The following is a 57,173-nucleotide window of genomic DNA, read 5'->3' on the forward strand; positions in this document are numbered from 1 at the left end:
GGGAGATGAGGACACGGGAAGGAAGCTCTGCCACCTCGGTTTCGCCAGCGGAGGCTTCGAAGCCGTCATGGCTGTGCTCTCCGTCATGGCCTTCGTCGTGTTTGGCATGCGCGTGGGAGGCTGCAGCGCTGGAGGGCGATGAAGCTTCGTTGCTTTCGGGGGAGGAACAGGAGGTCAGCGTGATGATGCTTGCGGAAAGTGCGGTGCACAGGATGAGACGTTCTCTTTTCATGGTGTTGCAGAGTATTGGAAATGAAAATCAATAGCAATAAAGGTAATGGTGCGGGGGTAGCCGTGTTGAAGCACTAAGATGAACTCTCGATATGGCGAACCTCATTAACCTCGAAAACGTAACCAAGTCCTTCGGGCTCAAGACCCTGCTGAACGGGGTCTCGCTCGGTGTTCAAACCGGTGATCGCATCGGCATCGTCGGCGTTAACGGCGGCGGCAAGACCACGCTGCTGGAGGTCCTCACCGGCATTGAGCCGCCGGACGCGGGCCGCGTATCCCACAACTCGGACTTGCGCATGGCGGTGGTAACCCAGCGGTTCGAGCTGGAGGAGTCCCTCACCATCGCCCAAGTCATCATCGAACCGCTCGGGCTGGAAACCTTCGAGTGGGCTTCTAACGCCAAGGTACGCGATGTTCTCGGCGGCCTCTGCATTGTTGACTTAGGGCTAGACACCCCTGTGGGATCGCTCTCCGGTGGTGAGCGCCGCCGCGTCAACCTGGCCGCCGCACTCGTTCAAGATCTTGACATCGTGGTACTCGATGAGCCGACCAACCACCTCGACGTCGAGGGCGTGCAATGGCTGGCCAGCCACCTGCTTTCGCGCAAGCTGGCGGTGGTCGTTGTCACGCACGACCGCTGGTTCCTCGACACTGTGGCCACCACGACCTGGGAGGTGCACGATGGCGTAGTCGATGCCTACGAGGGCGGCTATAACGACTGGACCTTTGCCCGCGCTGAGCGCGCCCGCCAAGCCGATGCCATCGAGCAGCGCCGCCAGAATCTGGCGCGCAAAGAGCTGGCGTGGCTGCGCCGCGGGGCGCCTGCCCGTACCTCAAAGCCGCGTTACCGCATCGAAGCGGCTGAGGCGCTCATCGCGGATGTTCCCGCGCCGCGCGACAAGGTTGAGCTCATGGCCTTTTCCAAGCAGCGCCAGGGGCGAGTCGTCATCGAGCTCGAGGATGCGAAGGTCACGACACCAGATGGCCGCACGCTGGTAGATCACCTCACCTGGCGGCTGGCGCCGGGCGAGCGCATCGGCCTCGTCGGCGTTAATGGTTCCGGTAAGACCACGCTGCTGCGCGCGCTTGCCGGTGAAGTCGAGCTTGCCGCTGGCAAACGCATCGAGGGCAAGACCGTGCGCCTGGGCTGGCTTCGACAGGAGCTCGATGATCTGGATCCACAGCGCCGGCTTCTCGACGCCGTCGAAGACGTCGCCACCTACGTCCACCTGGGCAAGAAAGAGCTTTCTGCCTCCCAGCTGGCCGAGCGCCTGGGCTTTTCCGCCAAGCGCCAGCGCACACCCGTCGGTGACCTATCGGGCGGTGAGCGCCGCCGTTTGCAGCTGACCCGTGTGGTCATGGCGGAGCCAAACGTGCTGCTTCTCGACGAGCCCACGAACGACCTCGACATCGATACCCTCCAAGAGCTTGAATCCTTGCTGGACTCGTGGCCGGGAACCTTGGTGGTCATTTCTCACGACCGCTACCTCATTGAGCGCATCGCGGACAACACCTATGCGCTGTTTGGGGATGGCAAGCTCACCAACCTGCCGGGCGGAATCGAGGAGTACTTGCGCCGCCGCCAGGAGATGGAAGCCGCCACCGCCGGTGGTGTGCTCGACTTGGGCGAGGCTTCGAAGAACGCCGATGGTCAGCGTACGGAAACCGCCCCGGTAAAACGGCTGAGTTCCCAGGAGGAGCGCGAGCTGACCAAGAAGATGAACGCGCTGGAGCGCAAGATGGGCAAGCTCGACGATAAGACGGCGAAGCTGAATGAAAAGATGGCGCAGGCCGCGGAGAAGATGTCTTCCGGAGAGGGAGACAGCGGCGAGCTGGCCAAGCTCGACGCCGACCTCAAAGCGGTGGCCGCCGAGCGCGAGGAGCTAGAGATGGAATGGCTGGAGCTGGGGGAGAAGCTGGAAGGCTAGCGTTCGACGGCTAGTGCTCGCCAGCGAAGGCCAGCCCTACCCGAAGAATGCTGCGATGGCGAGCATGGCCGGCAAGGAGAGAAAAGTGGTGAGGAAGACCGTATCGCGCGCCACCGTCTCTCCCGATTGGTAGGTCGCGGCGTAGTTATAAACGTTCTGCGCGGTCGGAAGCGCAGACAAGATGAGTGCCGCGTATAGCTCGTTGCCGCTCAGGCCCAAGGCTAGGCCCGTCGCCAAGGCGATGGCTGGCATGGCTACGAGCTTGAGCACGGTGGCGGTAATGGTTGGTAGGCGGTCGCTAGCCAGCAACCCGTCTCCGGTGAGGGAAGCGCCGAAACTCATCAGGATCATCGGGATGGAGGCCCCGCCGAGGATCTCGAAGGGAGCCATGATGACCTCTGGCACGTGCCAGCCTGCTGCCGAAACGATGAAGCCGGCGACGGCAGCGATGACAACCGGTGCCGTAAGCCCAGAGAACACAGAGCTGCTTATCGAGCGCAGGCTCGTTCCTTGGGCGTTAAGGCCGGCGATGATGACAGGGGAGAGCACCGCCATCTGAAGTACGAGTGCTGGCACCACAAAGGTGGCATCACCGATGACATAGGTGGCGATGGGCAGCCCGATGTTAACCGAGTTGTAGTAGCTGGCCGCGGCCGCTCCGGCCATCGTCTCAGCCCCGCTCCGCCGGAAGAACAGCGCGCTGAGCACTGCATACAGGGCCATCGTGGCGACCGAGGCAATCGCGATGACAGCCACAACCGGAGACATGAAGACAGAGGTATCCGAGGTGGTCACGCTGGAGAAGATGAGCGCCGGAGTCGCAGCCCAGAACGCTGTGCGGTTGAACTGCAGGCGCGTCTCACCGTGGCCGATAACGCCCCGGTGACCCAGAAAGAACCCCACGCCGATAACCACAAAAATGATGGCAAATCCGGTTAAGACATCCAGCACCAGTGATCAACCTCTCGAAGAATCCTAAAAGCAAGTCTCCGGTCATTCTTCCACGCCGGTCCTTTCCACCGGCAGCTGATAACAAAGTGATATCGAAAATGCCGTATGACCGGGAAGTCTTTTTCAAGGCGGGCGGACTTATGGCACGGTGGTAGTTATGAATTCTTTGCGTCGTGTTTCCCGCCTGTCTGCTACCTCCGCCGTGGCAGTATCCCTCACCGCCGTTCTTTCGGTCTCCGCGGCCCAGGCCGCCCCGGCTAACCCATCGTCCGCACAGCCCCAGGAACTGAACCAGCTGTCTTCCCAGGCTATGGAGCAGGTTAACTCCTTTGAAGTTGAGCTTCCTGCGCAGGCTTATGACCTGGCTAAGCAGTACAACGTCCACTTGCCGGACTTCATCAAGAAGCCGACCCCGGCGGTGGCCGATGAGCTCGTTGGCGCAACCCATGCCCACCTGATTAAGCAGGGCCACCACGAAGATGCCAACGCCAAGAACATCGCCCAGGAGTGGGCAAACCAGGCTGCGGCCGGCAAGGTTACCTTCCAGGACAATGCAGGCGATGGCCTGACTCATTTGGAAGAGGGCAGCGGTAACATTTACAAGCTCACGGAGCAGGAAGCTAAGGATCGCGTGAACTGGCTCAACCGCGATGTTCCTGTGACCAAGACTGACGGCACCGGCTTCGGCGTTGCGCAGGCCTTCGACGGCACCCACGTCTACGTTGCGGAGTACTTCTTCAACAAGTAGACCTTCACGCGGCCAATGATAAGCCGCTTTTTACAGAAGGCCCTGCCGCTACAGGCAGGGCCTTCTGCACGTTTTGGTGTAGAAGGTTACAGTGGGGCCCATGATTTTGATCAACGTACAGTTCCACGTCAAGCCCGAGTACGCCGATACCTTCCTGGAAGAGATCGACTGGTACACCAAGGCCTGCCAGGCAGAGCCCGGCTGCATTGACTTCAAGTGGTTCCGCGATCCGGAAGACAAGCAGCGCTTCCTGCTCCTCGAGTCTTATAAGGACGGCACTGATGTCGACCACGTCAGCACCGAGCACTTCAAGCGCTCGTGCGAGGAGCTGCCGAAGTACTTGGTGGAGACCCCGGACATTATCAATACTTCCATTCCTGGAAAAACGGCTTGGGATAAGATGGCTGAATTCTCGGTCTAAACGTCACGCGTTTACAAAAGCCGCCCGGGAGAAGCCGGGCGGCTTTTAGCGATCATCAGGGGCTTTTAGCTAGCGGGAGCAGACGGTGGTGAGGTTCTTCTCCTCGTTGGCGTATTGCTCCATGGCGTCGTACAGCGCATCCGCGTAAAGATGTGCGCCTTCGGGGAGCGGGTGGACGCCGTCGTCGTAAAGCATGGCAGGGTTATCCTGAGCCATGCCGCACCAGTCTGCGATGTAGACGTTGTCGTGAGCAGTCGCGGCGTCAATGATCTCGGCGCGCGCCTGTCCCATCCAATCGCGCTCGCCGTAGGGCAAGACGAGCACCAGCGTGCGCTCGGGGCCGACGATGTCGATGAGCTCGTCCATCTGGCCCTCAAACGTAGCCCCGTTGGTTCCCAAACCCACAAACACGGTAGAGCGCAACTGCCCGGAATCCTTCTGCGCCTTGATGACAGGAAGGGCTGCCGAATAGTGGCGGGAAATAGTGGCGTCGATGCTAATGCCCGGGAAACGCTCATTGAGAGCCTCGGAAGCAGCGAGCATGACGGAATCACCGATAGCACTAATCTCGTTTCCAGTGGGAAGCGCACGCTTTTCCTTCGGCTTCGTGGTCTCGGAAGGCTTTGCGGGGGCAGACGATGACTGTGCCGGGGCAGAATTCTCCGCTTGTTCGTTGGACAGCGCCATGCGCTCGAGCTCGCGCTCCAGTTCGCTCTTATCCTCCGAAGTCACCAGCGCGTAGCCCACGCCCAGTACGGAAAGAACAACGAGGACGGGAACGGCAGGCCACATGGCCTTGCCAAAACCATCTTTGACCTCTTGCGCGCTGGGGCGTGCAGCCCAGTAGGCGTGCCACGTAGGGCGGAATCCGGCGCGGCGGAAGGGGTTTTCCACAAACTGGTAGGTCACCTCAGCCAGCACGCAGCTCAGCGGAAGCGAAAGGAGGCCTAGGAGCCAGGAGGGGGCGTCGGACAGCGCGTGGACAATCATTACCACCGGCCAGTGCCAGAGGTAGAGGGAGAAGGAGCGCTGGCCCAGCCACCGCATCACACGGGTGCGGAAGATCCACGTGAGGGGACCAGATTCGCGCACCACTGCCCAAATCATTGCCGCGCCGAGGACGCTGGTAAGGACGAGGCCGCCGCGGTAGGTGAAATCCCGATCCGCGCCCATCCATACCAATTGCGCGAGGTAGCCAACTAATGCGAAGGCACCAACGGTTCCGGCGAGAACGCCCTTGTTTGCGGCCGGCCAAGAATCCGCGTCCATGTCCTTGTCAGTGGAGGTCATGAGGAGGGACAGCATCGCGCCGATGAGGAGACCGAACGCGTGGGTATCGGTGCCGTAGTACACACGCGTGGGATCCTCGCCCGGGCTATAGAGCAGTGCCATGGCGACGGCCGACGCACTTGCGAGGATGAGCGATACGGCGATGGGCAGGCGCTTGGGCTTGCGGCGGGAAATGGCAAAGACGCCAAGCATCAAAAGCGGCCAGATCAGGTAGAACTGTTCCTCGACGGCCAAGGACCAATAGTGCGCGAAAACCTGTACTTCATTAGGTGCAAAATAGGTTTGGCTCGTGGCGATTTGGGTCCAGTTGTTGACAAAGAAGAACGTGCCCAAGAATTGTTCACGGATACCAACGGCCAGGTCCCCACCAATGAGCGCCACTATCGCCGTGCATATGGACAGGACTATAAGCGCGGCCGGGAGGATCCGCCGGAAGCGGCGGAGCCAAAAGCCTTTGAGGCTGATGCGTCCAGTGACGTTGAACTCGCGAACAAGCAGCGAGGTGATGAGGAACCCGGAAAGGACAAAGAACATGTCCACACCGAGGTAGCCGCCGGGGAGAATATCCCCGAAGAAGTGGTAGATCACCACGGCGAGGACCGCTAGACCGCGCAGACCATCCAGGCCCGGCACTTGGCGCAGGCGGGCGCGCGCACGCCGCTTTGAGCCAGCGGGGGCAGTGGGGGCAGAGGCGGTTGCGTTGCGGGCGGATGCAGAAGCAGCTGCTGGAGCTGCGGCGGCTGTGCCCGCCGCGACGGTTGCGGTTGCAGGGGCGGCTGCAGCGGCGGCATTGGGGGAAGCCTGTGCTACTCGCCGCTTTTCTGATCGGCGTTTTTCCTGCTTGGCGCTTAACGCCCCGACGGATTGCGAGCGGCGGGCCAGAGCACGCGAAATCTCGTTCTCGGTGCCGGGTGAAGCCTTCCTTTCAGGTTGCTTGGATTCCCCGGTTCCTTTGCTCTTCTGGGGCGTTGTGGTTTCCCGGGGCTTTGCGGCCGCCTCGGTCTTTGTCTCCTCCTTGGCCTTTGCAGTCGCCGGGGCTTTCTTGGGTTTCGGGGCCGTCGCGGCCTTTTCGGCTCCTTCTTGCCGCTTGGGGTGTGCTGGAGCCGGGGAAGGAGACTGTGCTTTGTCGCCGTGTGCAGGTGGCTGCTTCGCAGCGGGCTGAGTTTGTGATGGCTTGGTTGTTGAAGCCTTGTCGGCGCTGGGCGTTGCAGGTGCTTGGCGTCGTTGGGCGGGAGCCTGTGGGTTCGGGTGCCGCGGAATGGCCCGACGTGGGCCGCGCCGACCGGCCGAAGCTACTTCGGCTTCCTCACGGGCCTTAACTAGTTTGGCCTTTTTCACCGCCGAGGCTTTGGGAAGTGCATCCGGAGCCAGATCTAGAGTGAAGTCTTCAGCCGAACGCGGGCGTACGCGGCCAGGCCGAGTGGCAGGACGCTGGGCATTACGCGGGCCGCGGCCAGTGGCTGCCGGTGGTGTCTTAGGGGCGCTTGCCTTAGCAGGCTTATCGTTCGCGGCAGGCGCGGTGGACTTAGCAGGTGGCGGGGACTGAGAGGGCGTAGCAGGCGCAGTGCGCGCGGAAGCTGCAGCGGGTGAAGGCGAGGTAGTTTTCGAGGAATCCGCCGAGGAGGACGGAGCGGGACTCGATGCAGACGACTCGCCCTTTGCCAAACGTGACATCATCGACCGCAAAAACTTCTTCACTACACACTCCGCAGGTAGACACCGGGGTTCGGGTACTGAGGCTCAGTAACCCGAGTAATCCTACTCTGTGCGTGCGGGCTACTCGGGCAAGGCTGCGGGGGAGCGTGTTAGGTGCGCAAAAGCTGGCGTAGTACGGTGCTAACCCCGTTGTTGGTATTAGCCGGGGCGATGATATCTGCGATTTCCTTCAGCTGAGGATGCGCGTTTTCCATGGCCACAGCCGTCCCGGCGGCGCGCAGCATCTCGAAATCATTGAGGTAGTCACCGAAGGCCACAGTGGCTGCGATCGGAATACCGGCGAGCTCAGCGAGCTTAGTTAGCGCCGTACCTTTTTCCACGCCGCGGGCCATCACATCGAGCCAGACCTTGCCGGATACGGCGACATTGTCCTCCGGGACGGCGCGGACGATGGGATCGTAAATGTGCGCCTCAGTACCGGATTCGCAGAAAATAGCAATCTTGATGATGTTGCTATCCGGCACTGCATCCAAGTCATCGACCCAAGTGACCGCCTTGTAGTACTTTGCAATCTCTGTACGTGCCGCGTCTGACACATCCCGTGCAACGTAGGCGGTCTCCGGGGAACATAGAACTACGGTATGTTCCACGCCGATGGCCGCAGCAGCCTCTCGTGCCGCGTGCACGGTGGATTCCGCAAGCGGGAATGCCGCGATGATCTCACCGCCGCGCATGATGACCGAGCCGTTTTCGGCGATAAACGTTTCGCCCTTCGGGAACATGTCCTTCAAGGTGGCCAGTTGGCGCCCCGAGGCCGGAACCAGCTCGCAGCCGCGGGCAGTGGCCAGGTCCTGGAGCTCCGAAAAGTCTGCAGGGAGTTGGCCATGCGCGTCGAGGAGCGTGCCGTCCATATCAAGGGCAACAAGTTGTGGGAGCAAGTAAGTCACACCAATCTAAAAGTGTTGGGCTAGAGGCAGGGAACCATGTCCAACGTAGCGCCAAGAAATAGGTGGCTGAAACTTTTGTGATATGGAACACTGGTGCGCATGACTACGACTGATCCAGTACTCGTTTCCGTGCGCAACCACACAGGAGTCCTCGAACTCAACCGGCCGAAGGCCCTGAACTCTTTGAACCCGGACATGATTGACATCATCCGCCGCTCCCTCGAAGCGTGGGCGCAGGATGACGACATCGAGCAGGTCCTTATTTACTCCAACAGTCCCAAGGCATTCTGCGCTGGCGGCGATGTGCGTCACGCGCGGGAGGGAATCGCGGAAGGCAAGCTGGAAGAGGTCGATGCCTTCTTCGCCAGCGAGTACCTCACCAACGGCGATATCGCCGAGTTTCCGAAGCCCTACATCGCCGTCATCGACGGCGTCGTCATGGGCGGTGGATTGGGCATTTCCCTGCACGGTTCGCACCGCGTGGTGACGGAAAAGGCCTTCGCTTCGATGCCGGAGATGAATATCGGCTACGTCACGGACGTCGGAGTAGCCTATGCGGCCCAACGCATGGTGGGCACCCGCGGTGTAGCCTCGCCGGGTTTGGCAAAGTTTTGGGGTCTGAGCGGGTACCGCATGTATGCCGCGGACATGCTGTGGACGGGCGTGGCAACCCACGTGGTCAAGGATGCAGCCGAGCTGATTGAAGCCGCTATCGAGCGCGGTATTGATGCCGCACTGGAAGAGCTGGCCCTACCCGCGCCACAGCAGCCAGCACCGCTCGAGCAGGTGGCTCAAGACCTGGAGGAGACCTTCGCGCTGCCCACGTGGGAGGAGATTTCCGCGGAGCTGGACAAGCGCCCGCAGATTGCCGGCGAGGTGCGTCGCCTCATGGCAGCCGCGTGCCCAGCTGCCATCATCGCGGCCAATGAGCTCTATGAGGCGGAAGCCGCTGTTGACGACATCCGTGAGGCGCTCCTGCTAGAACTCAAGCTGGGCATGCACATGTACCGCCGCCCCGACTTTTCCGAAGGCGTGCGTGCGGTACTGGTGGATAAGACCCAAGACGCAGCGTTTAACCCGGCGACCACGGAGGACGTTGACGTCGAAGAATTCCGCGCGGTGCTGAGCTCCTAGCGGTTATATAGGGCGTGCTCGCTGGTATGCGGCGCGCGCCCGTTGCTCATCCACTCCCGCCGGCACCGCAACATTGAGCGTGGCCTGCGCGGCGGCCCGTGACGGCGCGGGCAGGTGGAACGCGGGGGCGTCGGACAGTGCTAGCCCTTGGCGGCCGTCGGGTAGCTGCACTGGCAGCAGGGTCCACAGCCCCAGAATTGGCATGGCTAACTGCGGCAAGCGCAGAGAGCGTGCCTCGGGGATGGGTACGCGGGCGCGAATCAGCTCGGGGATGGCATTGTCATATCCGAAGCGGCGCAGGTTCGCCGCGGCGTGGGCGGACATGGAACCGGAGAGCTCGTCTGCCCATGCCCACGTAAAGGTGTTCGTTGTGGCGTTGAGGGTGGCGATGAGATGGGAGGGAACCGTAAGCGAACCATAATCGGAGTTCACCACGGTGCGCGACGTGTCAGGGTCAAGGTCTGCCCACAGGTTGGGGAATCGGGCCTCCAGGAAGAAATTGTGCTCGGTGGCCATAAAGTGGGCGTCGGCCAGCACATCGCGTGCGCTGAGCCCGTCGCGGCCTGAGGGATGGGGGAGAGCCGTGATCCGGGTGCCGTGGAAGTGCGCGAGGCCTTGTACAACATCTGGTGCCACGCCCACATAGGAAGCGAGCTCGGCGGTGGCGAGGCGTTCGTCGACGCCTCCCTCAATATCCCCCGTATGCTCAAGCCCGGCCAGGATGCTGACACGGGGATCGGGGTGGATCTCCGCGAAGTCGACGGCGACGAGCGCCTCGCCCTCGCCCTGCGGGACGCGGATGACTGGGCGGTCACCCACCAGCCGCCGCGCCAAGCCGCGGAGCAGGGCGGAATCGGGTTGCGGGCCGTGGAACTCCGGTTGCGGCGCGTGTTCCGTCAACCCCGTAGACCAGTGCAAGCGGCCATCCTGGATTGTGGCTAGGCGCAGGCCATCGAAGTCATAGGTCCCAGAGGCGGTAGTAAAACGCACCACTGCGCGCTGATCGGTGGCGGGCTCGGAGTCGGAAGATGCAAAGTTCACCTCGACGTCGCGCACGTCGCCCAAGCGTGAGGAGAACGCGGCGTCGATGCCGGCTTGAATGAAGGCGCCAGCGGAGTACAGGTCCTGGGCTGAGTCCATTAGTGCTCCTTGACTTGGTTTTATTCCCTGAAGAAGGGATGCTCGATAGCCTCCTCATAGGCCTGAAGGAGGGCTTGGGTGGATTCTACCCAGGAATACTTTTCGGCTTCGCGGCGGGCGGCAGCACCCATCGACTCCCGACGAGTGGCGTCACGAAGAAGGTCGACGGTAGCGCTGGCCCAGGCCTCATCATCGGCATCGGGCTCGATGAGATGTCCTGTAACGCCCTCCTCAATGACGAAGGGAATACCGCCGGCATTCGTGCCGATGACCGGCACACCCGAGGCGAAGGATTCCAGCGCCACAAGGCCCAGTGTCTCCGTGGCGGAGGGGAAGAGGAAGACATCTCCGACAGCGAAGGCAGCGGCGAGCTCCTCACCGGACAAGTAACCGGTGAACACGGTGTGCGAAGGATCGAAGTTGGCCTTGAGCTCCTCCAGCGCAGGACCATCTCCGACGACGGCAAGGCGGGCGTCACCAAGCTCTGCCCGAACCAGGTGCATCACGTGATCGAGGCGCTCCAAGTCCTTTTCCTTGGAGACCCTCCCGATATAGGTCACCAGCGGGGAGTCCGGGTTACCACCGGTGAGGCGCTCGCGCATCTGCGCGGTGGCGCGGCTGGGGTGGTAGGCCTGCGTATCGACAGCCTTGGGCCACAGGTGCACGTTGTGGATCCCCACCTCCCGAGCCTTATCCACCATGGGGCCTGAGGTGCAGAGATTCACCGCAGCCCGGTTGTGCAGGTACTTCAGAGCGGCCTCAGTCAGCGGGCGGGTCCACCCGATGCCCAGCGCATCGACGTATTCAGGCACGTTGGTGTGGAAGCTGGCCACCAGCGGCACGGCATCGCGCTGCGCGGCAAAGACACCGAGCGCCGCTGTCCAAATGGGATTGACCGCGTGGATGACATCGGGATCGAAATCCCTGATTTCCTTGAAGAACCTCCACGAGGGCAAGCCGAATTTAATCTCCGGGTAGACCCACAGCGACAAACTGGGTATGCGGGTGACCTCGAAGCCGGCGTAGGTTGCAGGGGCCTTGCCCGTGGCAAAAATCCGGACCTCATGGCCCATCGCGGCCAGCTGGTCCAGCGTGCGCGTCAGGCGCGTGACCACGCCGTCGATCTTGGGCAGGAAGACCTCGGTAACGATAGCGATGCGCACGGAGGACTAGGCCTCCGTGGAGGGAACGCCGGCGTGCTGCTGGCGCGTCCACAGCGATTGCGCCGGAATCTTGGAGCGGTCAGCGCGGTCGGCGTACTTGCGCGCGACTTCTTCGACCTCATGCAGCAGCCCTTCAGACAAGGTGGTCGGTTCCAACCCCAGGTTGAGGAAGGTGTCGTTGGTGACGTGGAGTTCATTTTCCGCGGATTCCTTGCGCGGGTTCGGTACGTAGGCCACCTCTGCGCCAGAGATCTTCGCCACCAACTCCGCTAAGTCACGCACGCGGTGGGTCTCCGTCATCTGGTTGATGATCTTGACGCGCTCACCGCGCGCCGGCGGGTTCTGCAAAGCTAGCTCGATGCAGCGCACCATGTCACGGATGTGGATAAAGGCGCGGGTCTGGCCACCGGTACCGTGCACGGTCAGCGGATAACCAATGCCAGCCTGGATGAGGAAGCGGTTGAGCACCGTGCCGTAGTCACCGTCATAATCAAAGCGGTTGATCAGGCGCTCGTCCTTCTGGGTCTGCTCCGTGTGCGTGCCCCAAATGATGCCCTGGTGCAGATCGGTGATGCGCAGCTCATCGTTCTTGGCGTAGTAGGCAAACAGGTGCTGGTCCAGCACCTTCGTCATGTGGTAGACCGAGCCCGGGTTGGAGGGGTAGAGGATCTGCTGCTTGACGACGCCCCCCTCGCCCGTATCCACCTGCACGTCCAGGTAGCCTTCCGGGATCTTCATTCCGGCGGTGCCGTAGCCGTAGACACCCATGGTGCCCAAGTGAGCGACGTGGATATCTTGCTCAGATTCCACGATGGCGGCGAGCAGGTTGTGGGTGGCGTTGATGTTGTTATCCACCGTGTAGCGCTTGGTGCGCGAATTCTTCATGGAGTAGGGCGCGGCGCGCTGCTCAGCGAAGTGCACCACGGCATCCGGGCGTTCGGTGTTCAGGAACTCCAACAAGCCGTCGTAGTCCTGGGCCACGTCGAGGTTGCAAAAGCCGATGGTCTTGCCGGAGACCTCGGTCCACGCAGCCAGGCGCTCTTCAATGGAAGCGATAGGTGTTAAGGATTCCGCGCCCAACTCCTCATCGATGGCGCGCCGGGAGAGGTTGTCCACGATGATGACGTCATGGCCTTGGTCGGAGAGATAAAGGGAAGCGGGCCACCCACAGAAGCCGTCTCCGCCGAGAATCGCTACCTTCATTTTTTATCTCTCCACATCTCTGTCGGGGGCATGAGCTACGGCGCCGCCGACGATGGGAGACCCCGTCGCGGCGGCAAGCACTTTTCAATACCTTACCGTTTACGGCCTTCACATGAGGGTCCTTAACGGTAAACAGTGAGTGAATGTTTCCTCAGGCTGCACCACTAGTCCGAGGCATGGCGCAGGGCGCTGAAGGCCAGGTGCCTAGAGCAAGTTCCGGAAACGCGCCCTGTACACTGGCCCGCATGCTCGAAGCCGTGCTCAATGCCTTTGCCGATTCCGTCAACGCCTTATTGATCGGAATCCTGGTGGCCATCGGCATCATGCTTCCGCGGGGTAGTTACCGCAAGATTGCGGCCCTCGTCATCGTTGGTGACTGGTTCGGAGTGCTCACCGCCGCCGCCGTGGTGATGTTCGTGTTCGTCGGCATCCAGGACAAGGTGGCCGCGGCCTTGGAATCACCTCTGCTGGGGTGGGGGCTGGTAGTCATAGGCCTTGCGCTGGGCCTTTTAGCCTGGCGATCCAAGGGTGAACCCAACGACTTGGTGCAGAAACTGCTCGGCCCGCTGCGCACTCCTTCGGTCAAGACCGTTGTGGTGGGCTATGCCATGGGCGTTATCCAGTCCTTGACCTCCGTGCCCTTTTTCTATGGCCTGATGCACCTAGCGGCCGGGGACTTTAGCAATACCGTTAAGTATGGTGGACTCTTTTTCTACGCCACGTTTGCGCTCTCATTGCCGACTGTGTGCGGGTTGTTCATCGCGCTTGTGCGGGCGAAGCCAGAGTCCTGGGCTGGTCGCGCCTTCGCGTGGGCGCGGGAGAACTCCACCACCGTGGCGTTGTGGAGCGGCTACGGCGTGGCAGCCTTCCTTGTGGTCATGGGCATCTTCGCTCTGCTTTAGGGGCTTGCCTTTAAAGCGACTCGGCAGCTGTCCTAGCTTCGCGGTGGTGGAACTGCCCTAGTTGCCAAAGTTCTGGCCAGATCTTGCGGCAGGTTCAGGAGTTTTGGCAACAACGGCAGGTGCGACTGCTATTCGTAGAGGACGGCGTCGAGGGGGAGGGCGTCGCCAAGCGGCGCCTGATTCTTTGAAATCTCAACGTAGCGCGCGGCGTGCGGGATGAAGGCGGCGGATTCCTCCTGGCTCAGCTCGCGCCGCACCTTGGCTGGAACCCCGGCGGCTAGGGCGCCGGCGGGAATGTCCTGGCCTTCGAGCACCACCGCGCCGGCGGCGATGAGCGAGCCTGGGCCCACGGTGGAGCCCGAAAGCAGGGTGGCTTTCATCCCGACGAGCGTGCCCGCGCCCACCTTCGTGCCGTGGAGCATGGCCATGTGGCCCACGGTGACGTCATCCTCCAGCACACACGGCTCAGCGGCTTCAACGTGAATCACACAGTTGTCCTGGATGTTGACGCGGGCGCCAAGGCGGATGGCACCAACATCCCCGCGCAGCACGCTGCCATAGAACACGGAAGAATCAGGCCCGATGGTGACGTCACCGATGATGGTGGCATTCGGGGCGATCCAGGCGCTGCGGTGGATGCGGGGAGTGTGCCCTTGGAAGGGGAGGATGAGCATGGCAGGCTAGCTTTCTTCAGGGGTGGTTTCGATGGAGACGGCAAGGGCCTCGGAGACCTCATGATCGCCGGGGTCGGCGCGAAGCTGGGCCAGCGTGTCCCGTTCCGCAGGGGATAGCGGGATGGCCCAGCCCCGCTTGGGATCATGGACCGGACGCTGTGCCTTCGTCGTGGGGGAGAGGTGCACTGTGGTCTTAGCACCACTTAAGCGCGCGGGCTCGCCGGAGCGCGCCACCTCACTGAGTACCTGTGCGCCGGCTGGGGAAGTAACAAGGATGATGAGGCTGCCGGCCGTGTGGACGGACAGGTGATCTACAGAGACCTCGACGGCGTGGGGATCCGGGGAAGCCAAGCGGACGGTGGAGGAGCCACCGAGCTTATCGACGATATCCTTTACCGCAGAAAACAAACTCATGGCGCGATCCTAGCGCGGGGGTACCATCGTGCAGTGTGATTGACGCGAAAGATACAGCACTCGTCATTGAAGGCGGCGGTATGCGCAATTCCTATACCGCCGCGTGCATCGTCAAACTCCTTAAGGAGGAGGTGGAATTCGGCTGGGTTGGAGGCGTGTCCGCGGGCTCCTCGCACACCGTGAACTTCCTTTCCCGCGATGTGGTTCGCTCCGAAGAATCCTTCGTGGACTTTGCCAAGAACCCCAGCTTCGGCGGCCTGGGCTCACTGTTGCGCGGTAGCGGCTACTTCAATGCGGAATTCATTTATGAAAAGGCCGCGGACCAAGACATGCCTTTTGACTGGGAAGCCTTTGACGCCAACCCCGCACAGATGTGTATTTCTGCCGCGCGCGCCGATACGGGGGAGAGCGTGTATTGGGGGCGCGAAGACATCAAGACGCAGGAAGACCTGATGGTGCGTGTGCGCGCCTCCTCGACGCTGCCGTTGATCATGCCGATGCGCGTCATCGACGGTGCGCCGTATGTCGACGGCGCCATGGGGGAATCCGGCGGCATCCTTATCGAGCAGGCGGAGAAGGCCGGGTTTGAGAAGTTCCTGTTCCTGGGGTCGAAACCGCGTGGCTACGTGCGGCCTGAGGTGGGGCGGCCGGCGGCGCTGCGACGAATCTTCCGAAAGTACCCTGCCGTGGCGGAGGCGATGATTGCCCGGCCGGCCCGGTACAACGCCTCCAAGGACCGGCTTCTGGAGCTGGAGAAGGAGGGGCGCGCTCAGCTTTTCTTCCCGGAGGATATGCAGGTGGCATCGACTGAGCGTTCTGTGACAAAGCTGCGCTCCAACTATGAGGCTGGGCGCGCGCAGACCTATGCCGAATGGCCGGCGTGGAAGGAATTCCTCAGCAGCTAGTGAACTCAGCGGGGTCGTGTGCGGCTCACTTTTGCCAACACGGTGTGAGTCGCGCCTCCTCTAGGGAGGAGAAACGGACCCATGCATGGAGTTTTCTGAGTGTTTTCTTACAATGATTTCCCGTGTTGGCACTATTTGATGGAAATATTTGGCTGAGCATTTTCTTTATTGCTTTGCTCGGCACGTTATTTGGCATGATTCCCTTCGGCCCGCTGCGCTTTGGCGCAGCCGGCACCTTGTTCGTGGGCTTGGCCATCGGCGCCTTTATCGATCTCGACGGCACGATCCTCAGCAGCCTGCAGGAGATGGGCCTTGGCCTCTTCATCTATATGCAGGGCTTGTCTGCCGGCGAGCGCTTCTTCAAAGGCTTCTCTGAACAGCTCAAGCACATGATTACTGCCGCGATAGCGGTGGTGGGTGCTGCCGCTGTGGCGCTTCTCGCGGGCGGCTGGTTGGGACTGTCGCCCTTGCTCTCCGTGGGCGTGTTCTCCGGTGCGACGACCTCGACGGCATCGCTTGCTGTGGCGCAACAGCAAACGGGCGAGGAACTGCCAGCCGTGGGCTACTCCTTGGGCTATCCGGTGGGCGTGGCCGTCGCCATTCTGCTCGTGGCCTTCCTGCTCAAGCAGTCCTGGCCGGGCAGTAAGGATAAGGACAATTCCGCGGAGGAGGTCTTCCGTTCCCGGACTATTCGGGTAACTAAGGACATCACCTACGACGAACTGGTGGAGCGATTCGAGGATCAGTTCGTTATCGCCACGATTCGCCGCGGCAATACCCGCACCGTGGCGGGGGACCATCCAGAGATTCGCAAGGGCGATATCCTGCGCGTGCTCGTGACGAAGGCGAAGAGGCGCGAGCTTACCGCCGCCTTGGGTAAACGCCAGCCCCAAGTACCCTTCGTGGACAAGCGCTTGGTCATTGAAAACGTGGTGGTCTCGAACACCGATATTGCGGGACGAACCGTGGAGGAGCTCAATCTTTTCCGGCGTTATGGTGGCCGCATTATCCATGTGGAGCGCGGTGATGAGGAGTTCCTCGCTAGCTTCGATACGCACCTTGATGCCGGTGACCGTGTGACGGTGATCGTGGATCAGGATCGTATGGGCGATATTCGCGATTATTTCGGTGACTCGGTTCAGGGCTACTCGCAGCTGAACTGGATCGCAGTGGGAGGTGGCCTGTTCTTGGGCTACCTCATTGCGCTCATCGTGGTGCCATTGCCGGGTGGTACGTCCTTTGAGCTGGGCTTCGCGCTGGGGCCACTGATTACCGGCCTTGTTCTTGGCGCTCTCCACCGCACGCGCCGCGTGCCTTGGAAGGTTCCGGCTTCAATCAACTTGGCTCTTCAGCAGTGGGGCCTTGTCATCTTCTTGGCTTCGGTGGGCTTGGCCTCGAGTGAGGCTTTCCAGTCCACGGCCTTTTCCTGGATGGGTGTCAAGTCCATGGTTCTGGCCGCCATCATTACCGTGGTTGCTGTTGCCATCTTCGCTGTTGCCAATAGGTTCCTCGGCCAGTCGGAGACCCGCACCGCCGGCGGTATCTCCGGTATCTTCGGCCAGCCTGCCGTGGTCAACTACGCCACGGGTATGAGTACGGATTCCCGCATCATGACTGGCTACGCGGCCACCATTGTGGTGGCGCAGATAGTCAAAATCGTGGTCATTCCGTTGATGCTCACGGTCTAATCTGCCACGAAAACTGCTGCGGGGAGCCTAGTCAGTGCTCTCCGCAGCTGGCCGTTTTGGAGCCTTCACCGCACTTCAAACTGTTTTGTGTCGCGCTGCTTTGGCATTGTGCGAGCATACATTGATGCAAAAGGGTGGCGCGGCACACAATCCATCGGTACGATTCTGGTTAACTTCGTACAGTTTGGAGAGCGAAATATGGACATCGTTATTGCGGGCGCTGCCCGCACGCCTTTCGGCAAGTTGCTTGGTTCCCTTGCACCCTTGTCTGCGACGGAGCTTGGATCCCGTGCCATCGCTGCCGCACTCGAGCAGGCACAGGTTCACCCTGACGACGTCGATGCCGTGGTGTGTGGCCAGGTCCTGCAGGCAGGTGTGGGGCAGAATCCCACGAAGCAAGCAGCACTAGGGGCAGGGATTTCTCCGAACGCGCACACCGCAACGGTCAACAAGGTCTGTTTGTCCGGCCTGACCGCGGTTATCGACGCCTCCCGGCTCCTTCGCTCCGGCGAAGCCACGGTGGTGGTCGCTGGGGGAATGGAGTCGATGTCAAACGCGCCGCACCTTCTGCCGCAGTCACGTAAAGGAAAGAAGTTCGGCTCCGTCGAGTTACTTGATCACATGGAACACGATGGCTTGCGCGCGGCAGACCTGGGGATTTCGATGGGCTCGCTGTCAGAGAAATATGCCGAACGCTATCCCGCAACCCGCCAAGAGCAAGACCGCTGTGCCGCGTTGTCCCACCAGCGCGCTGTGCAGGCGAGTGAGGAGGGAGCCTTCGACAAGGAAATCACTCCCATCACCGTGAGGAGTCGCCGCGACGAGGTCACTGTTTCACGCGATGAAGGAATTCGGGAAGGGGTTACTGAAGAAACCTTGGCCGGGTTGCGTCCAGCTTTTAAGCGCGATGGCAGCATTACCGCGGGCAACTCCTCACCGATCACGGATGGGGCGGCTGCAGTAGTTCTCACCACACGTGAGCACGCGGAAAAGGAAGGACTGCCGGTCATGGCGGTCCTACGGGCGCCAGGGCAGGTAGCCGGTCCGGATTCATCCTTGCAGGAGCAACCCGCTCGGGCTCTCCTCGCAGCCCTTGAGCGCCAAGGCTGGGGCATTGCTGATCTCGATCACATTGAGATCAATGAGGCTTTCGCCGCAGTGGTGGTTCATTCTGCCAAGGTCCTCGGTATCAATCCCGATGATGTGAACCCGCAGGGCGGTGCGATTGCCCTGGGGCATCCTATCGGTGCATCCGGTGCCCGGCTCGTAGCCCATGCGGCGCATCGCCTTGCGAGCGGCCAGGCCCATCGCGCGGGTGTCACTTTGTGCGGCGGCGGTGGCCAGGGTGAAGCGCTGTTGCTTGAAGCTCCACACTAGAACGCGCCCGATTGTCCATAAAGAGGAGGAATAGACGATGACGAATGAAATTATCCACGACATCCGCGGCCATGCTGGTGTTCTTACGCTAAACCGGCCCAAGGCCATTAACGCGCTAAATCAGACAATGATTGATGAGATGACGTCAGTTTTGAAGGACTGGCAGGACGATGATCGCGTCAAGCTCGTTATCCTCCGGGGCGCGGGTGATCGTGGGCTGTGTGCTGGTGGCGATGTTGCGGCCTTGTACCACGATGCACTGGAGGGCGGCACGGCAGGCGCCCATTTCTGGAAGACGGAATATGAACTGAACTATTTAATCTCCACCTATTCCAAGCCCTATGTGGCGCTCATGGAAGGCATCGTGCTGGGCGGCGGAATTGGTGTCTCAGCGCACGCCTCACACCGCATTGTTTGCGAGGATTCGCGCATTGGAATGCCGGAGGTTGGGATTGGGTATTCGCCCGATGCCGGTGGGTCCTATCTTCTGTCCCGAGCTGCGGATCGTCTTGGCCGGCACTTGGCGTATACCGCGATCCACGTGGGGGCCGCGGAGGCGATCGATACCGGCTTCGCGGACTACTTCGTGCCCAAGGACAAGCTCGATGCTCTCGTTGAGCAGCTGGTGGAGACGGGCGACCCAGCCGATATTGAGAAGTTCACTGAGTCAGTGGGCCCAGGCTTCGGTAAGGACCGCGCCGAAATGGTGGACGTCTACGCCGCAGACACCGCTGAAGAGACCCTTGCCCGCCTGCAAGAACGTGCAGCAGCAGGCGGCGACGGGCATTGGGCGGCGAAGGCCGCCAAGCGGATGAGCTTGAATTCCCCGCTGGGCATTCGCGTCACCGAGGAATCCTTAAATCGCAATGCGACGATGAGCTTCGCGGAGACCTTGACCCAGGAGTTCTGGATGTCCGTGAACATGCAAAAACACAAGGAATTTGTGGAGGGAATTCGCGCGCAAATCGTGGATAAGGACCGCAATCCCTCCTGGGAATATGAGTCCATCGGCGCCGTCCCCGACGACGTGGTGGCTTCTGTCCTTGAACCCATCGAGGGCAGCGTGGAAGCCCCAGAATTCAACGATCACCACTGATTAAATACCAATCAAGAACCACAGGAAGGACACTATTACCATGGCAATTCTTAGCGAGAAGCGCGGCCGCGTCGCACTCATCACGCTCAATCGTCCGGAGGCGCTTAATGCCCTGAACAACGACACCATGCTTGAAGTTACCCAGGCAGTTCAGGAATTCGACGCCGATGCAGAAGTAGGGGCAATCGTCATTACCGGTTCAGAGAAAGCGTTTGCGGCCGGTGCAGATATCAAGGAAATGTCTTCGAAGTCGGCGACAGAGATGTACACCGCGGATTGGTTCGCAGGTTGGGACGTCCTCACACGAGCCCGCACGCCGATCATCGCTGCAGTGAACGGATACGCGCTCGGTGGAGGTTGCGAGCTGGCTATGATGTGTGACTTCATCATCGCTGGCGACAAGGCCAAGTTTGGCCAGCCGGAAGTCAACTTGGGAGTCACGCCAGGCATGGGAGGATCCCAGCGACTGACCCGAGCTATCGGAAAGGCGAAGGCCATGGAGATGTGCCTGACTGGCCGCATGATGGCAGCCGAGGAAGCAGAACGCTCCGGCTTGGTAGCACGCGTGGTTCCTGCCGGTGAGCTCCTTGACTCGGCGCTGGAGACGGCGAAGCTCATCGCTTCAAAGTCCTTCGTGGCAACGTCCCAAATCAAAGAACAGGTCAATGCGGTTGATGAACTTTCATTGTCCCAGGGTATCCAGTTCGAACGGCGAACCTTTCACGCGTTGTTCTCTTCCCATGATCAGAAGGAAGGTATGGCAGCCTTCGTAGAGAAGCGCGACCCGGAGTTCAAGCACTCCTAAACCCTTAACCGCGAGTTAGCCTTTCTGCTTCTTCGGCCGCACGTGCGTGAGCGCACGCTTTTTAAAGAACAAATGGCTACTGGGCGTCGGGCTCCTCGACATCGTCACCGGCCGCGCGCCGGATGCGGTTGGCAGCAGCAATGATGCGGTCTTGCTCGCCAGTAGAAAGCGCAACGGAAGCAAAATAGCGATCAAGAGCAGGCCCCGCCGCCGAGGCCAACACGATGCCTTGGTCGGTGACCATGACCAAGGTTGAGCGTTTGTCTTTTGGATCGCTGACACGCTCGATAAGTTCGTCCTTCTCAAGTTTGCGCACCGTGTGAGTGAGTGACGCCGGTGGAAGCTGAAGCCGAGCGCTGATTTTAGACATGGGCATGCTTCCCGCACGTGACCACATGAGCACAGCGAGGACCTCAAACTGGTTGTAGCTTACCCCATAAGGAGCCAGCACATCTTCGGCGCCATTACGCAAAATGTGTGCGGCACGTTCGAAGGAGGATACCGTGGCGAGGCCACGAGCAGAGCGCGCGGAATAACGCTTCGTCCACTGACGGCGTGCTTCAGCGATGATATCCATGAGCGGAAAAGGACCTCCTTGCGGTACGTGAGATAACTATAAATGAGAGCTTCGCTGTTCTAAGTACCCGACCACATGCATCGTGGATAGGGCCGCAGACGGGGGAGAGCTACCGGGGGATTATGGCGTCGCAGATGCGAAAGCCCCAGCAGTGGGCTGGGGCCTGCGTTGCTGAAGGGCGGTGGGGTTAACCCTTTAGAGCTGGAAAGTCGGAATCCGCGTATTCCGTCGATGCCTTCGTCTCGCCGCCGTCAGCGGAGTGGATCTCGTTTTCGCGCTTGCGCAGATCTACACGGCGGATCTTGCCGGAGACGGTCTTCGGAAGTTCATAGAACTCGAGGCGGCGGATGCGCTTGTAGGGTGCCAACCCATCGCGGCAGTGCTTAAGGATGGACTCGGCGGTCTCCGCTGTCGGCTCGTAGCCGCCGGCGAGAGCGACGTAGGCCTTTGGCACGGCGAGGCGGATGGGATCCGGGGAGGGAACCACCGCTACCTCGGCAACTGCCGGGTGTTCAATGACAACGGATTCGAGTTCGAAAGGAGATAGACGGTAGTCGGAGGCCTTGAAGACATCGTCGGCGCGGCCAATGTAGAAAATGTAGCCGTCCTCATCGCGCTCCGCGGTGTCTCCCGTGTGGTAGTAACCATCGCGGAAGACTTCCGCGTTCTTGTCTGGGTCATTGAAATAACCCACAGTAAGGCCGACTGGGCGGGGATCGAGCTTCAAGCAGATTTCTCCGGTATCCCCAATCTCATCAGTAGCGGGATCCTTGAGCACGACTTCCCAGCCTGGCAGCGGACGCCCCATCGAGCCTGGCTTCACCTTTTGCTCCGGGGTGTTGGCAATTTGCAGCGTCGTCTCCGTCTGCCCGAAACCATCGCGAACGTTTGTGTTCCAGGCCTTGGCAATGGTGCTGATGAGCTCGGGGTTGAGCGGCTCGCCAGCCGCAACCAGCTTCTTCGGTGGGGTCTTCATACGGCCCAGGTCTGCTTGGACAAGCATGCGCCAGACCGTTGGCGGCGCGCAGAAGCTGGTGACGCCTTCTTCTTCCATCTTGTCCATGAGCGCAGCGGCGTCGAAGCGCGCATAGTTGTATAGGAAGATGGTGGCCCCGGCGATCCACGGCGCGAAGAAGTTTGACCATGCGTGCTTGGCCCAGCCGGGGGCGGCGACGTTGAGGTGGACGTCGCCAGGCGCCAAGCCAATCCAGTACATCGTGGTCAGGTGACCCACTGGATAGGACGTGTGAGTGTGCTCGACGAGCTTCGCCTTCGACGTAGTGCCGGAGGTGAAATACAGCAGGAGAGTCTCATCAGCCTTGGTTTCCTGCTTCGGCGTGTACTCTTCCGAGCCAGTAAAAGAATCCGAATAGCGCAGGGTGGGGTGCGCTGTCTGTGCATCTGGTTCATCACCGACCTGGATCAGGGTGAAGTCACCGCTGACGTCTTGGAATTTGGCGGCGTCCTCGGCATTGGCCACAACCCAGGAAATATTGGCTCGGTCAGTGCGGTCCTGCAGATCAGCCGCGCCAAGCATTGCGGTCGCCGGGTTAAGAACGAAGCCTGCCTTGATGCAGGCCAGCATGCACTCCCACAGCTCTACTTGATTGTTGAGCATGAGCATGACGCGATCGCCGCGCTGGACGCCCTGGGCCTCCAGCCAGTTGGCCAATTGTGCCGAGCGGGCTGACATCTCAGCAAAGGTACGGCGGGTGCTGCTGCCATCTGTCTCACAGATGACGAGAGCCTCGCGGTTCTTCGACTCTTCCGCAGTGGCGAGGTGATCAAACCAATCAAGTGCGAAGTTGAAGTGCTCGAAGCGCGGCCATTCGAAGTTGCTGCGGGCTGCTTCATAATCAGTCTGATAAGAAACCAGCAGGTCGCGGGCTGCTTGGAATTGTTCGGTCACCGTGGTCATTGGTTCTCCTCTAGCTTGTGCTCAAATGGGGAAGGACGGCGCACTGGCTATGGCCCGTGTCCCAAACCGTTCGTCTCTGTGACGTGGGTCGCAGCCTACTTTACTTCGAGTTCGAAGTAATGGCTAGAGATTTTCTGAACTGCCTTTGAAAGATGCAGGTTAGCGTAGTGAAATTCCGTGGAGAATGAGCTGGCCAAGGGTGTGGTAGGCCTCTGCTGGGGCCAGGGTGTCTGAGTAAAAGCCCTGCTGAATATCACTCATTGAGCGCTGGATAAGGCGGGAGACAAAGTCGGTGTACTCGGCGGTGAATTCCCCAGCCTCGACGCCCTGGCTGAGTAGCTTGTGGATAGTCTCGGTAGCTCTCCTCGTGTTGAGGCTATACACCTCCTGAGCGGCGGGGTCAGAGGCGAGGTCGCGCATGAACTCAGGGCTCGCGGGTTCCAGGGCAATGGTCATCGAGGAGAAGTATTTCTCAAGAGCTTGGGCGTATGTGGGCGCTGTGGTGACTGCGGTGCGACGGGTGATTTCTTTGAAGAAGCTAACCAGTACGCGGCGAATGATCGCGTCTCTGGATGGGCCTAATGCGTACATGGTCGATTTTGAGCATTGGTAGCGCTTCGTTGCGCCGTCGATGGTAAAGGATTCGAAGCCCTCGGCTAGAAAGTCCTGCAAGAGGGCATTGAACAGCTCGCGTTGTCGTGGCGTGAGTGGTTGGGTCATGAGTCTTTCTGCCTCTCGGTGGTCCTGGCTATGTGGGGTATTTGTGTGCGTTCTCCCCAGTCTGTTGCGCACAATGATCATAGAACACGGCGCGTAAGAGTACGGAAAGATGTATATTCGTACTCATTCAATGTGAAGAGCCCATTGATGCCTGAGTCCAAGAGCTTGTATGTGGCCTGGAGAAAGCCCATACATCGACCTTAAAACCCAGCTAGAAAGGTAGAAAGCTATGCCGCCGATTCTTAGTTCGCAACACCCCAGCGGGAAACATTTGGAGAGCATTAAGTACCCCCACGCTGATATTTTCGCGGTGGCAGATCGTCTCGTCCCAGAGGAACAGGCGCGTTTAGCAGAGATCCACGAGTTCTTGCAGACGGAGATTCGCCCTGTCGTAGGCGAATACTGGGACCGTGAGGAGCTGCCATTCGATCTTCTTCCCCGCATGGCGGAGATGGGCTTGGGCGAAATTGAACTCACGGATACCTCGCGCCTTTACCGCGGGCTGGTGTACGCGGAAGTAACCCGCGCGGACGTGTCCTTGTCTGCCTTGGTGGGCATTCACAACGAGCTGGTCCTCGGACTCATCGACAAGCTGGGCTCGCCAGAGCAAAAGGACACCTGGCTAGCAGGTTTGCGCCAGTTCACCAAGGTGGGTTGCTTTGCGTTGACCGAACCGGAGCACGGCTCCGATATCGCCGGTGGCCTTGCCACCACAGCAGAGCGCACCGCTGAAGGCTGGCTCATCAATGGAGCGAAACGTTGGATCGGGGCCGGCACCTTCGCCGATTTTGCTATCACCTTCGCACGGGATAAAGCAGACAATGAGATTAAGGCCTTCATCGTTGAACTCGACCGTGAAGGCGTAACGCGCAGCAAGATTTCGCGCAAGATGGGCCTGCGCATCATGCAGAATGCGGACCTTAAGTTCGACAACGTCCTCATCCCACACGAGAACCTGATTCCGGGTGCGGAATCCTTTGCCAACGTCAATGACTTCCTGTGTTATTCGCGCGCCTGGGTGGGCTGGCAGGGAGCCGGCTTGCAACTAGGCATCTTCGACAAGGCCCGCGAGTACGCGGTCAAGCGCCAGCAGTTTGGCAGGCCAATCGCCAAATTCCAGTTGGTCCAGGAGCAGCTTTCCCGCATCCTCGGCAACGCCACCGCGTCACTTGCCATGATGGCGCAGCTGGCAGAGGTTCAAGAACAAGGAAAGCTGGAAATGCCCTTTGCCGCCTTGGCAAAGGCAACTACCACCCGCCTGGCGCGCGAATCCGCTGCCGCGGGCCGCAACATCGGCGGAGGAAACGGCATCCTGACCGAATACGACTTGTCGAAGATGATGGATGATGCCGAGATTCTCTTCACCTACGAGGGAACCTACGCCATCAACTCGCTCATCGTCGGCCGCGCTGTCACCGGCGTTTCAGCTTTCGTTTAAACAGCCCTGTCAAACCCCACACCCCACGGTGATTAAAGGAGAAAACACCATGAACCTGCACGAAGCATCCGCCGTCGTTACCGGCGGTGCATCCGGCCTCGGGGCCGCAACGGCCGCAGAACTCGCGGAGCACGGAGCCACGGTCACCGTGCTCGATCTGTCCGTCCCGGAGGAGAAACAAAACGGAATCAATTACACGGCAGTTGACGTCACCGATGCAGCCGCAGTACGCGAAGCGGTTCTCGCCGCATCCAAGCAAAAGCCTTTGCGCGTGGCGGTGAATTGCGCAGGCATCTGCCCTTCAGCACGCATCTTCGGGCGAAAAGGCCCCCACGACCCGGAGCTGTTTTCTAAGACGATCAACGTTAACCTCATGGGAACCTTCCACGTCATGACCGCAGCCGCCGAGGCGATGGCCCAGGCAGAACCACTCGACGAAGACGGCCAGCGCGGAGTCATCATCAACACCGCTTCCGTCGCGGCCTTCGAAGGGCAGGTTGGCCAGGCGGCCTACGCGGCGTCGAAGGGCGCGGTGGCTGCCCTGTCGATTACCGGGGCTCGGGATCTCGCCTCGTTGGGAATCCGTGTCAATGCCATCGCGCCGGGCGTCGTAGCTACCCCGATGATGGAACAGATCACTCCGGAGTTCCGCGAGCAGCTCGAGGCCACCGTGCCTTTCCCAGCAAGGCTGGCAAAGCCGGAGGAATTCGCCGCCTTAGCTGTGTCCATTACCGAGAACCCCTATATCAATGGCGAAACGATTCGCTTGGATGGTGCGCTGCGTATGCCGCCACGCTAAGGGCCTCATCACGAGAATCAACCCTAAGACACCCATTACGCGCGCATTGTCGACGCCCCTCCGATACGGGGCCTAGCCATAAGCCGGCAGGCCCCAATAGGGAAAGACAGCGCGCGTAGTCTGCACCAGCGCTGCGTGCGGCTTTTCAGCCATGACCTTGGTGGGATCGAAGCCCCCAATGGCGGCGCACGCACCCTCATCACCCATGGTGGGCGAGCCCTCCCAGCCGTTCGGCATCCGTTCCGAAGCTGCGAGCTCAACGTCGGCGACTGCGGCCAGCACCTGGGTCCACGCGCGGGCAACGGCGTCGACGTGATATCCGCCGCCGCCAAGCGCGACCCATCGCCCACCTGCAAATTGTTGCGCCCACACCGCCACTGAGCGATAAGCCCGCGCCATCGCGTCGATAGTGAGTTCCAGATCCGCGAGGGGATCAGAGCGGTGCGGGTCCGCACCGTGTTGGGAAATGATGAAGTCGGGGCGGAATTTCTTGAGGAGCGGTGGGACGACCGCGTGGATGACTTGCAGCCACTCCTCGTCACTCACCCCGCGGGGCAGAGCCACGTTAACCGCGGTCCCTTCCGCGCCTTGACCACCAATCTCGTGTGCATAGCCAGTCCCGGGGAAGAGATAGAGTCCCGATTCGTGTACCGAGATGGTGAGCACGTTGGGGTCATCCCAAAAAATCCTTTCGACGCCGTCACCGTGGTGGGCATCCAAGTCCAAGTACACCACGCGTTGGGCGCCATTTGCCTTAAGCCAACGGATGGCAATCGCAGCATCGTTGTACATGCAGAACCCTGACATGGAGTCGGCGAAGGCGTGGTGCAATCCGCCGGAAAGGTTAACGGCGCGCTGCGCACGGCCCTCCCACACAGCGCGCGCGGCCGCTAGGGTGCCACCGGCGATGCGCGCGGCGACCGTCGATAAGCCGTGGCTAATCGGGTTGTCTTCAGTGCCCAAGCCAAAGTGAGCGGAAGGCACCTCGGCGCGGGTGGCGGCGATGTAATCAGGACTGTGAACGAGCTCCAAGTGGGAGGTATTCAACGGGGCGGGACATTCGATGTCGAATTCTTCCAGCACCCCAAAGTGTTTGGCCAGCGACAGTGCTGCGGCGACTCGATCCGGCCCCATCGGATGCCCTGGGCCCAGCGAATAGCGGTGCATCTCCTCGGAGGCAAAAAGAAGAGGCTTCGTCTGGTTCATGACAAGGACCTCGCGAGAGGATCGCGGACATCACCGAGCGGTGCGATGCGCATTCGAGCCCCCACCACAACAGTGTGCGCTACCCCGGCGATGACGGGGGAAAGCTCAATATCGACGAGTGCAGCGATGTCGTCCTTGAGCTGTGCCAGCTGCATCATGACCTCTTCGACACGGTGCAGCTTGGCAGCCTTGGTGCCGCGGTAACCAGCAAGAAGGGGAGAAGCCTTGAGGCAGCTGAGCATGTCGAGTGCATCGGTGCGACGAAGCGGGGGCACGCGCCACTCGACGTCTCCCAAAAGATCCGAGGGTAGACCGGAGAATCCGGCGGAAATCATGGGCCCAACAACGGGATCTTCGATGGCGCGCACAGTGAGAGAGGCGCCGGCTGTGACCATGCGTTGAACAACTGGGATGAGAATGGCCGGATCCTCGCCCAAGTGGAGATCGCGCGTGAGCTGGGTGATGGTGGTCCACGCGCGCACCATGGATTCTTCGTCATGGATGCTGCGCACGACGGTGGGCAGCTCCGAGCGGCCCCGCACCATTTGCGAGCTGCACTTGAGGACGACATCCCAGCCATAATCGCGACCGGCCGCGATTGCTTCGTCGAGGGTGCGCACCGGGGCCCAAGGGACGATCTCTATGCCATAAGCTTTAAGGATTCGCGCGCACTCTTCGTCGGTGGCCCAGCGTCCCGTGGGGGAATCGGTCAGAACCTCCGCGACCACACCGCGCGCTTCTGCAAGGCCCGCGCTGTTGGCGAACTCATCGGAAGGATTGGGGCGGGCTAGGGCGCGGCGGCGTTCATTATCGATGATGGTGGCCAAAGCCTCAATGGCGTCGGCGTAGGTGCCAAAGACGGGAAGCTGGCCGGGTGCCTCTGGGCCCTCGGCGGTGCGGAAATCGGGGATATCAAAACCCACGAAGCTGGCGATGAGCGGGGTATCCGTCGTCGTTGCCGCCAACCGGGACAGATTTACGTAGGCCTCCTTGAGGATGAACTCACCAACTTCCACGACGGCGCACAGCACCGCGTCGATACCCGGATCCTCTAGGGCGCGCCGGGCCTGCTCCGTGATGGCGGGGGCGGGGTCGTCGACGACGGTGGTGGCGTGCGGGCGCAGCCCGAAGCGCCAGGCAGCCTGTTCCATCTGCGCGGTGAGGCCGGAGGAATTCGACATCACCGCGATGCGGCGGCCCTGCGGAACGGGTTGGCGCGCGAGGAGCTGAGCGATGTCGAGCATGGCATCGCGGCGGGTGACCACCATTGCCCCGGTGCAGCGAATGATCTCGTCGAGCGCAGCCGGGCTCGCTGCCGATAGTCCCTCCACCGCGTAGTGGCGGGCCGACTTCAGAGCCCGGGAGGGCAAGAAAACGACGACGTGCTTGTCCAGCGCTAGGCGGCGCAGCACCCGGAAAAATTTGCGCGGGTTACCAATCGAGTCGAGGGAGAGCAAACAAATTCGTGTGTTCTCATCTTGGCTCCAGAATTGCATGACGTCATTGCCTGTGACGTCAGCGAAGGAACCGGCGGCAATGAAATTGCTTAGGCCGCATCCGAGCTGCAGTGCATGAGACAGAGCTAGCGTCGCCACACCCGCCGACTGAGTAAACAAGCCCACCTGTCCCGCACGTGGCATGGGAGCGGGGCTTGCGTTGAGGCGAACAGCCGTGTCTGTGTTGATAAGGCCTAGCGCAGCTGGGCCAAGGGCTCGCAGGCCGTAGTCCCTAGCCGCGAGCACGATGTCGCGAGCCTGGTCGGGGGAGAGGTTGGGATTTTGGCTGCGGGAGATGAGGACTACTCCTTTGGCACCGGCAGCGGCAGCAGCCTGCATAGCTTCCGCGCCGCCGTGGCCTTGGAACTCGATGACGACGAGATCCACCGGCTCATCGAGGGTGTTGAGCTCCTCCACGCCGTGAAGGTGGCGTAATGTACCGGCGAAGTTGGCGCTAGCTAGCTGCTTGCTGGACAGCGTTCCGACTACCGCCACGGAGCGTGGGTTGAGCAAACGGTGGATCGAGTTCGCTTCTGCACGCAGCTCGCGGCGCTCCATGACATCGCGGGAGTTCTCATTCGGCGCTATTCGGAAATCCACCCGGATGAAACCGTCCTCGAGTTCCGGCTTCGCGGAATACCCTGCGCGTACGAAAACCTGCACCATCCTGCGGTTCTGCGTCAGCATCTCCGCGAAGAAGCGCTCCACTTTTCCTTCGCGTCCAATTTCTGCGAGGTGCTCGAGCAGGATATTAGCCACGCCTTTTCCGTGGTGGGAATCTTGGACAAGGAAGGAGACATCGCCCACCCGCGAGGGTAGGAACTGCTCGACAATGGAGTATCCGGCAACGGCCACGATGTTGCCGCGTTCCACCATGACGAGGGTGACTTTGTCATAGCCATCCGTGTGGAGCCAGCGGTCTAGGTCATCGTCGGTTAGCGCGGGGTGCGTGCCGAAGAAGCGCAAGTACTTTGATTGATCCGAGACGCGGTCGTAGAAGGCGCGGATGGCGTCGCGGTCGGCGGGTGTGATAGGGCGCAGCGTGGCGATGTCGCCGTCGTTGAGGATGACATCGGCTTCCCAATTCTGCGGCTCGGGGCCGGTGTGCGCGGTAGCCGTGGGCTGCTCCATGTGGTCCATGCCATCACCTTAGCCAACGCTACGTTGAGCTCAGGACAGGTGAACGGCATTCACCCCACAGGGCCTTGGGGAGGGTATTCACAAAAGCGCTGGACATTACGTGTATGGCAAATCACTGCAGGGGGTGAATCGTGTTCTGTATCTCAATTTCTATGGCGGGAGGTTGTTGTCCAACGTTAGTGTGTGACCCAAGCCATACAGGGAGCCGGAGGTTCCAGGAAGGAGACGCGCCATGCGCACTGTGTATCACTACGTCAACGGAGAAACGTTTGAAGGGACATCGGGCAATACCCAGCCTGTGCTGAATCCTTCGACCGGCAAGGAGCAGGCCGCGGTGGCCTTGGCGAACAAGGCCGACGTGGACAGCGTCATTGCGGAATCCGCTAAGGCCCAGCCGGGTTGGGCGGCGCTGAACCCGCAGAAGCGCATCCGCATCATCATGGAGTGGATCCGCCTCATCCATGCCAACATGGATGAGCTGGCCACCCAGCTCTCCCTCGAACACGGCAAGACTTTCCCGGATGCCAAGGGCGATGTGCTGCGCGGCGTCGACGTTCTGGAGTTTGCCCTCGGTGCGCCGCACCAGCTCAAGGGCGAGTACTCCTCGGAGGTCGGCACCGGCATCGATACCTACTCGCTGCGCCAGCCGCTCGGCGTGGTAGCGGGAATCACTCCATTCAATTTTCCGGCCATGATTCCGTTGTGGAAGGCCGGCCCGGCCCTGGCGGCGGGCAATGCCTTCGTGCTCAAGCCCTCCGAGCGCGACCCCTCCGTGCCGGTTCGCCTGGCGGAGCTCTTCATTGAGGCCGGCGGCCCCGCCGGTGTTCTCAACGTTGTGCACGGCGGCAAGGAGGCCGTCGATGCCATCCTCGATTCCGAGACGATTAAGGCCGTGGGCTTCGTTGGTTCCACGCCGATTGCGCAGTACATCTACGAGCGCTGCGCGGCCACGGGCAAGCGCGCCCAGTGCTTCGGTGGCGCAAAGAACCACGCCATTGTGCTTCCCGACGCCGACATCGACGCCACCGCCGACGCCATCGTGGGCGCTGCCTTCGGCTCCGCCGGTGAGCGCTGTATGGCACTGTCCGTCGTGGTTCCGGTGGGGCAGGAGACGGCAGACCGCCTGCGCGATGCCATCCTGGCAAAGATTCCGGAGCTCAAGGTGGGCCACTGCCTCGACCCAGAGGCCGACTATGGCCCATTGGTCACCGCGGAGGCGCGCGACCGTGTCCACCGACTCATCGCCGAGGGCGTGGAAGCAGGCGCAACATTGCTTACCGACGGCCGCGACTTGGACATGTCCGACAAGACCTTCAACGAGGATTCCCTTGCTGATGGCTTCTACTCCGGTCCGAGCTTCTTCGACAACGTCACCGCAGACATGTCTATCTACAGCGAGGAGATCTTCGGCCCCGTGCTGGTCATGGTCCGTGCCGAAACTCTGGAAGAGGCCGTTTCTTACCCGAATGACCATATGTACGGCAACGGCGTCGCCATCTTCACCCAGAACGGTGGCGCGGCCCGCGACTTCTGCAAGAACGTCCAGGTCGGCATGGTGGGCGTCAACGTCCCGATTCCGGTGCCGATTGCCTACCACACCTTTGGTGGCTGGAAGGCCTCTGGTTTCGGCGACCTCAACCAGCACGGTCCGGATTCCTTCCGCTTCTACACCAAGACTAAGACCGTCACCTCGCGCTGGCCTAGTGATGACTCCGCAGGTCCCCAGTTCACCATGCCGGTCATGTAAGGAGAGAACACAATGACGACTATCGCTTTCATCGGATTGGGAAATATGGGCGGCCCCATGGCCGCCAACCTGGCGAAGGCTGGGCATGAGGTTCGCGGCTTCGACGTCGTGGAAGAAGCCCGAGACCGTGCCGCCGAGCAAGGGATCACCATCATCGAAACTGCGGAAGAAGCCGCGCAGGGCGCCGAGGTAGTGTTTACCAGCTTGCCCAACGGTGGGCTGGTCAAGCAGGTGCTCGAATCGGTCCTCGCAGCAAACGAGGACGCGAAGACCTACGTTGATGTCTCCACAATCGCGGTCGCGGAAGCCCGCGAGCTCGCGGACACCGTGAGCAAGGCAGGCTCCGCCTTCCTTGATGCACCGGTCTCCGGGGGCATCGCCGGTGCCGCCGCGGGAACGCTTGCCTTCATGGTCGGCGGCACAGCCGAAGACTTTGGGAAGGTCAAGCCGCTGCTCGACATCATGGGCAAGTCCGTCACCCACTGCGGTGACATCGGCAACGGCCAAGCAGTCAAGGCATGCAACAACATGATCCTCGCGGTCCAGCAAATTGTGTTGGCTGAAGCCCTCGTCCTCGGCGAGCGCTTGGGCCTAGATCACCAAGCCTTCTACGACGTCGTTTCCAACGCCACCGGAAACTCGTGGTCGCTGTCCGTCAACGCCCCCGTCCCGGATATCGTGCCGAGCTCGCCGGCCAACAATGACTTTAAACCCGGCTTCGCCTCTGCCCTCATGCTTAAGGATCTCAAGCTGGCCATGGCCGCGGCGGAAGACACCAAGACCGACACCGTCCTGGGCCGGATTGCGGAGGAGCAGTACGCCTCCTTCGTGGATGAAGGCCATGGCGGACTTGATTTCTCCGCCATCATCTCCGAGGTCCGTTCCAAGGGCGAATCCTAAGATTAGAAACGCCTGAAAACTAGGGTGTTTGGTCCCCGTCGAGGATGCCCTGCAGCAGCGGGGCATAGTACTCGATGAGTTCTTCGGTTGAGAAGGCCGCGAACTCGGTATCACCGAAGCGCCGCATGAAGGACAAGCCCATGAGCAGGGCCAGCGCGGATTGGGCTCGCAGCTCTGGCGAAGGTGTTTGGCGTCCGGATTCCTCACGAATCCGGGAGGCCAAGACCTCCAGCAAGTCGGATTTAATTCTCTTACCAATAGCTCCGAGCGTCTGATAGTCCCCGCTCGCGACCGAAATCGTACGGGCCATGGAGTATGGGGCGTTATGCGGCGCGGTGAGGGTCTCCACCACCGCGGTGCGGCCTAGCTCGCTGAAAGGGCCGGCAAAGAGCGCCGCCGAGGAAGCGGTGAAATCCACCGTGGCCTCAAAAAGCCCTTCCTTGTTGTGGAAGTGCTTCACGATCAGCGCGACGGACACTTCCGCTTTTTCGGCGATGTCCTTCATCGACACCTGGGAGAAGGACCGCTCACTGAAAAGCTCGCGTGAGCACTCGAGAATCCTCTCCCGCGTCGAGGCTGCTTTCTCTTCCATAGGGGACATGGTACCGGCGCCGCATGCGCAGGAAGGGCGATTCGTCCTCTTGCCTCAGATGACCAAGACTGTGAGGTAGAAACAATGGTTATCTCATTCATCGGGGTGATTCTCTCCCTGATTTTCCTCGTCGTGATGGCCTATCGCGGGCACTCCGTGGTGGTCGTCGCTCCCTTCGCGGCGCTGATCGCGGTGCTCTTTTCCGGCGAGCCTATCCTGGCCACCTATACCCAGATCTTTATGCCGGCAGCCGGAAACTTCGTGACCAAGTATTTCCCGCTCTTCCTCTTCGGGGCAATCTTTGGGTACCTGATGACATCCACGGGGCTGGCCCGTTACCTAGCGCGCGGAATTACCGCGCTATTCGGGCCTAAGCGAGCGATGTTCTCGACGGTCGTCGCCACCGCATTGCTTACCTACGGCGGTGTGTCCGCGTGGGTTGTGGCTTTCACCATCGTGCCCATCGCGACCGCTCTGTTTAAGGAGTCTGGGATCCCCAAACGGCTCATGCCTGGTGCGATTGCCTTGGGAACCATCACCTTCGCGCTGGCCGGGCTTCCCGGTTCGCCGCAGATCCACAATGCCATTCCCACCAGTTACTTCGGAACCAACGTCTATGCGGCGCCGCTCTTCGGCCTCATTTCTTCCGCCCTCATGCTGGCGGCGGGAACCGCCTGGCTCGAATACCGCGTGCGAACCCTCCGCGCGAAAGGTGAGACGTTTGAGCCGCTCGATGCCGACGGGAAGGTCATCGAAACACCCGAGGGAATCGGCGACAGCGGGGAAGAAGCAAGTGTAGAAATCGGTGGTGAATCCTTCGACACCAACTCCGGTGGCCGGGTAGCCACCCACGCCAGGGCTGAAACCGAGCCTTCTGTCCAGGTGCAGGGTTTGCTGGGTCTGGTGCCCATCGCCGTTGTCATCGCGGTCAACTTCGCCATGGTCTACGGGGTGTCGAAAGTGCTGGACACCTCCTACTTAGCCGAAGAGAAATACGGTGAGACCAACCTCGATGCGCTGTTGGGCATCTGGTCACCGACGGTCGCTTTGGCCTGCGCGGTGTTCGTCATCGTGGCGATGTTCCCCAAGCGCGCCGCCGAGTCCATTAAGGAATTCTCCGATGGCGCCAAGAACGCAATCCTTCCGTGCCTCACCACCGCCTCGGAGGTTGGCTATGGCGCGGTGATTGCCGCACTGGCTGTCTTTAGCGTGGTCAAAAGCAACATGATGGGAATCTCCGATAACGCCTTGGTGGTTTCCACAGTGTCCACCGCCGTCATCTCCGGCATCACCGGCTCCTCCTCAGGTGGTCTGTCTATCACGATGCAGACCTTGGGAGACCAGCTGGCGCAGCTGGCCACAGAGCAAGGAATCAGCCTTGAGCTGATGCACCGCGTGACCGCGATGGCCTCGGTATCTTTCGATTCCATGCCGCACAACGGCGCGGTGCTTACCATGCTGATTGTCTGCAGCATGACGCACCGACTGTCCTATAAGGATGTTGCCGTGGTGACCATCATCATTCCGCTGGCAACGCTGGCGTTGATGCTCGGCGTCAACGCGCTCATCCCCGGCCTGAGCTAGAGAAAGCGCGGGGCCGCGCTAGGCTCCGTGTGGCCCGCGCTTTCCACATAGGTTTCTCGCGCGGCAAGGTGCGGGTGCGCCAGAACGTCCTCGGGGGAGACGACCTCCGTGACGCAGGCGTCGCTGCCGCGGAAGATATCGATCCATTCCGCTTGTGTCTTTTCCGCGAAGCGCTGCGCGATGATCTCCTTCATGGTTGGCCAGGCGTCGCGGTCATTTTGTTCGTAGCCACTTAGTTCCTGTTCAAGCCCAAGGCCTTCCACCATGAGCGCATAAAACTGTGGCTCGATGGCACCGGCGGCCATCCACTTTTCATCAGCTGTGCGGTAGACGCTATAAAATGGTGCACCTCCGTCTAGAAGGTTTGTCCCGCGTTCCTGCCATTGGCCTTTGGCACGGAAGGCATGCAGCATGGCGGTGAGGTTGGCCGCGCCGTCGACAATAGCGGCATCCACCACGCAACCACGGCCGGTGTTCTTCGCCTGCAGGACGCCCGCGAGAAGTCCTGTTACCAAATACATCGAGCCGCCGCCGAAGTCCCCGAGGAAGTTGACCGGCGGAACGGGTGCTCCGTCGCTGCCTGCGATGGGGTGCAGCGCACCTGAGACCGCGATGTAGTTGATGTCGTGGCCGGCGGTGTGGGCCAGCGGGCCGGATTGGCCCCAGCCGGTGATGCGCCCGTAGACCAGCGCCGGGTTGATCGCCTGCGCCTCCTTAGGGCCTAGACCAAGGCGCTCAGCCACGCCGGGGCGGAATCCTTCGATGAGGATGTTCGTTGTGGTCAAGGTTTCGCGCAGCTTGTCGACGTCCACCGGGTCCTTAAGGTCCGCCTCCAGAACCTCTTGCCCGCGGTAGAGGATGCTGTGCGGGACCACGGCGGGAGGATTACCTGGGCGGACCACGCGGGTAACACTAGCGCCCATGTCCGCAAGCATCATCGCAGCGAAGGGACCGGGGCCGATGCCTCCGAGGAAAAGGACTGAAATGCCGGTGAGGGGAGAGCTCATGGTGACCTACCTAAAGGTGTACGGATTTCTATATAATCGTACCGTGAGGTGGGTCACCCGACAAGGGCGTGAAAACTAATCCGCCACAAGTGTTTCGATGGTGAGCTCCGGGTGCTCCTTCTCAATGAAGGCCAGCTTCCACTTATCACCAAAGAGCGCGATGAGCTCGCCGTCGCTGCGGGTAAAGATTTCTACGCCGCGCTGGCGGCCCAGTTCGGGCGCGGATTCGGCGTCGGTACGGCGGGCCACCGAGTAGGGGATGGACTCGGTGATGGTCTCCACGTTGTACTCGACCTCCATGCGAGCCTGCATGACCTCGAACTGCATGGGGCCCACCGCAGCCATGACCGGGGCGGCATCGCCACGCGTATCGTTGCGCAGAATCTGGACCACGCCTTCCGCAGCCAGTTGGTCCAAGCCCTTGCGGAATGCTTTGTAGTCACCCAAAGACTTCGCGCGCAGGATGCGGAATGCCTCCGGCGCGAACTGCGGCATGGGCTTGAACTGCACCTTCTTGCCCGTGTAAATCGTGTCACCAGGTGCCAAGGAACCGGCATTGACCAAGCCCACGATGTCACCCGGGTAAGCCGTATCCACGGTGTCACGCGTGCGGCCGAAGACCGTCAGAGCGTACTTAGTGGAGAAGCTGCGCCCAGACTGCGCATGGTTGACCTGCATGCCGCGCTCAAACTCGCCGGAGACCACGCGCATGAAGGCCAAGTTATCGCGGTGCTTGCGGTCCATGCCCGCCTGCACCTTGAAGATGACGCCCGCGAAGTCATCGGTGACCTCACGTACCTTGTCGATGGCGGAGGTAGCGGCCTCGATGGCCTGGGGATCTGACTCGCGCGAGCGCGGAGCCGGGGCGATGGCGCACAGCGTATCCAGGATCTGGTGCACGCCGAAGTTCAGCATCGCGGAGGCGAAGATGAGCGGGGAAGTCACGCACTGCTCGAAGAGCTCCTGGTCGTGCAGAGCGCCATCGGCTGCCAGCAGCTCTGCTTCCTCCACGGCCGTCTCCCAGGCATCCTCTTCCTTCGCGGCTGCATCCTCAGGTGCGTAGTGCTCCTCAGGGGCGATAGTGGAACCACCTGCGGTGCGCAGGAAGTGCACGTACTCGTCGGCCTCGCCGTCATCGTTGATGTGGGCCAAGCCGCGGAAGTCACCGGCGATACCCACCGGCCAGTACAGCGGGGTGGGCTGTAGCTGGATTTCGTTCACGATTTCATCGACAAGCTCCAGCGGTTCCCGTCCCACGCGGTCCCACTTGTTGATCACCGTAATGATCGGCAGGCCGCGGGCCTTACACACGCGGAAGAGCTTGAGGGTCTGCGGCTCGAGGCCCTTGGCGGCGTCGATAAGCATGACGGCAGCATCCACCGCCGTGAGCACGCGGTAGGTATCCTCCGAGAAGTCCGCGTGGCCCGGGGTATCCACCAGATTGATCATGTAGGGCTCACTCTCGTGGCCCTCTGGGGCGTATTCGAACTGCAGCGCGGAGGAGGCCACGGAAATGCCGCGTTCCTTCTCCATCTCCATCCAGTCAGAGACCGTGGACTTGCGGTTGCCCTTGCCGTGCACCGCGCCAGCTTCGTTGATGACGTGCGCGTGAAGTGCCAGCGCCTCCGTCAGCGTGGACTTACCAGCATCCGGGTGGGCGATGACGGCGAATGTGCGGCGGCGGGAAGCTTCGGAGGCAATACTCATGCGGGCTAGTTTAGCCGCTGGCTGTTACCACTCCACATTGAGCTGGCGGCCCAAATCATCGAAGACGCGCCGCGCCACCGAGAGCTTCTTCGCAATCGGCCTCTGCAGGCCTGGCTTGCGCTTGTTGTTGTAGTACTCGCCGGAATTGAAATGGATGCCCGGAGTGCCGCTGAGGAAATAAGCAAGGTTCTCGCCGCCCTTGTCCGCCTTGCCCAAGAAATGCTTGGCTGCAGTGGTCGAATACAGCTTGCTCGTCCTACTCGTTGAGTTCTGCCCGAAGCCAGTATTCAACACGCCCGGGTGGAAGGCCACGGAGGTCAGACCATGTGAGTCGAGGTAGCGGGTCAGAAGAATATCGCCCAACTTGGCGTTGCCGTAAGCGCGCTCCGCGGTGAATTTTTCAAAGGTATTTGGGTCACCGGGGTCGAAAGCGGAATACAGGACGTTGGCCAACGAGGCGGTCTGCACCACGGTGGCATCGCTGGCCCGCAGGGTATCGCGCAATAAAGAGGTCAGAAGAAAAGGCGCCACAACGTTGATCTGCCACGTGCGCTCGAAGCCATCGGCGGTGGCGAAGGGGCCGTCGAACATGCCGCCGGCGTTATTGCCCAAGGCATCGATCTGCGGGTACTGGCTCAGCTCTTCCGCGAGGCGGCGAACCTGGCCCAAAGACTCGTAGTTGGCCACGTGAAAGGCCGCACCAATTTCTTCGGCTACGGCCTGCGTCTTTTCCGGATTCCGGCCCACGAGCACGAGCGAATCCTGCGGGCGGCGCTGGTGAAGAATGCGGGCAGCGGCCGCGCCCACCCCGCTCGAAGCACCGGTAATGACAATTGTTCGAGGGTCATGATTAGAAGGCAGGTTCTTGCTCGCGCGGCTCATACTTGGACAGTGTAGGGCGTTGAGCGCGGCCGCGCCGGGGTTTATTTAGCCCGGGAATGGATTTCCTGTTGGGCCTTACTGAGTCCCTCTGTCACGATGAGGCGGGCGGCCTCAGCAGCGGTGGCGATGGTGGAATCGAGGGCAGCGCTGGCGTCGACAGGCGCGAGCACCCAGTCCGGAATGGAACCACCCTTGGACGGGCGCCCGATGCCCACACGCACGCGCAGATAATCGCGCGTGCCCAGGCGCTCGCTCAGCGACTTCAAGCCGTTATGGCCATTCTCGTTGCCGCCCTTCTTAATGCGCACCTTGCCGGCGGGTAGGTCGAGCTCGTCGTGGATGACGATGATGTTTTCTGCCGCAACCCCCAGCTGCGTGGCCAAGGGTGCGATGGGATCGCCGGAGAGATTCATGTAGGTGTGTGAACGCAAAACCACGACCTTCGTGCCCCCGAGCTCGAGCTGTGCGGCGCTGAGCTGGTGACCGGTAACAGGCTCAAGCATGTCGCCGGAATCCGCGAGGAGGTCATCCACCGCCATGTATCCTACGTTGTGACGGGTAGCTGCGTATTTCGCGCCGGGATTGCCCAATCCCACGATGAGCCACTCGGCGCTAAGATCCGCTGGGTTTAGTCTGGGGGCGGCGGCCTTCTTTGCCTTCTTATTCGGCGCTTCATCGGCGCGGCTAAAGAGGCGGGTGAAAAAGTCACGGATGGCGGACACAACAACTCCCTTGATGGTTTTTCTTTAGGCTGGGGGACCATGAGTCAACTTCTTGAGGCTATCACCTGTCCCGTCCTACCTGCCCCGATGGCCGGTGGGCCCACCACGCCTGAACTGGTTGCCGCCGCTGAGGCCGCCGGTTCCTTTGGCGCGCTGGGTCTGGGGAGCTCTTCGGTCGACGCCGCGCGGGAGGCCATCGCTGCGTGCGCCGGCACGCGCTTCGGCGTCAACCTCTTTTATCCGCAGAGGGAGCTGACAGAATCGGAGCTCGCGGCTGCACGGTCTCTTGCCGCAGAAGAGGACGCCGTGCTTGGCGACGTCCCCCTGGACTTCGGTTGGCAGGACAAGCTCGACGCCGCGCTGGATGGTGGGGCAGCGGTGCTGTGGTCGATGTTCGGGGTGTTTGAGGAGGCGGACGTAGCGCGCATCCACGCCGCTGGGGCTGAGGCGTGGACCACGGTCACCACCCCGGAGGAGGCGCAGTCCGCGGCCGCGCGCGGCGTCGATGTGTTGTGCGTGCAGGGGCCTGAAGCCGGGGGACACCGCGGAGTGTGGGACCCGAGTGCGGAACCCGACCAGCGCCCGCTTAAAGAACTTGTTGCGGCGGTGCATCAAGTCACGGATCTCCCGCTCATTGCCGCGGGTGGGCTGCGAACTAGGGAGGATGTCGCCGAGGCCTTGGCGTGGCCGGGGGTAGAGGCAGTCAGTTGCGGCTCTGCTTTCTTGCTGTCCGATGAAGCCGGAACGAGTGAGCACAACCGTGGCCTTCTGCGCCGCGGCGGCCGGACGGTGTCGACCCGCGCATTCTCCGGGCGCTACGCCCGTGGGCTGGAGACCGCCTACACACGGGCACACCCGGACCTGCCTTTGGTCTACCCCTATCTCAACGCGTTGCTGAAACCGCGTCGTGCGCAGCTCGACGCCGACGTGGACTATTGCCTCGTGGGCGTCGACGTGGAGAAAATCGGCGGGGGTAGTGTGGCGGAGATCCTCGCGCAACTACACCCAAACGGGCATGAATAGGGGTTAAGATTTACGAATGGACATAGTTTTACACCCTTTTTGACGAGTAAAGGATACAAAGTACGTGACTTCGAACGCGCACATTGGGCACGAGGATTGGAACGAGCGCCTGGAGCTGGCCCAAGAGATGATCCCGCTCATCCACCAGCTGCACCGCAATAACAACGTTGTCACCTCTATCTACGGCCGCCTGCTCATCGGTGTGACCGATATCGACATCATCAAGGCGCACCGCTACGCCCGCCGCATCGCTGAGCGTGAGCTTTCCACCGCAGAGACCCTGCCCATCCTCAAGGAACTGTGCTCGATGAACCTGGGCACCGCTTCCATCGACTTGGGTCGCCTGGCCACTGGCTTCCAGGAGTCCGGCTCCGATAACCTGCGCAACTACCTCGAGGAGACCCTCGTGGATCTCGTCGGCGCTGGCGTGGACAAGGAATCCACCGACGTCGTGCTTTATGGCTTCGGCCGCATCGGCCGCCTGCTGGCCCGCATTCTGATTGCCCGTGAGGCTGCCTATGGTGGCGTGCGCCTGCGCGCCATCGTCGTTCGCAAGAAGGGGGACATTGACATCTTCAAGCGCGCCTCCCTCCTGCGCCGTGACTCTGTCCACGGTGCTTTCAACGGCACCATTGCCGTCGACGAGGAGAACGAGGTCATCTGGGCCAACGGCACCAAGATCCAGATGATTTACGCCAACAACCCCGCGGAGATCGACTACACCCAGTACGGCATCGATAACGCCATCGTTGTGGACAACACTGGTGTCTGGCGCGACCGCGAGGGCCTGTCCCAGCACCTGCAGTCCAAGGGTGTGGCTCGCGTGCTGCTCACCGCACCGGGTAAGGGCGACCTGAAGAACATCGTCTACGGCATCAACCACGGCGATATCGAGGACTCCGACCAGATCCTCTCCGCCGCATCCTGCACCACCAACGGCATCACCCCGGTGCTCAAGGTCATCAACGACCGCTACGGCGTGGTACACGGCCACGTGGAGACCGCACACTCCTTCACCAATGACCAGAACCTCATCGATAACTTCCACAAGGGGGACCGCCGCGGCCGCGCAGCCGGCCTGAACATGGTGCTCACGGAAACCGGTGCAGCCAAGGCCGTGTCCAAGGCTCTGCCGGAGTTTGAGGGCAAGCTCACCGGCAACGCCATCCGCGTTCCCACCCCGGACGTGTCCATGGCTGTGCTCAACCTCGAGCTGGAGAAGGAAGCTGACCGCGACGAGGTCAACGACTTCCTGCGCAACGTCTCCCTGCACTCCGACCTGCGCCAGCAGATCTCTTACATCGCCTCCCCGGAGGTTGTGTCCTCCGACTTCGTGGGCTCCACCCACGCTGGTGTGGTCGATGGCCTCGCCACCATCTCCTCCGGCAAGCACCTCGTGCTCTACGTGTGGTACGACAACGAGTTCGGTTACTCCAACCAGGTCATCCGCATCGTCGAGGAAATCGCCGGCGCTCGCCCGGTGGTGTACCCGAAGCGCGTTGACGTCTCTGAGCTCTAATCTAAGAGCTAGGAAACCTAACACCGCCCTCGCTGCATGGCGTGGGCGGTGTTTCGCTGTTTTAGGCTCCTGCTCGGTCTGCGACCTAGCTTTGCCAGGATGCTTCAAACGCGCAACTGCCCGATCTGCCAAAAGTACGGGCCAAGATCGAAAAATCTAGACTGCTTTTGTCAGATTCGTCAGTTTTAGCGGGGAGACAGCGCACGCGTGTGGAGCAGACGCCGTGCGAGCAACGCGGCAGCCGCACAGAGCACCACAGTCAGCGTCATGGCGATGGCGTAGCGCAGAGACGAGTACGCAACTAAGGGCCAAGCAGGGAAGGCGAGTATCCACAGACCGGTATCTGCCAAGACGTCGCCGCCTAAGGTGACGGAGACGATAGTCCCCACGATGCTGAGGGCGATAGCGCTTACAATGCCGAGGCGAACCACCAGGATGAGTGATACTGCCGCGATGGCAAAGCCCACCCCAACCGTAAGGGGAAATGCCGGAAGCTGGGCCGCGACATCGCCACCTGCGAGCGCACTGGCCAGGTATGCGGCAGCGCATACCGCCAGGATGACACACAGGAACCAGAGGAGAATCCCGGATGTGCCGAACCGTGTTTCCATATGGACCAACGGCCATGAATCAGCTACACGGGGCCAAACGAGGACCGGCAAGATACCTGCGCCGACCGGAAGCAGAAAGTAGTGAAAGAAACCTTCGACGTAGTTAGCGGGATATTGCAGGGCGACAAACCCTAGCGCCAGAATGCTGAGCATCAAGCAAGAGAACACCGCTGGGCTAAAAGCTGCACGGTGGAGTCCTAGCAACGTGGACCACAGCGAGGACTGTGCCGCCGCACGGGGGTGTCTCGTTGGCTGCCATACTTGGGCTTCTTCCATGGTGGTATTAGCAACGTCGGCATCAGTCTGGGCCGTTGTGGAACGCGCGAAACGGTGTCGCAGCGAGAACATTGGCCGGTATCGTCGCGGCGTGTAGACTGCGGCTAATGCTCCGAGAACGGCGAGGATGACGCACAATATGAAAGCCGGTAGTGGACTGCTGGTGAGAAGTGGGTCTTGTGGTTCAAGAGGCACCGAGTTCTGGTGAATACGCAATGCGCGCAGAAGCAATCGTTGCGGCCATGCTGGGGGAAAGGCCCACCACCTGCCTGATTCGACAGTGCACGGAAGGATGCTGATTATTTGCCATAGGGCCGCGGCTACCAGCGTTAAGCCGAAGCCCAGTCGGCGGGCACAGGCAGCGGAAAGCCCGGCAATGCCAAGCGCGCCAAGGAAGGAGTAGAGCCCAGCTACGAGGATAAGTTCATGATTCTCCCGCCCCTGGGCAGCGACAACGAACCAAGAAACACCAAAGTTCAGAATATGGAAGACCCCAAGGCTGACAATGACAACGATAAAGCGGGCAGCATTCTCGAGACGCGGGTTGAGGTTTCTCCATTGCGTTCCGCCGCTGCGAGTGATGGTCTCGCGGCGTTCTGGAATGGCAGCGAACAGCCCAGTAAGAGGGGAATACATGCCGGTAACAAACAAGGATTGCCAAGCCAAGACGCCCGTGGCATCAGTGCGTGCTGAGGCCATTGAGGAGAAAATGATTGTCATGATGACCAGCGGTAGCGCCAGCAAAGGCAACCACTGTAAGGCGCTTCCACGGCTGCGCAGTAGTTCTGCTGAAAGGTAACTCGGGCGAGGGGCAGTAGTGTGCTTAGGCACGTGACTCTCCTTCCCGGTTGGTAGGCGCTTGGGAGGGGTGGCTCGGTGAGGTAAGTCGGAAGAATTCTTCCTCCAACTGACCACGTGGAGCTAGCTCGTGCAGGGAACCGGAATAGCGAATCGTACCCTCGGCCAAGACGGTGATGTCATGGGCAAGGTGCAGGACCTCTCCAAGCTGGTGGGAGCTGACGATAACGGTGTGCCCAGCCGCGGCTAGTTGTTGTAGTAGCTCTCGCAATTCCATGATTCCTTGGGGATCGAGGCCATTCTGGGGCTCATCAAGAACAAGAACCTCTGGATCGCCGAGGAGAGCTTGCGCTAACGCTAGGCGGGCCTTCATACCAGTGGAAAAGGATTTCGCCTTCTTGGAGCCAACGCCGCTGAGCCCAGCGATGGAGAGAACCCGGTCAATCTCAGAGTCGGGAAGCCCCAGAAGTCGAGCGTGAACGCGAAGATTCGCCGCGGCAGACAGATGACCATAAAAGGCTGGCCCGTTCACTGAGGCACCAATGCGGCGAAGCACATTGCGGTTCCAAGGTTGGCCCGCCACGCTGATGGAGCCCGAGTCAGGAGGCAGGAGGCCTAAGAGGATGGAGAAGATTGTTGATTTTCCTGCCCCGTTGCGCCCGAGGAGCGCATGCACGCGGCCAGGGGAGATGTGGAAGGAAACATCATCGAGGACTCGTTGCCGACCAAAAGACTTCGAGATGTGCTCAAAAGAGATATCGCAATTCATAAAATGCAGTATCGCCGGGGCTCATCATAAAGGAATCCGCCTGCATGATGGTCTTCAGCGAGCAGACCTCCTACCGTGGTAGGAGCTTAGGCAACCCCAGCACGCTGCGCTAAGAGAACGAGGGCCACTCGGTCACGTGCGGCGAGTTTAGACATGAGCGCGGAGACGTGAGTTTTCACCGTGGTTTCTGCGATGACCATGTCGGCGGCTATCTCCGCATTTGTAGCACCACGCGCGATGAGCGAAAGCACTTCCATCTCGCGGCGCGTTACAAGACTGAGTCCTTGGCGTTCCTGGGCGCTGAGGTTTTCGCGCGTCAGCGCCGAGCGATAAGCCTCCAGCACTGGGCCGGTTACCTCGGCGGCCAGCACCGATTCTCCTTGCGCCACGTTGCGAACGGCGGTCACAAGAACCTCTGGGTCGGCATCCTTCAGCAGGAAGCCGTGGGCGCCAGCGGAGATGGACCGCGCCACGAGCTCTTCATCATTGAATGTGGTGAGCATGATGATGCGGCACTCGGGCTTGCGCTCGAGTATGGCTTGCGCCGCTGCAATGCCGTCCATGCCAGGCATGCGAATGTCGAGGATAGCCACATCAATGTGGTGGCTTATTGCTGCTGCCACGGCATCCGCCCCCGTGGCCGCGGTGGCCACGACCTCGATGTCTTCTTGCGCAGTGAGGATGGTAGACAGTGCTGAGAGCAGCATTGCTTGATCATCGGCCAACAAGACGCGGATTCTAGAGCTGCTGGGTTGCATCCATTGTCTCCTTCATCGGTATCTGTGCGTGCAAGGAAAAGGAATGAGCATCGCCGGAATAGTCGAGGCGACCGCCAAGCGAACGAGCTCGTTCCGCCACTCCGACTAAGCCCACGCCGCTGCCCGCGACGTTGCTTGGCGTGGGATGAGGATTGGTGGAGATGAGGGTGAGCGCGGCGGCGTCATCAAGTACAAGCTCAACCACGACATGCGTGCCGACGCCCTGATGGCGCAGAGCATTCGTCAAGCCCTCCGTGGTAATGCGCACCAATGCCATCTGCACCAACGACGGCACGGCGTATTCAGCTGGGAGGTTTGCGTCGACTTTCAGCCCGGCAGCGCGGAAGCCTTCGAGGATTCCTTCGATGTGCTCAAGTTGTTGAGCAGGCTCTAGAGCCGTGGGGCCGGGTGAGCGCAAGGCAGCGACGATTCCGCGAACCTCGCCCAAGGCGGTATCCGCATTATCGCGGATCGAAAGAAGTGCTTCTTCAGCCGCGCCGGAGTCCGTATTCGCTGCAACGATGCCTGCATTAGCCTGAACCTTAATCAGGGTGAGGGAATGGGCAAGGACATCGTGCAGTTCCCGTGCAATGAGGAGGCGTTCTTCTTCTTGTGCCTGGTGGAAGCGCTCGCGGGCTAGTATCTCCCGTTGGCGATCACGGTCAAAATACCGGGCAGCGATGAAATACGTGCTGCCCAGCACTGCCCAATGGGCCACCACCATGGCAAGGAAGGGTGTGTCTACCTCATAGCGCAGAAGGTAAGTCTCAGTGTCGATGCGCCACATGAAGGGGGAGATAAAGGTACCGAGTGCGGTGATGAGGAGGACCACCCGCGGAACCAGCCTCTGGGTGATGTACCGCGAGGTGGTGTACACGGCCATGGGGGCGGTCAGCGCCCACGGGGTGAGGCCGCTATTGGTGGGGAGCTGGTTCATCCATATGACAGCCCAGGCCAGGAGCAGAACTAGGAATCCTGTTGCGCTCACGATTGGCCTCGAGCGCCACACGAGGAAGAACGGTATGAACAGCAGCGACAAGAGAGCCTCGAGTACTTCCACCGTTCCGGAAGAGGAAAACGCCAAGGCACAATAAAAGGCCGCTACGAGCCCCGCGACTCCTGCGAGTAGCGCGTCCCCCAAATGCACCGAGGACAGGAAGGTACGCGCGGTGCGGGAAGAGCTCATAGACGGCCATGGTAGTACATGCCGAAAGTACTACTTCTTTTTCTTGTCCTTCTTGCCCTTCTTTTTCTTTCCCTGCTTCTTGCCGGAGCCGTTGCCGTTGACCTTGTCGCGCTCCAAATCGGCTGCGACATCTGGTACGTAGGCAAATTCATTGCGCGGCGGGCGTACGTATTCGGCCTCGAGCTCGGGGCGATCCGGGATCTCAGGAACATCCTGCTCTACGTGCTGGTACGGAACCATCTTGAGGATGTGGTTGATCACGTTGATGCGCGAGCGCTTCTTGTCCTCGGATTCCACGGTGTACCACGGGGAGGACGGGGTATCGGTGTGGACGAACATTTCATCCTTGGCACGCGAGTAGTCTTCCCAACGGGTAATGGACTGCAAGTCCATGGGGGAGAGCTTCCAGCGGCGCAGCGGATCGTTGCGGCGGGACTTAAAGCGTGCGAGCTGCTCCTCATCAGAAACGGAGAACCAGTACTTAAGAAGGATGACGCCATCCTCGATGAGCATGTGCTCCAGCAGCGGAGCCTGGTGAAGGAAGCGCACGTATTCTTGCTGGGAACAGAAGCCCATGACACGCTCCACGCCGGCGCGGTTGTACCAGGAACGGTCGAAGATGACGATCTCGCCGGCGGTGGGCAGCTTCTCAATGTAGCGCTGGAAATACCACTGGCCCGCCTCACGGTCGGTGGGCTTCGGCAGCGCCTCGATGCGGCAGGTACGCGGGTTCAGGTATTGCGTAATGCGCTTGATGGCGGAACCCTTGCCGGCGGCGTCGCGGCCTTCCATGATGATGACCACGCGGGCGCCGGTCTCAACGACCCACTGCTGCATCTCGACGAGCTCTGCTTGGAGGCGCTTGAGCTCGTCCTCATAGGCTTGCTTATCTAGCTTCGGCGGCTTGGTGGCAGACTTCTTAGACTGTGAACTCATACCTCTAAATTTACCGCTTAGCTGGGAAAATACCTAACCGCGGGGGTTAGGTAAGTGGGGCGAATTGGGAGGTATTTAGTCAACCTCGTGTTGCGTCACCGCGCCGCTGGCGGCGTCGACGTCGAGTTCATGTTCCTGGCCATTAGCCTTGAATTCAATCTCCCAGTGCGGGCCCTTGCCGTCATCACCATCGTCGTAGTCGACTTCCTTCTCCGTGACGGCCTGGGCATCAACGCCGGCATGGGCTAAAGCTTTCTCGAATGCGTCATCGCCGGTGAGTTTCCCAGAATCCACTGCATTTCCGGCGTCCCCGGCAGCAGCGGTGTCTGCAGGCTGCTGGGCGTCGTCATCGCGGTCATCGTCGTCATCATCATCGCCCTGGTCCGCGCCAGTTGCAACGGCTGTTTCCGTCACGGTTTCCACAGTCGCGGGAGTCGGCGTCGGGGCGGGATCGGCCTCTTTATCTGAAGAGCACGCAACCAGCGCGGTGCTGGCGCATAGTGCGAGGCCTGCGGCGGTGAAGCGGGAGCAAAGAGTCATTGAGGCTCATCCTCCTTGGTCAGTCGGGCACGTGTGGTGTCCCACCCTAACGAAGCCTGTCAGTTTTCGCTGAAGATCCTGGATAAGGCTGAATGTTAACGGCCGTGACAGGTACAGTCTTCGCCGCAGCCCCCGGCAGCGGGAGGTTCGCCGAAGCGCGTGGTGTTCTCAATCGCGCCGAGCCCTTCGATACTGATGCGGGTGCGGGAGCCGTCGCCAAGCAGTGCTTCCTCGCCGCGCGCGAAGCCCACGCCTTCCGGGGTGCCGGTGGCAATAACATCGCCTGGATTCAGAGGGTAGAGGGAGGAACAGAAGGCGATGAGCTCGGCCACGGAGAAGATGAGGTCATCGGTGTTATCGTCCTGGCGGACTTCACCATCGACGGTCGTGACTAGCCGCGCGGCCTTGCCCGGGGCCCATTCATCAGTCGTGGTCAACCACGGTCCGAAGCCGGCGGTGCGGTAGAAGGATTTACCGGCGTGGAACTGCGTGGTGGCGCGCTGATAATCCCGCAGAGTGTAATCGTTCATAATGGCATAGCCGGCCACGTAATCCAGCGCATCTTTCGCACTCACCCGGTGCGCGCGGCGGCCCATGACTACGGCGAGCTCTCCTTCATAGTCCAGCTTCTTCGTGGCATAGTCCGGCACATAGACATCGTCGAAGGGCCCGGTCAGAGCCTCCGGGAACTTGATGAAGAGCGTGGGCTGTGTAGGCAGCTCGCGGCCCATCTCACGGGCATGCTTGGCGTAGTTGACGCCAACACAGATGATCTTTCCTGGGTTCGGGATGACGGGGGCGAGGTCGGCGTCGTCGAAAACCACGGGCTCACCGGAGAGCTGCGCAGCTTTGTACCAATCGGGGCTGGCGAGCAGTTCTCCTACGTCCTCATAATCCAGCTCGGTGCCCACGTTGGGGCCGTCAATACGGATAGCGCAGGTGCCAAAACTGGTGCGGAGGGTAGCGAGTTTCATGGCAGTTAGTCTAGCGCGCGAAGAATCTCATCGACCGCGTCGGCGCACATGATGGGGACCTCCTGCGCCTCCTGCTTGTTCCATGTTTTAAGCACAAATGCGGCTGGGTCCATGCGCCCGGGCGGGCGGCCGATGCCGACTGAAAGGCGCTGGTAGTCCTTGGTTCCCAGAGATTTCGTGGTGGAGCGCAGGCCGTTATGGCCGTGGTCCCCGCCGCCGAGGCGTCGCTTGATGGTGGCGAAGTCGAGCTCCAGCTCATCGTGGACAACGATGATGTGATCATGAGGAACGTTGAAGTATTGGGCGAGGGCCTTGATGGGTCCGCCCGACAGGTTCATAAAGCTGCGCGGCTTGGCGACGATCACCTTGGTGTCCCCACGCCGCGCTTCGGCGATATCGGTGTTTGTCTTCTTATGAACGGAAAAGGAAGCGAACAACTCGCGGGCTAGTTCATCAGCCACGTCAAAACCGATGTTGTGGCGGGTACCGGCGTACTTCGGGCCGGGGTTTCCTAGGCCAACGACGAGAAAGGGAGAAGAAGTCACGCTGCCCATTCTAAACAGCGTAGGGGCGAAAAACGGCGAACCGCGCCCGTCTCCCCGAATGCAGGGAAACGGACGCGGTGCGCTAGATAGGTGAGGGGGAGGGGAAGTTTACTCCTCGTCCTTCTTCTCCTCGGAAGCGGACTCGTCGGCGGACTCGCCGCCAGCCTCAGCGCCACCTTCCTCAGCAGCCTCAGCGGCAGCCTCGACGTCCTCATCAACCTCCGGCTCGGAGATGGAGACGATGACGGTGTCTTCCTCGGCAGCAAGGGTGGTGCCCTCCGGCAGGGAAACCTCGCCAGCGGTGACAACGGTGCCGTCCTCGAGGCCCTCGATGGACACGACGATCTCTTCCGGAATGTTGAGCACGTCTGCCTCGACGAGGAGGACGTCGGCATCCTGGATGGACATGAGGCCCGGAGCCGGCTCGCCCTTGAGGACAACCGGAACCTCGACCTCAACCTTCTCGCCACGCTTAATGGAGAGCAGGTCGATGTGGTCGATGTTGAAGGTCAGGACGTTCTGGTCAATGTGCTTGACCATGACCAGGTGCTGCTCGCCCTCGAGCTCCAGCTCGAACACGGCGTTGACGCCGTGGTTACGGACCAGTGCGGTCATTTCCAGGCGGTCAACGGCGAAGTGCAGAACGTCGACGGCGTGGCCGTAGACGACGCCCGGGATCTTGCCTGCAGCGCGCAGACGACGAGCGAAGCCCTTGCCGAACTCGGAACGGACTTCAGCCTTCAATACGGGGCGCTCAGAAGCCATAAGTAAATCTCCTTAAAGTATCGTTGTGCGGCAAGGACTGTTGTAGGACCATGTAGATACGACAAAAGCCTGCCGATGGACGTCTTGGACGAGTCATCGCAGGCTTAATACAAGATTCACTGCTTAACTTGTGCTATCGCGTCGATAACGGATTTCTCCCTCGCCGAGACGCACAAGATTTTAGCAGCAGCGTTGTCGCAGAACCAAATCTAGTGAGTCTCAAACAGAGTAGTCACGGAACCGTTCTCGAAGATCTCGTGGATGGTGCGAGCCAGCAGCGGGGCGATGGACAGGACCGTGAGGTTGTCCCAGCCCTCGGTGGACTGCGGCAGGGTATCGGTGGTGATGACCTCGACAGCACCGCACTCGGACAGGCGCTCGCGGGCCGGGTCGGAGAAGACACCGTGGGTACACGCAATAACCACGGATTTGGCGCCGGCTTCCTTGAGCACGCGGACAGCGCCCGCGATGGTGCCGCCGGTATCAATCATGTCATCGAGCAGGATGCAGTCCTTGCCCTCGACGTCACCGACGACGCGGTTGGACACCGTCTTGTTGGCCTCGGTAGTGGAGCGGGTCTTGTGAACGAAGGAGAGTGGGGCGTCGCCAAGCTCGTGCGCCCACTTCTCCGCCACCTTCACGCGGCCAGCATCGGGGGAGACCACAGCGAGGTTGTCCAGCGGGTACTTGGACTTGATGTAGTCCACCAAGATCGGCATCGCGTGCATGTGGTCGACCGGGCCATCGAAGAAGCCCTGAATCTGGTCGGTGTGCAGGTCCACGGACACGATGCGGTCGGCACCAGCAGCAGCCAGCAAGTCTGCCACCAGGCGGGCGGAAATAGGCTCGCGTCCCAGGTGCTTCTTGTCCTGGCGTGCGTATGGGTAGAAGGGCAGGATGGCGGTGATGCGCTTAGCGGAGCCGCGCTTGAGCGCGTCGATCATGATGAGCTGCTCCACCAACCACTTGTTGAGCGGCTGAGTGTGGGACTGCATCACGAAGCAGTCGGCACCACGGACGGACTCCTCGAAGCGAATGAAGATCTCACCGTTGGCGAAATCGCGCGCGGTGGTCGGAACCAGATCGGTCTTGAGCTCCTTGGCCACAGCCTCAGCCAACGCTGGGTGAGCGCGCCCAGTGAAGAGCATCATGTTCTTGCTGCTGCCGGTAACCTTGCCAGTCATAGGTAGATATCCCTTTACTTGTTGTTAGTTAGTGGTCTATTCGTCAGCCTCGGCGTCCTGTGCCTTGCCGGCGGCTTCTGCTGCCGGCGTGCCCGGACGCTTCTTTTGCACCCAACCTTCGATGTTGCGCTGCTTGCCGCCGGAGACCGCGAGCGCTCCCGCAGGAACGTCGTCCTTAATCACTGTACCCGCACCGGAGTAAGCGCCATCACCGACGGTAACGGGGGCGATGAACATGGTGTCCGAGCCGGTGCGCACGTGGCTGCCGATGGTGGTGTGGTGCTTGTTGACGCCGTCGTAGTTGACGAAGACGGAGGAAGCACCAATGTTGGAGTAATCACCCACGGTGGCGTCACCGATATACGTCAGGTGAGGCACCTTGGTGCCGCGGCCGATCTGTGCCTTCTTTGCCTCGACGAAGCCGCCCAGCTTGCCTTCTTCACCCACGATGACGCCGGGGCGGATGTAGGTAAACGGGCCGATCTGCGCGTTGCTGCCAATAACGGAGTCGAAGCCGTGCGTGCGCACCACGTGTGCGCCTTCACCAACCTGCATGTTGGTCAGCGTGGTGTCGGGGCCGATTTCGGCGCCATCGGCGATGGTCGTGGCACCCCACAGCTGGGTGTTGGGGTGAATGGTGACGTCCTGGCCAATGGTCACGTTGACGCCGATCCAGGTGGTGTCGGGGTCAACGATGGTGGCGCCGCCGCGCATGGCTTCCTCAACCACGCGGCGGTTGAGCAGGCGGCCGGCTTGAGCCAACTGCACGCGGTCGTTGACGCCGGAGAGCTCCTCCGGATCGGTGGCGACGTGCGCACCAACGCGGTGGCCGTCTTCGCGGGCAATCTCCAACACATCGGTGATGTAGAGCTCGCCCTGGGCGTTATCGGAGTTGAGCTTCGTCAAAGCGTCACGAAGCACGGCACCGCCGAATGCAAAGACGCCGGAGTTGACCTCGCGCACCTTTCGCTGTTCCTCAGAGGCGTCCTTCTGCTCCACGATGGCGGTGACGGATCCATCCTCGGCGCGCAGCACGCGGCCATAACCGGTGGGATCCTCCAGCGTCATGGACAGAACTGTTACGGCATTGCCCTCGCTGGTATGGGTCTCCTGCAGCTGGCTCAAAGTTTCCGGGCGCAGAAGTGGAACGTCACCGTTAGTCACGATGACGGTGCCGTTAAAGTCCGGCAGAGCGCTCAAGCCACACTGCACGGCGTGGCCGGTACCGTTCTGCTCCTCCTGAACGGCCTGGGATACTGCGCAATCCAGTTCCTCGGCGATGGCATCGACAGCGGGGGAGACCTGATCGCGCTGGTGGCCCACGACGACCACGAGGTGCTCCGGGTTGAGGCCGGCGGCTGCGTGGAGGGCGTGGCCGAGAAGTGACCTCCCGCCAATCTCATGCAACGTCTTTTGGGTTGAGGATTTCATGCGGGTACCTGCGCCTGCGGCAAGGACGATGGCGGCGCAGTCAGTTACTTCAGCCACGAGTGTGTGCTTCTCCTGTGATTGGGGGTCAGGACTTACTGTGTTTCATCATAACGCGTGCTGCCTACTTCCCGTGTGAGACCTCCGGGAGTGCGCGGGCACGCCACGCGCCGACCAGACCGATGCAAGCCAAGAACAGGATGGCCGCCGAAGGGCCCGCCAGCGCGATGACGGCGGAGATACCGCCGACGACGAGGAGGATGACGCCCATCATGGTGTTTGCAGCCCCGACGTAGCGGGTGCGCTTATCCTCACCAGCCATGTCCACCACATAAGTCTTGCGCGCCACGCGGATAGCGGCGTGCGCCAGGTTGACCAGGAAGAAGCCGAGGGGAAGGGCCCACATGCTCACCGCTGTCGGCGCCCACGCGGCACAGGCCACGATGCCCAGCAAGATGATCGCCGCGGCACCCGCAGCCCAGGACATGACGAGGCGGGAGGACTTATCGGACAACACACCGGAAACCCGGCCGCCGACGAGACTGGCCAATCCCGAGGCCAAGACGAAGCCGCCGAGCCCGCTCAAAGCCTGTGAGCCGATGCTCTGCGAAAGCACCACGATAAAGGAGGTGGACAGGGCAGACACCAGCAGCAGGGCGCGGACGTTGACGAAGCCACGGAAGCGGGCATCCTGGGTATACAGCTGCCAGGTGTCCTTCCACCAGCTGCGGTTCATACCTTTCTGGCCGGAGTCCTCCGGCACTGGCTCCTCGATGCTGCGAAAGACCGCTGCCGCTAGGAACCACGTGGCCGCGCCGATAGCTAGCAGTACCGCCAGGCTCCACCGCGGGAGCTCGCCCAGCATGGCGAGGATGCCACCGGTAATCAGGGTGACTGCCCCGCCGAGCTGCGTGGCCCGTCCGGTCACCACGCCGCGGCGCCCCTTGGAGATGGTGCGGCCCTGGACGTCCTTGCCGGTGAGCGAACACAGCGCGCGGAGCACGGCGAGAACAGCAAGCGCGAGGCAGACGATGAGGCCGAGGAGGGGGCCGCGAACAAGCACGGCAGCCGCTGCAATGATCGCCGCGCACACACCCTGGCCCACCGAGCCCAGTACCCACAGGCGCTTGCGGGCGGGATGGGACACCACCCATGGGGTGAGCGCTGCTTGCGGGAGCATGGAGCCGGACTCGCGCAAGGGGACTAGTAGGCCCGTGAAGAAGCCCGGCACCCCGGTCGCACTGAACAGCCAGGGTAGAACCGTCTTGCCGGAGAGCAATTGATCGCCCACGCCCTGCAGGCCATTCGACCAGACGAAGCGGCGGGCATTGGCGGATTCCTGGGACGGTGAAGAGCCGTGGGGAGATGCAGAACGCGAAGCCATGACTGTGATCTTAAGCCCGGCTCGACCTTATCCGGGCCCTAAGGTTTGCCTGATCTCTATCCTGGAAAACATGTCTATCTCCGCTCGTCCCACAGTGTCCCGCCGTGTCTTCGTCCAAGGCTCCGTGCTCACCATCGCCGGTGCCGCCGTAATGGGGTTGAGCTCATGCTCTGCATCGTCCTCGAAGAATCAGCCGGAGCCACAGGGCTACGACGGTGAGCCGCGCGCCCTGCCCATCCCGCCTGTGGACGAGGGCGAAGTTATTGACGGAACGCGAGTTTTCAAGCTGACCGCGCAGGACGGTTACTCGGAGGTCCTCCCTGGCAACGAGCGCACGCGGACGTGGGGTTTCAACGGTCCCTTCTTAGGGCCCACCTTGCGCGCCCGGCGCGGGGAGAAGGTCCGCGCGGAAATTACGAACAACCTCATCGAGATGACCACGGTGCACTGGCATGGCATGAAGCTGCCTGCCTACTCGGATGGCGGCCCGCACTCGCCAATTGAGGTGGGCAAGACCTGGAAACCCGAGTGGGAGATCACCCAGCCGGCCGCCACGCTGTGGTACCACCCGCACCCGCACATGGCCACGGCCACGCATGCCTACCGCGGGCTGGCGGGGATGTTCCTGATTGATGACGACGTGGCCTCAGATCTTGATCTGCCCCAGGACTACGGCGTGGATGATATCCCGGTGGTCATCATGGACGCGAAGTTCACCGAGGACGGACAGATCGATGAGAAAAGCGATAACACCCTGGGGCTTCTGGGGACCACGCCTCTGGTCAACGGCATTACCAACGCGCGCTTCGACGCCATCACGCGCCGGGTCCGCCTGCGTCTGCTCAACGGTGCCTCGATGCGCTTCTACACACTGGAGCTGAGCAACGGCCCCTTCCACGTCATTGCCACGGACACAGGGCTTCTCGACGCCCCCGTGGAAGTCGACTCCCTCCTCTTCGGCCCGGGCGAGCGTGCCGAAATCATCGTGGATTTGGAGCCCGGCGAGGAAGTACAGCTGCGCTCGGTGCCGCGCAAGGATAACTTTGGGGTGCCCAAGGACAAGGATGCGGCTGACTTCGGCTTCCAGGATTCCTTTGACATTCTCACCATCTCCGGGCCTGCGGAGTCCGCGACGGAGCCACCGGCCCTGCCGGCAACGCTTGACCCGGCCGCGGCGAAGACCCCGTCGACGGATGGACTCACGGAGCGCGAGTTCGTGCTCAACACCTTCATGATTAATGGTGAGCAGATGGACATGGCGCGGGTGGATACCGTCATTGATCATGACGCCCCGGAGATCTGGACCGTGACCAATGAGAACTCTGATTGGCCGCACAACTTCCACATCCACAATGCCCGCTTCAAGGTCCTGGACTGGGACGGCGATGAGAAAATGAATGTGTTCAACTCCGGGTGGAAGGACATTGTGAACCTTCCGCCGAAGGCCACCGCGCGCCTGCTGGTGGAGTTTGGACACTTCCCGGACAAGACCATCCCGTACATGTACCACTGCCACATGTTGCTGCATGAGGATGAAGGAATGATGGGGCAGTACGTCATGGTCAATAAGGGTGAAAAGCCCGACGTGCGCGTGAAACCAGCCGCCTTAGTCTTCGACCAAACCGCCACCGCCCACTCCGCGCACAGCGGCCAGGTGGTGGATTCCTCCCGCAGCCCCTATGCGACGCCGGAGGCGAAGGGCTAACCCTTCACGATGCTCTCGTAGGCACGGCCCGCTAGCGCCGAGCTGTGCCAGCGGCGGAAGAGGTTGGATGGGCGGTTGCGCATCAAGGTGACTGCGAATTTACGTGCGTCAGAGATGACTTCAGGATTTAGAGCGTTGAAGGTTTCCTCTAGTTGGCCGATGGGGTAGTAATAAGCCTCAGTTGGCGTGACGTTGTAATCATGGGAAGAGACGAAGTGGTAAGGGGATTTGCTAAACCAAACGGTATCGGATTCTGCTTTCCAATCGCCGCCCTCGCGTGGAAGAAGGCTAAAGAATCCGGTGCCGAGGGTGTAGCCGTCAAGAAAACCCAAGTCTAAGTTAGTTGGATCAGTGATGACACTGCTACGCGGGAAGACAAGAAACTCAAGTATCCCGGTATTGAGGGTTGCATATCGGCCACCAGCGGTTGAAGGATAGTCCGACAACGTCCAGTACGTTTTCTCTGTTTCTGGCGCAACAGGGATGATGTGCTCGAGGGCGAAGACGATGTCTTTGATTACGGCTTGAGAAACTTCTGGGGGTGCGTTCTTTTCCAGCTTTGTTGGCCCCGATGCTTCAGCGCCACGGACAAAAGCTGCGCGATCAAACTGTGATGGTTCCCAATCCCCAAGGATCCAATGTTTTGATCGGTGACGGTTATGACTAAATCGAGTGGGCTGGGGCCTTCGGAAGCTAATACACCGCTGCGATTGCGGAGTAAGACGCCGGCATCGAGTTGGTACTGGATCATTTGTTTTTCAAGGATGTCCAGCTCCAAAGGCGGTGCGGGCGCAAATGATAGTGCTACGACATCGCCCCAGGATTCATGGTGGTTGGAACCATGAGTGTGATCTCTGAACCGCTTGACGACGTCGATGGATTGGCCCACGTACTTCGTGCCATCGTCGAACTCGATGACATAGATTCCACACCGCTCATTGGCGGGGAAGATGGGGCCGATGGGTGTGTTTGAGTCAAGTTCCAAGCGCTTGAAGTCGAGGGGAGAAGCCATGATGACAACGTAGACGATGCCTGGGGCCCAGCGTCCGCAGATTGGGTGTTTCAGATAAAAGAAAGCCCCGCTGACGCGGGGAAGTGATGGTGTTAAGCATCAGCAAGGGCTCATCCCAGCAGCGCAGGGAAGTTAAATGGCCCATCATGAAGCCTACATTGCGATTGTTAAAGAACAATTTTCAGAAAACAATGAACTTGCTAATGCTAACAATGCTATGCTCGTTTTAAACCACTTCTTATGAAGGATGATCATGGAAAAGACTGCTGGACAGGGACCGAACTCAAGTTTAATTCCGGACCGGACACGTGATTTTTGTCTTAGGGCTGATGGCTGGGCGCGCGAGCGTAGTCCGCAAGCTCAAAGTTTGTGGGCTAAATCAGGTGATGGCACAGATTTCTTGACGCTGCCGCAGCATATGGTGGATTCGGCATGCGCTGCCTCTTTCTTGTATAACTCCTGGTTGGCTGCTTCTGTGAAGCGCTATCTTTCAGAAGGGCTGGGGGTCGATGAGTCTGGGGTTGAGGCGCTATATGTGTGGCTTGCGGGAGTCCATGATGTGGGAAAAGCAATACGCACGTTCCAGCGCCTACTCCTGGAAAGTGATAAAGCGTATCTCGTGCATGCCGTCTCAGATGCGGGTTTAGATATT

At 60.8% G+C, this 57,173-nt stretch carries 52 protein-coding genes (2 of these 52 cut by a window edge); 19 read left to right on the forward strand and 33 right to left on the reverse strand.

All coding sequences use genetic code 11. The features are described from left to right. Positions 1-232 carry the 5' end (the start) of a hypothetical protein gene (locus tag HMPREF2604_RS13040; RefSeq protein ID WP_070565744.1) on the reverse strand. The gene continues 1,079 nt to the left of window position 1, outside the view, so 232 of the gene's 1,311 nt are visible here — the first part of the coding sequence; the start codon lies at positions 230-232; its stop codon lies beyond the left edge, outside the window. 91 nt (positions 233-323) lie between these two features. Between HMPREF2604_RS13040 and HMPREF2604_RS13045 the strand changes: the two genes are divergently transcribed. Further along, positions 324-2,159: an ABC-F family ATP-binding cassette domain-containing protein gene (locus HMPREF2604_RS13045; protein ID WP_070565746.1), complete on the forward strand. Its 1,836-nt coding sequence runs from the start codon at positions 324-326 to the stop codon at positions 2,157-2,159. Between the two features lie 36 nt (positions 2,160-2,195). On the opposite strand, the gene HMPREF2604_RS13050 is transcribed toward HMPREF2604_RS13045, so the two are convergent. Next, positions 2,196-3,110 (reverse strand): AEC family transporter, encoded by a 915-nt coding sequence (locus HMPREF2604_RS13050; RefSeq protein ID WP_070565748.1) that lies wholly within the window; start codon positions 3,108-3,110, stop codon positions 2,196-2,198. Between the two features lie 157 nt (positions 3,111-3,267). On the opposite strand from HMPREF2604_RS13050, the gene HMPREF2604_RS13055 reads away from it, so the two are divergent. Next, a complete protein-coding gene (locus HMPREF2604_RS13055; protein WP_070565750.1) occupies positions 3,268-3,858 on the forward strand; it encodes a hypothetical protein in 591 nt (196 codons plus the stop codon). A gap of 100 nt (positions 3,859-3,958) precedes the next feature. Then, complete coding sequence (locus tag HMPREF2604_RS13060) at positions 3,959-4,279, forward strand: putative quinol monooxygenase (RefSeq protein ID WP_070563413.1); 321 nt, start codon at positions 3,959-3,961, stop codon at positions 4,277-4,279. Between the two features lie 69 nt (positions 4,280-4,348). Here the strand turns inward: HMPREF2604_RS13060 and HMPREF2604_RS14455 are convergent, their stop codons facing one another. Then, entirely contained in the window at positions 4,349-7,267 is a 2,919-nt protein-coding gene (locus HMPREF2604_RS14455; protein ID WP_083299264.1) for an acyltransferase family protein, read from the reverse strand. Positions 7,268-7,374: 107 nt separating this feature from the next. Continuing rightward, complete coding sequence (locus HMPREF2604_RS13075; protein ID WP_239248546.1) at positions 7,375-8,172, reverse strand: HAD family hydrolase; 798 nt, start codon at positions 8,170-8,172, stop codon at positions 7,375-7,377. A gap of 99 nt (positions 8,173-8,271) precedes the next feature. Between HMPREF2604_RS13075 and HMPREF2604_RS13080 the strand changes: the two genes are divergently transcribed. After that, on the forward strand, positions 8,272-9,306 hold the full coding sequence (locus HMPREF2604_RS13080) for an enoyl-CoA hydratase/isomerase family protein (protein WP_070565755.1): 1,035 nt from the start codon (positions 8,272-8,274) through the stop codon (positions 9,304-9,306). A gap of 3 nt (positions 9,307-9,309) precedes the next feature. On the opposite strand, the gene HMPREF2604_RS13085 is transcribed toward HMPREF2604_RS13080, so the two are convergent. The 3 genes from HMPREF2604_RS13085 to HMPREF2604_RS13095 are packed head-to-tail and all read right to left on the reverse strand — an operon-like array spanning position 9,310 to position 12,812. After that, positions 9,310-10,446 carry a DUF6882 domain-containing protein gene (locus HMPREF2604_RS13085; RefSeq protein WP_070565756.1) on the reverse strand — a complete coding sequence of 379 codons (1,137 nt, stop codon included), beginning with the start codon at positions 10,444-10,446 and terminating at the stop codon, positions 9,310-9,312. A gap of 20 nt (positions 10,447-10,466) precedes the next feature. Then, positions 10,467-11,609, reverse strand: a complete 1,143-nt coding sequence (locus tag HMPREF2604_RS13090) for a glycosyltransferase family 4 protein (protein WP_070565758.1) — start codon at positions 11,607-11,609, stop codon at positions 10,467-10,469. 6 nt (positions 11,610-11,615) lie between these two features. After that, positions 11,616-12,812: an NAD-dependent epimerase/dehydratase family protein gene (locus HMPREF2604_RS13095; protein WP_070565760.1), complete on the reverse strand. Its 1,197-nt coding sequence runs from the start codon at positions 12,810-12,812 to the stop codon at positions 11,616-11,618. Between the two features lie 245 nt (positions 12,813-13,057). On the opposite strand from HMPREF2604_RS13095, the gene HMPREF2604_RS13100 reads away from it, so the two are divergent. Further along, positions 13,058-13,714 (forward strand): hypothetical protein, encoded by a 657-nt coding sequence (locus tag HMPREF2604_RS13100; protein WP_070565762.1) that lies wholly within the window; start codon positions 13,058-13,060, stop codon positions 13,712-13,714. Positions 13,715-13,842: 128 nt separating this feature from the next. Here HMPREF2604_RS13100 and HMPREF2604_RS13105 read toward each other — a convergent pair whose 3' ends face one another. Further along, positions 13,843-14,388, reverse strand: a complete 546-nt coding sequence (locus HMPREF2604_RS13105) for a gamma carbonic anhydrase family protein (protein ID WP_070565766.1) — start codon at positions 14,386-14,388, stop codon at positions 13,843-13,845. A gap of 6 nt (positions 14,389-14,394) precedes the next feature. Further along, positions 14,395-14,802: a hypothetical protein gene (locus HMPREF2604_RS13110; RefSeq protein ID WP_070565768.1), complete on the reverse strand. Its 408-nt coding sequence runs from the start codon at positions 14,800-14,802 to the stop codon at positions 14,395-14,397. Positions 14,803-14,837: 35 nt separating this feature from the next. Here HMPREF2604_RS13110 and HMPREF2604_RS13115 point away from each other — a divergent pair, with 35 nt between their 5' ends. From HMPREF2604_RS13115 to HMPREF2604_RS13135, 5 genes are all read left to right on the forward strand, one after another. Beyond that, positions 14,838-15,707, forward strand: a complete 870-nt coding sequence (locus tag HMPREF2604_RS13115) for a patatin-like phospholipase family protein (protein WP_070565770.1) — start codon at positions 14,838-14,840, stop codon at positions 15,705-15,707. Positions 15,708-15,829: 122 nt separating this feature from the next. After that, positions 15,830-17,395, forward strand: coding sequence for an aspartate-alanine antiporter-like transporter (locus HMPREF2604_RS13120; RefSeq protein ID WP_070565772.1), 1,566 nt, complete (start codon positions 15,830-15,832; stop codon positions 17,393-17,395). A 198-nt stretch (positions 17,396-17,593) separates the two neighbouring features. Next, a complete protein-coding gene (locus HMPREF2604_RS13125) occupies positions 17,594-18,772 on the forward strand; it encodes an acetyl-CoA C-acyltransferase (RefSeq protein ID WP_070565774.1) in 1,179 nt (392 codons plus the stop codon). 37 nt (positions 18,773-18,809) lie between these two features. Then, positions 18,810-19,868 carry an enoyl-CoA hydratase/isomerase family protein gene (locus HMPREF2604_RS13130; protein WP_070563438.1) on the forward strand — a complete coding sequence of 353 codons (1,059 nt, stop codon included), beginning with the start codon at positions 18,810-18,812 and terminating at the stop codon, positions 19,866-19,868. Positions 19,869-19,908: 40 nt separating this feature from the next. Beyond that, a complete protein-coding gene (locus HMPREF2604_RS13135) occupies positions 19,909-20,673 on the forward strand; it encodes an enoyl-CoA hydratase (RefSeq protein ID WP_070563440.1) in 765 nt (254 codons plus the stop codon). Between the two features lie 76 nt (positions 20,674-20,749). Here HMPREF2604_RS13135 and HMPREF2604_RS13140 read toward each other — a convergent pair whose 3' ends face one another. The 3 genes from HMPREF2604_RS13140 to HMPREF2604_RS13150 form a co-directional block, all read right to left on the reverse strand. After that, positions 20,750-21,250, reverse strand: a complete 501-nt coding sequence (locus tag HMPREF2604_RS13140) for a MarR family winged helix-turn-helix transcriptional regulator (protein ID WP_070565776.1) — start codon at positions 21,248-21,250, stop codon at positions 20,750-20,752. 187 nt (positions 21,251-21,437) lie between these two features. Continuing rightward, entirely contained in the window at positions 21,438-23,168 is a 1,731-nt protein-coding gene (locus HMPREF2604_RS13145; protein ID WP_070565778.1) for an AMP-binding protein, read from the reverse strand. Between the two features lie 159 nt (positions 23,169-23,327). After that, on the reverse strand, positions 23,328-23,888 hold the full coding sequence (locus tag HMPREF2604_RS13150; RefSeq protein ID WP_070563447.1) for a TetR/AcrR family transcriptional regulator: 561 nt from the start codon (positions 23,886-23,888) through the stop codon (positions 23,328-23,330). 229 nt (positions 23,889-24,117) lie between these two features. On the opposite strand from HMPREF2604_RS13150, the gene HMPREF2604_RS13155 reads away from it, so the two are divergent. Further along, positions 24,118-25,326 carry an acyl-CoA dehydrogenase family protein gene (locus HMPREF2604_RS13155; RefSeq protein ID WP_070565780.1) on the forward strand — a complete coding sequence of 403 codons (1,209 nt, stop codon included), beginning with the start codon at positions 24,118-24,120 and terminating at the stop codon, positions 25,324-25,326. Between the two features lie 49 nt (positions 25,327-25,375). Beyond that, positions 25,376-26,125 (forward strand): SDR family NAD(P)-dependent oxidoreductase, encoded by a 750-nt coding sequence (locus HMPREF2604_RS13160; RefSeq protein WP_070563453.1) that lies wholly within the window; start codon positions 25,376-25,378, stop codon positions 26,123-26,125. Positions 26,126-26,197: 72 nt separating this feature from the next. Here HMPREF2604_RS13160 and HMPREF2604_RS13165 read toward each other — a convergent pair whose 3' ends face one another. Further along, positions 26,198-27,331, reverse strand: a complete 1,134-nt coding sequence (locus HMPREF2604_RS13165) for an acetoin utilization protein AcuC (RefSeq protein ID WP_070565782.1) — start codon at positions 27,329-27,331, stop codon at positions 26,198-26,200. Beyond that, positions 27,328-29,967 (reverse strand): GNAT family N-acetyltransferase, encoded by a 2,640-nt coding sequence (locus tag HMPREF2604_RS13170; protein WP_070565784.1) that lies wholly within the window; start codon positions 29,965-29,967, stop codon positions 27,328-27,330. The genes HMPREF2604_RS13165 and HMPREF2604_RS13170 overlap by 4 nt, the downstream gene beginning before the upstream one ends. 232 nt (positions 29,968-30,199) lie before the next feature. On the opposite strand from HMPREF2604_RS13170, the gene HMPREF2604_RS13175 reads away from it, so the two are divergent. Together HMPREF2604_RS13175 and mmsB are read left to right on the forward strand one after the other, a co-directional pair. Continuing rightward, positions 30,200-31,714, forward strand: a complete 1,515-nt coding sequence (locus tag HMPREF2604_RS13175; protein ID WP_070529245.1) for a CoA-acylating methylmalonate-semialdehyde dehydrogenase — start codon at positions 30,200-30,202, stop codon at positions 31,712-31,714. Positions 31,715-31,726: 12 nt separating this feature from the next. Beyond that, positions 31,727-32,614, forward strand: a complete 888-nt coding sequence (mmsB, locus tag HMPREF2604_RS13180) for a 3-hydroxyisobutyrate dehydrogenase (RefSeq protein ID WP_070529242.1) — start codon at positions 31,727-31,729, stop codon at positions 32,612-32,614. 19 nt (positions 32,615-32,633) lie between these two features. Here mmsB and HMPREF2604_RS13185 read toward each other — a convergent pair whose 3' ends face one another. Continuing rightward, complete coding sequence (locus tag HMPREF2604_RS13185) at positions 32,634-33,215, reverse strand: TetR/AcrR family transcriptional regulator (RefSeq protein ID WP_070565786.1); 582 nt, start codon at positions 33,213-33,215, stop codon at positions 32,634-32,636. A 75-nt stretch (positions 33,216-33,290) separates the two neighbouring features. Between HMPREF2604_RS13185 and HMPREF2604_RS13190 the strand changes: the two genes are divergently transcribed. Next, positions 33,291-34,790 carry a GntP family permease gene (locus HMPREF2604_RS13190; protein ID WP_070563467.1) on the forward strand — a complete coding sequence of 500 codons (1,500 nt, stop codon included), beginning with the start codon at positions 33,291-33,293 and terminating at the stop codon, positions 34,788-34,790. Here HMPREF2604_RS13190 and HMPREF2604_RS13195 read toward each other — a convergent pair. The 4 genes from HMPREF2604_RS13195 to pth (HMPREF2604_RS13210) all read right to left on the reverse strand — a co-directional run bounded on the left by HMPREF2604_RS13195 (position 34,787) and on the right by pth (HMPREF2604_RS13210) (position 39,108). Beyond that, entirely contained in the window at positions 34,787-35,797 is a 1,011-nt protein-coding gene (locus HMPREF2604_RS13195; protein WP_070565788.1) for a CaiB/BaiF CoA transferase family protein, read from the reverse strand. The genes HMPREF2604_RS13190 and HMPREF2604_RS13195 overlap by 4 nt on opposite strands. Positions 35,798-35,872: 75 nt before the next feature. Further along, a complete protein-coding gene (locus tag HMPREF2604_RS13200; RefSeq protein ID WP_070565790.1) occupies positions 35,873-37,504 on the reverse strand; it encodes a peptide chain release factor 3 in 1,632 nt (543 codons plus the stop codon). 24 nt (positions 37,505-37,528) lie between these two features. Further along, the gene (locus HMPREF2604_RS13205) at positions 37,529-38,386 is read right to left on the reverse strand and encodes an SDR family NAD(P)-dependent oxidoreductase (RefSeq protein WP_070563471.1); all 858 of its coding nucleotides are present in this window, start codon (positions 38,384-38,386) and stop codon (positions 37,529-37,531) included. Between the two features lie 41 nt (positions 38,387-38,427). After that, positions 38,428-39,108: an aminoacyl-tRNA hydrolase gene (gene pth / locus HMPREF2604_RS13210; RefSeq protein WP_070565792.1), complete on the reverse strand. Its 681-nt coding sequence runs from the start codon at positions 39,106-39,108 to the stop codon at positions 38,428-38,430. 39 nt (positions 39,109-39,147) lie between these two features. Here pth (HMPREF2604_RS13210) and HMPREF2604_RS13215 point away from each other — a divergent pair, with 39 nt between their 5' ends. Next, the gene (locus HMPREF2604_RS13215; protein ID WP_070565794.1) at positions 39,148-40,131 is read left to right on the forward strand and encodes a nitronate monooxygenase; all 984 of its coding nucleotides are present in this window, start codon (positions 39,148-39,150) and stop codon (positions 40,129-40,131) included. A 64-nt stretch (positions 40,132-40,195) separates the two neighbouring features. Then, positions 40,196-41,650: a glyceraldehyde-3-phosphate dehydrogenase gene (locus HMPREF2604_RS13220; protein WP_070565795.1), complete on the forward strand. Its 1,455-nt coding sequence runs from the start codon at positions 40,196-40,198 to the stop codon at positions 41,648-41,650. A gap of 185 nt (positions 41,651-41,835) precedes the next feature. On the opposite strand, the gene HMPREF2604_RS13225 is transcribed toward HMPREF2604_RS13220, so the two are convergent. The 12 genes from HMPREF2604_RS13225 to HMPREF2604_RS13280 all read right to left on the reverse strand — a co-directional run bounded on the left by HMPREF2604_RS13225 (position 41,836) and on the right by HMPREF2604_RS13280 (position 53,804). Further along, positions 41,836-43,368 (reverse strand): ABC-2 family transporter permease, encoded by a 1,533-nt coding sequence (locus HMPREF2604_RS13225; protein ID WP_070565797.1) that lies wholly within the window; start codon positions 43,366-43,368, stop codon positions 41,836-41,838. After that, entirely contained in the window at positions 43,361-44,104 is a 744-nt protein-coding gene (locus HMPREF2604_RS13230) for an ATP-binding cassette domain-containing protein (RefSeq protein ID WP_070447115.1), read from the reverse strand. Before HMPREF2604_RS13230 ends, HMPREF2604_RS13225 begins: the two co-directional genes overlap by 8 nt. A gap of 86 nt (positions 44,105-44,190) precedes the next feature. Then, positions 44,191-44,862 (reverse strand): response regulator, encoded by a 672-nt coding sequence (locus tag HMPREF2604_RS13235; RefSeq protein WP_070447113.1) that lies wholly within the window; start codon positions 44,860-44,862, stop codon positions 44,191-44,193. After that, on the reverse strand, positions 44,843-46,048 hold the full coding sequence (locus HMPREF2604_RS13240) for a sensor histidine kinase (protein WP_070447110.1): 1,206 nt from the start codon (positions 46,046-46,048) through the stop codon (positions 44,843-44,845). The genes HMPREF2604_RS13235 and HMPREF2604_RS13240 overlap by 20 nt, the downstream gene beginning before the upstream one ends. Before the next feature lie 30 nt (positions 46,049-46,078). Next, complete coding sequence (gene ppk2 / locus HMPREF2604_RS13245; protein WP_070447108.1) at positions 46,079-46,984, reverse strand: polyphosphate kinase 2; 906 nt, start codon at positions 46,982-46,984, stop codon at positions 46,079-46,081. A 75-nt stretch (positions 46,985-47,059) separates the two neighbouring features. Further along, complete coding sequence (locus HMPREF2604_RS13250) at positions 47,060-47,524, reverse strand: PepSY domain-containing protein (protein WP_246818433.1); 465 nt, start codon at positions 47,522-47,524, stop codon at positions 47,060-47,062. Positions 47,525-47,619: 95 nt separating this feature from the next. Beyond that, positions 47,620-48,498: a fumarylacetoacetate hydrolase family protein gene (locus HMPREF2604_RS13255; protein ID WP_070565799.1), complete on the reverse strand. Its 879-nt coding sequence runs from the start codon at positions 48,496-48,498 to the stop codon at positions 47,620-47,622. Between the two features lie 5 nt (positions 48,499-48,503). Beyond that, complete coding sequence (gene pth / locus HMPREF2604_RS13260; protein ID WP_070565801.1) at positions 48,504-49,052, reverse strand: aminoacyl-tRNA hydrolase; 549 nt, start codon at positions 49,050-49,052, stop codon at positions 48,504-48,506. A gap of 99 nt (positions 49,053-49,151) precedes the next feature. Beyond that, positions 49,152-49,808 carry a 50S ribosomal protein L25/general stress protein Ctc gene (locus HMPREF2604_RS13265; protein WP_070565803.1) on the reverse strand — a complete coding sequence of 219 codons (657 nt, stop codon included), beginning with the start codon at positions 49,806-49,808 and terminating at the stop codon, positions 49,152-49,154. A 209-nt stretch (positions 49,809-50,017) separates the two neighbouring features. Beyond that, positions 50,018-50,992 carry a ribose-phosphate diphosphokinase gene (locus tag HMPREF2604_RS13270; protein ID WP_070520869.1) on the reverse strand — a complete coding sequence of 325 codons (975 nt, stop codon included), beginning with the start codon at positions 50,990-50,992 and terminating at the stop codon, positions 50,018-50,020. 36 nt (positions 50,993-51,028) lie between these two features. Then, positions 51,029-52,480, reverse strand: coding sequence for a bifunctional UDP-N-acetylglucosamine diphosphorylase/glucosamine-1-phosphate N-acetyltransferase GlmU (gene glmU / locus HMPREF2604_RS13275; protein ID WP_070565805.1), 1,452 nt, complete (start codon positions 52,478-52,480; stop codon positions 51,029-51,031). A 64-nt stretch (positions 52,481-52,544) separates the two neighbouring features. After that, complete coding sequence (locus HMPREF2604_RS13280) at positions 52,545-53,804, reverse strand: MFS transporter (RefSeq protein ID WP_070565807.1); 1,260 nt, start codon at positions 53,802-53,804, stop codon at positions 52,545-52,547. A gap of 70 nt (positions 53,805-53,874) precedes the next feature. Between HMPREF2604_RS13280 and HMPREF2604_RS13285 the strand changes: the two genes are divergently transcribed. Continuing rightward, positions 53,875-55,509, forward strand: coding sequence for a multicopper oxidase family protein (locus HMPREF2604_RS13285; protein ID WP_070565809.1), 1,635 nt, complete (start codon positions 53,875-53,877; stop codon positions 55,507-55,509). Here HMPREF2604_RS13285 and HMPREF2604_RS13290 read toward each other — a convergent pair. Beyond that, entirely contained in the window at positions 55,506-55,841 is a 336-nt protein-coding gene (locus HMPREF2604_RS13290; RefSeq protein ID WP_246817364.1) for a hypothetical protein, read from the reverse strand. The genes HMPREF2604_RS13285 and HMPREF2604_RS13290 overlap by 4 nt on opposite strands. Positions 55,842-56,026: 185 nt before the next feature. Continuing rightward, positions 56,027-56,521 (reverse strand): GIY-YIG nuclease family protein, encoded by a 495-nt coding sequence (locus HMPREF2604_RS14410; RefSeq protein WP_246816504.1) that lies wholly within the window; start codon positions 56,519-56,521, stop codon positions 56,027-56,029. 253 nt (positions 56,522-56,774) lie between these two features. Between HMPREF2604_RS14410 and HMPREF2604_RS13300 the strand changes: the two genes are divergently transcribed. After that, positions 56,775-57,173, forward strand: the beginning of a protein-coding gene (locus tag HMPREF2604_RS13300; RefSeq protein ID WP_070565811.1) for a CRISPR-associated helicase/endonuclease Cas3. It continues 2,412 nt past the right edge of the window; the window shows 399 of its 2,811 coding nt (coding positions 1-399); it begins with the start codon at positions 56,775-56,777; its stop codon lies off the right edge, out of view.

It is taken from the genome of Corynebacterium sp. HMSC055A01 (assembly GCF_001809405.1).
Classification (GTDB): domain Bacteria; phylum Actinomycetota; class Actinomycetes; order Mycobacteriales; family Mycobacteriaceae; genus Corynebacterium; species Corynebacterium hesseae.

Coding starts and splice junctions, on each gene's coding strand:
- HMPREF2604_RS13045 (WP_070565746.1), top strand. CDS start 324: ATGGCGAACCTCATTAACCTCGAAAACGTAACCAAGTCCTTCGGGCTC.
- HMPREF2604_RS13055 (WP_070565750.1), top strand. CDS start 3,268: ATGAATTCTTTGCGTCGTGTTTCCCGCCTGTCTGCTACCTCCGCCGTG.
- HMPREF2604_RS13060 (WP_070563413.1), top strand. CDS start 3,959: ATGATTTTGATCAACGTACAGTTCCACGTCAAGCCCGAGTACGCCGAT.
- HMPREF2604_RS13080 (WP_070565755.1), top strand. CDS start 8,272: ATGACTACGACTGATCCAGTACTCGTTTCCGTGCGCAACCACACAGGA.
- HMPREF2604_RS13085 (WP_070565756.1), bottom strand. CDS start 10,446: ATGGACTCAGCCCAGGACCTGTACTCCGCTGGCGCCTTCATTCAAGCC.
- HMPREF2604_RS13095 (WP_070565760.1), bottom strand. CDS start 12,812: ATGAAGGTAGCGATTCTCGGCGGAGACGGCTTCTGTGGGTGGCCCGCT.
- HMPREF2604_RS13100 (WP_070565762.1), top strand. CDS start 13,058: ATGCTCGAAGCCGTGCTCAATGCCTTTGCCGATTCCGTCAACGCCTTA.
- HMPREF2604_RS13105 (WP_070565766.1), bottom strand. CDS start 14,388: ATGCTCATCCTCCCCTTCCAAGGGCACACTCCCCGCATCCACCGCAGC.
- HMPREF2604_RS13110 (WP_070565768.1), bottom strand. CDS start 14,802: ATGAGTTTGTTTTCTGCGGTAAAGGATATCGTCGATAAGCTCGGTGGC.
- HMPREF2604_RS13125 (WP_070565774.1), top strand. CDS start 17,594: ATGGACATCGTTATTGCGGGCGCTGCCCGCACGCCTTTCGGCAAGTTG.
- HMPREF2604_RS13130 (WP_070563438.1), top strand. CDS start 18,810: ATGACGAATGAAATTATCCACGACATCCGCGGCCATGCTGGTGTTCTT.
- HMPREF2604_RS13135 (WP_070563440.1), top strand. CDS start 19,909: ATGGCAATTCTTAGCGAGAAGCGCGGCCGCGTCGCACTCATCACGCTC.
- HMPREF2604_RS13140 (WP_070565776.1), bottom strand. CDS start 21,250: ATGGATATCATCGCTGAAGCACGCCGTCAGTGGACGAAGCGTTATTCC.
- HMPREF2604_RS13145 (WP_070565778.1), bottom strand. CDS start 23,168: ATGACCACGGTGACCGAACAATTCCAAGCAGCCCGCGACCTGCTGGTT.
- HMPREF2604_RS13150 (WP_070563447.1), bottom strand. CDS start 23,888: ATGACCCAACCACTCACGCCACGACAACGCGAGCTGTTCAATGCCCTC.
- HMPREF2604_RS13155 (WP_070565780.1), top strand. CDS start 24,118: ATGCCGCCGATTCTTAGTTCGCAACACCCCAGCGGGAAACATTTGGAG.
- HMPREF2604_RS13160 (WP_070563453.1), top strand. CDS start 25,376: ATGAACCTGCACGAAGCATCCGCCGTCGTTACCGGCGGTGCATCCGGC.
- HMPREF2604_RS13165 (WP_070565782.1), bottom strand. CDS start 27,331: ATGAACCAGACGAAGCCTCTTCTTTTTGCCTCCGAGGAGATGCACCGC.
- HMPREF2604_RS13170 (WP_070565784.1), bottom strand. CDS start 29,967: ATGGACCACATGGAGCAGCCCACGGCTACCGCGCACACCGGCCCCGAG.
- HMPREF2604_RS13175 (WP_070529245.1), top strand. CDS start 30,200: ATGCGCACTGTGTATCACTACGTCAACGGAGAAACGTTTGAAGGGACA.
- mmsB (WP_070529242.1), top strand. CDS start 31,727: ATGACGACTATCGCTTTCATCGGATTGGGAAATATGGGCGGCCCCATG.
- HMPREF2604_RS13185 (WP_070565786.1), bottom strand. CDS start 33,215: ATGTCCCCTATGGAAGAGAAAGCAGCCTCGACGCGGGAGAGGATTCTC.
- HMPREF2604_RS13190 (WP_070563467.1), top strand. CDS start 33,291: ATGGTTATCTCATTCATCGGGGTGATTCTCTCCCTGATTTTCCTCGTC.
- HMPREF2604_RS13195 (WP_070565788.1), bottom strand. CDS start 35,797: ATGAGCTCTCCCCTCACCGGCATTTCAGTCCTTTTCCTCGGAGGCATC.
- HMPREF2604_RS13200 (WP_070565790.1), bottom strand. CDS start 37,504: ATGAGTATTGCCTCCGAAGCTTCCCGCCGCCGCACATTCGCCGTCATC.
- HMPREF2604_RS13205 (WP_070563471.1), bottom strand. CDS start 38,386: ATGAGCCGCGCGAGCAAGAACCTGCCTTCTAATCATGACCCTCGAACA.
- HMPREF2604_RS13215 (WP_070565794.1), top strand. CDS start 39,148: ATGAGTCAACTTCTTGAGGCTATCACCTGTCCCGTCCTACCTGCCCCG.
- HMPREF2604_RS13230 (WP_070447115.1), bottom strand. CDS start 44,104: ATGAATTGCGATATCTCTTTTGAGCACATCTCGAAGTCTTTTGGTCGG.
- HMPREF2604_RS13235 (WP_070447113.1), bottom strand. CDS start 44,862: ATGCAACCCAGCAGCTCTAGAATCCGCGTCTTGTTGGCCGATGATCAA.
- HMPREF2604_RS13240 (WP_070447110.1), bottom strand. CDS start 46,048: ATGAGCTCTTCCCGCACCGCGCGTACCTTCCTGTCCTCGGTGCATTTG.
- ppk2 (WP_070447108.1), bottom strand. CDS start 46,984: ATGAGTTCACAGTCTAAGAAGTCTGCCACCAAGCCGCCGAAGCTAGAT.
- HMPREF2604_RS13250 (WP_246818433.1), bottom strand. CDS start 47,524: ATGACTCTTTGCTCCCGCTTCACCGCCGCAGGCCTCGCACTATGCGCC.
- HMPREF2604_RS13255 (WP_070565799.1), bottom strand. CDS start 48,498: ATGAAACTCGCTACCCTCCGCACCAGTTTTGGCACCTGCGCTATCCGT.
- pth (WP_070565801.1), bottom strand. CDS start 49,052: ATGGGCAGCGTGACTTCTTCTCCCTTTCTCGTCGTTGGCCTAGGAAAC.
- HMPREF2604_RS13265 (WP_070565803.1), bottom strand. CDS start 49,808: ATGGCTTCTGAGCGCCCCGTATTGAAGGCTGAAGTCCGTTCCGAGTTC.
- HMPREF2604_RS13270 (WP_070520869.1), bottom strand. CDS start 50,992: ATGACTGGCAAGGTTACCGGCAGCAGCAAGAACATGATGCTCTTCACT.
- HMPREF2604_RS13280 (WP_070565807.1), bottom strand. CDS start 53,804: ATGGCTTCGCGTTCTGCATCTCCCCACGGCTCTTCACCGTCCCAGGAA.
- HMPREF2604_RS13285 (WP_070565809.1), top strand. CDS start 53,875: ATGTCTATCTCCGCTCGTCCCACAGTGTCCCGCCGTGTCTTCGTCCAA.
- HMPREF2604_RS14410 (WP_246816504.1), bottom strand. CDS start 56,521: ATGGCTTCTCCCCTCGACTTCAAGCGCTTGGAACTTGACTCAAACACA.